Origin of the sequence: Xenorhabdus ehlersii, from assembly GCF_003610465.1 — a bacterium.
Lineage (GTDB): Bacteria > Pseudomonadota > Gammaproteobacteria > Enterobacterales > Enterobacteriaceae > Xenorhabdus > Xenorhabdus ehlersii.
On sequence record NZ_RAQI01000005.1, the window covers coordinates 173,015 to 230,321 of the forward strand.

The 57,307-nt window shown below is 43.5% G+C and carries 62 protein-coding genes, 1 tRNA gene and 3 pseudogenes (1 of these 66 only partly in view); 44 read left to right on the forward strand and 22 right to left on the reverse strand.

Going from position 1 to position 57,307, the window contains the following annotated elements; translation table 11 throughout:
• On the forward strand, positions 1-720 hold the 3' portion of the coding sequence (gene gcvP / locus BDE27_RS15525) for an aminomethyl-transferring glycine dehydrogenase (protein WP_099131646.1). Its footprint begins 2,157 nt before the window's first position; only the last 720 of its 2,877 coding nucleotides appear in the window; its start codon lies off the left edge, out of view; the stop codon is at positions 718-720.
• Positions 721-1,039: 319 nt separating this feature from the next.
• Here gcvP and BDE27_RS15530 read toward each other — a convergent pair whose 3' ends face one another.
• Both BDE27_RS15530 and ygfZ read right to left on the reverse strand, forming a co-directional pair.
• On the reverse strand, positions 1,040-1,645 hold the full coding sequence (locus BDE27_RS15530; protein WP_099131647.1) for an HD domain-containing protein: 606 nt from the start codon (positions 1,643-1,645) through the stop codon (positions 1,040-1,042).
• A gap of 16 nt (positions 1,646-1,661) precedes the next feature.
• Positions 1,662-2,663 carry a tRNA-modifying protein YgfZ gene (gene ygfZ / locus BDE27_RS15535; protein WP_099131648.1) on the reverse strand — a complete coding sequence of 334 codons (1,002 nt, stop codon included), beginning with the start codon at positions 2,661-2,663 and terminating at the stop codon, positions 1,662-1,664.
• 250 nt (positions 2,664-2,913) lie between these two features.
• Here ygfZ and sdhE point away from each other — a divergent pair, with 250 nt between their 5' ends.
• Both sdhE and BDE27_RS15545 read left to right on the forward strand, forming a co-directional pair.
• Entirely contained in the window at positions 2,914-3,180 is a 267-nt protein-coding gene (gene sdhE, locus BDE27_RS15540) for an FAD assembly factor SdhE (RefSeq protein WP_099131649.1), read from the forward strand.
• On the forward strand, positions 3,161-3,616 hold the full coding sequence (locus BDE27_RS15545) for a protein YgfX (protein ID WP_099131650.1): 456 nt from the start codon (positions 3,161-3,163) through the stop codon (positions 3,614-3,616). Before sdhE ends, BDE27_RS15545 begins: the two co-directional genes overlap by 20 nt.
• Before the next feature lie 6 nt (positions 3,617-3,622).
• Here the strand turns inward: BDE27_RS15545 and fldB are convergent, their stop codons facing one another.
• Positions 3,623-4,141, reverse strand: coding sequence for a flavodoxin FldB (fldB, locus tag BDE27_RS15550; protein ID WP_099131713.1), 519 nt, complete (start codon positions 4,139-4,141; stop codon positions 3,623-3,625).
• A gap of 124 nt (positions 4,142-4,265) precedes the next feature.
• On the opposite strand from fldB, the gene xerD reads away from it, so the two are divergent.
• The 8 genes and pseudogenes from xerD to BDE27_RS20545 form a co-directional block, all read left to right on the forward strand.
• Positions 4,266-5,237, forward strand: a complete 972-nt coding sequence (gene xerD / locus BDE27_RS15555) for a site-specific tyrosine recombinase XerD (RefSeq protein WP_244208806.1) — start codon at positions 4,266-4,268, stop codon at positions 5,235-5,237.
• Between the two features lie 33 nt (positions 5,238-5,270).
• Entirely contained in the window at positions 5,271-5,972 is a 702-nt protein-coding gene (dsbC, locus tag BDE27_RS15560; RefSeq protein WP_099131651.1) for a bifunctional protein-disulfide isomerase/oxidoreductase DsbC, read from the forward strand.
• A 70-nt stretch (positions 5,973-6,042) separates the two neighbouring features.
• Positions 6,043-7,776: a single-stranded-DNA-specific exonuclease RecJ gene (recJ, locus tag BDE27_RS15565; protein WP_099131652.1), complete on the forward strand. Its 1,734-nt coding sequence runs from the start codon at positions 6,043-6,045 to the stop codon at positions 7,774-7,776.
• Positions 7,777-7,909: 133 nt separating this feature from the next.
• A protein-coding gene (gene prfB, locus BDE27_RS15570; protein ID WP_099131653.1) for a peptide chain release factor 2 occupies positions 7,910-9,008 on the forward strand; the annotation gives its coding sequence in 2 pieces (ribosomal slippage) (positions 7,910-7,984 and positions 7,986-9,008; 1,098 coding nt in all).
• Between the two features lie 9 nt (positions 9,009-9,017).
• Positions 9,018-10,538, forward strand: coding sequence for a lysine--tRNA ligase (lysS, locus tag BDE27_RS15575; RefSeq protein ID WP_099131654.1), 1,521 nt, complete (start codon positions 9,018-9,020; stop codon positions 10,536-10,538).
• 171 nt (positions 10,539-10,709) lie between these two features.
• Positions 10,710-10,783: transfer RNA gene (locus BDE27_RS15580), tRNA-Gly, on the forward strand.
• A 645-nt stretch (positions 10,784-11,428) separates the two neighbouring features.
• Entirely contained in the window at positions 11,429-11,560 is a 132-nt protein-coding gene (locus BDE27_RS20205; RefSeq protein WP_255430616.1) for a hypothetical protein, read from the forward strand.
• A gap of 19 nt (positions 11,561-11,579) precedes the next feature.
• A pseudogene (locus tag BDE27_RS20545) lies at positions 11,580-11,669 on the forward strand (IS1 family transposase); the annotation flags it as partial.
• A gap of 86 nt (positions 11,670-11,755) precedes the next feature.
• Here BDE27_RS20545 and BDE27_RS15590 read toward each other — a convergent pair.
• Positions 11,756-12,556, reverse strand: coding sequence for an AraC family transcriptional regulator (locus BDE27_RS15590; protein WP_099131656.1), 801 nt, complete (start codon positions 12,554-12,556; stop codon positions 11,756-11,758).
• 109 nt (positions 12,557-12,665) lie between these two features.
• On the opposite strand from BDE27_RS15590, the pseudogene BDE27_RS15595 reads away from it, so the two are divergent.
• A pseudogene (locus BDE27_RS15595) lies at positions 12,666-13,193 on the forward strand (transposase).
• Positions 13,194-13,220: 27 nt separating this feature from the next.
• Here the strand turns inward: BDE27_RS15595 and BDE27_RS15600 are convergent.
• The 14 genes and pseudogenes from BDE27_RS15600 to cobA form a co-directional block, all read right to left on the reverse strand.
• Positions 13,221-13,811 carry a LysE family translocator gene (locus BDE27_RS15600; protein WP_120211376.1) on the reverse strand — a complete coding sequence of 197 codons (591 nt, stop codon included), beginning with the start codon at positions 13,809-13,811 and terminating at the stop codon, positions 13,221-13,223.
• Between the two features lie 26 nt (positions 13,812-13,837).
• Positions 13,838-14,476 carry a molybdopterin-dependent oxidoreductase gene (locus tag BDE27_RS15605; protein ID WP_099131657.1) on the reverse strand — a complete coding sequence of 213 codons (639 nt, stop codon included), beginning with the start codon at positions 14,474-14,476 and terminating at the stop codon, positions 13,838-13,840.
• Positions 14,477-14,498: 22 nt separating this feature from the next.
• Positions 14,499-15,251, reverse strand: a complete 753-nt coding sequence (locus tag BDE27_RS15610) for a formylglycine-generating enzyme family protein (protein WP_099131658.1) — start codon at positions 15,249-15,251, stop codon at positions 14,499-14,501.
• Positions 15,248-15,652, reverse strand: a complete 405-nt coding sequence (locus BDE27_RS15615) for a DUF2000 domain-containing protein (RefSeq protein ID WP_099131659.1) — start codon at positions 15,650-15,652, stop codon at positions 15,248-15,250. The genes BDE27_RS15610 and BDE27_RS15615 overlap by 4 nt, the downstream gene beginning before the upstream one ends.
• Positions 15,652-16,287 (reverse strand): hypothetical protein, encoded by a 636-nt coding sequence (locus tag BDE27_RS15620; RefSeq protein ID WP_208638601.1) that lies wholly within the window; start codon positions 16,285-16,287, stop codon positions 15,652-15,654. Before BDE27_RS15620 ends, BDE27_RS15615 begins: the two co-directional genes overlap by 1 nt.
• A gap of 474 nt (positions 16,288-16,761) precedes the next feature.
• A complete protein-coding gene (locus BDE27_RS15625; protein ID WP_099131660.1) occupies positions 16,762-17,628 on the reverse strand; it encodes a DUF817 domain-containing protein in 867 nt (288 codons plus the stop codon).
• A 77-nt stretch (positions 17,629-17,705) separates the two neighbouring features.
• A pseudogene (locus tag BDE27_RS20040) lies at positions 17,706-17,818 on the reverse strand (IS1-like element transposase); the annotation flags it as partial.
• 42 nt (positions 17,819-17,860) lie between these two features.
• Positions 17,861-18,928, reverse strand: a complete 1,068-nt coding sequence (locus BDE27_RS15630; RefSeq protein WP_099131661.1) for a PfkB family carbohydrate kinase — start codon at positions 18,926-18,928, stop codon at positions 17,861-17,863.
• 415 nt (positions 18,929-19,343) lie between these two features.
• Positions 19,344-20,621, reverse strand: coding sequence for an insecticidal delta-endotoxin Cry8Ea1 family protein (locus BDE27_RS15635; RefSeq protein ID WP_099131662.1), 1,278 nt, complete (start codon positions 20,619-20,621; stop codon positions 19,344-19,346).
• 56 nt (positions 20,622-20,677) lie between these two features.
• Positions 20,678-21,103 (reverse strand): JHE-like toxin PirA, encoded by a 426-nt coding sequence (locus BDE27_RS15640; protein WP_099131663.1) that lies wholly within the window; start codon positions 21,101-21,103, stop codon positions 20,678-20,680.
• A gap of 477 nt (positions 21,104-21,580) precedes the next feature.
• Entirely contained in the window at positions 21,581-21,982 is a 402-nt protein-coding gene (locus tag BDE27_RS15645; protein WP_099131664.1) for a VOC family protein, read from the reverse strand.
• A 303-nt stretch (positions 21,983-22,285) separates the two neighbouring features.
• Positions 22,286-23,146: a GHMP family kinase ATP-binding protein gene (locus BDE27_RS15655; RefSeq protein ID WP_099131665.1), complete on the reverse strand. Its 861-nt coding sequence runs from the start codon at positions 23,144-23,146 to the stop codon at positions 22,286-22,288.
• Positions 23,139-24,212 (reverse strand): threonine-phosphate decarboxylase CobD, encoded by a 1,074-nt coding sequence (gene cobD / locus BDE27_RS15660; RefSeq protein WP_099131666.1) that lies wholly within the window; start codon positions 24,210-24,212, stop codon positions 23,139-23,141. The genes BDE27_RS15655 and cobD overlap by 8 nt, the downstream gene beginning before the upstream one ends.
• A complete protein-coding gene (gene cobA, locus BDE27_RS15665; RefSeq protein ID WP_099131667.1) occupies positions 24,209-24,967 on the reverse strand; it encodes a uroporphyrinogen-III C-methyltransferase in 759 nt (252 codons plus the stop codon). The genes cobD and cobA overlap by 4 nt, the downstream gene beginning before the upstream one ends.
• A 770-nt stretch (positions 24,968-25,737) precedes the next feature.
• Here cobA and BDE27_RS15670 point away from each other — a divergent pair.
• From BDE27_RS15670 to cobT, 16 genes are all read left to right on the forward strand, one after another.
• Positions 25,738-27,132: a cobyrinic acid a,c-diamide synthase CobB gene (locus BDE27_RS15670; RefSeq protein WP_099131668.1), complete on the forward strand. Its 1,395-nt coding sequence runs from the start codon at positions 25,738-25,740 to the stop codon at positions 27,130-27,132.
• Positions 27,129-28,088, forward strand: a complete 960-nt coding sequence (gene cbiB / locus BDE27_RS15675) for an adenosylcobinamide-phosphate synthase CbiB (RefSeq protein ID WP_099131669.1) — start codon at positions 27,129-27,131, stop codon at positions 28,086-28,088. Before BDE27_RS15670 ends, cbiB begins: the two co-directional genes overlap by 4 nt.
• Before the next feature lie 12 nt (positions 28,089-28,100).
• Positions 28,101-28,742, forward strand: a complete 642-nt coding sequence (locus BDE27_RS15680; RefSeq protein WP_099131670.1) for a cobalt-precorrin-8 methylmutase — start codon at positions 28,101-28,103, stop codon at positions 28,740-28,742.
• Positions 28,735-29,898, forward strand: coding sequence for a cobalt-precorrin-5B (C(1))-methyltransferase CbiD (gene cbiD / locus BDE27_RS15685; RefSeq protein WP_099131671.1), 1,164 nt, complete (start codon positions 28,735-28,737; stop codon positions 29,896-29,898). Before BDE27_RS15680 ends, cbiD begins: the two co-directional genes overlap by 8 nt.
• On the forward strand, positions 29,895-30,515 hold the full coding sequence (locus BDE27_RS15690; protein ID WP_099131672.1) for a cobalt-precorrin-7 (C(5))-methyltransferase: 621 nt from the start codon (positions 29,895-29,897) through the stop codon (positions 30,513-30,515). The genes cbiD and BDE27_RS15690 overlap by 4 nt, the downstream gene beginning before the upstream one ends.
• A complete protein-coding gene (locus BDE27_RS15695; protein WP_099131673.1) occupies positions 30,512-31,096 on the forward strand; it encodes a decarboxylating cobalt-precorrin-6B (C(15))-methyltransferase in 585 nt (194 codons plus the stop codon). The genes BDE27_RS15690 and BDE27_RS15695 overlap by 4 nt, the downstream gene beginning before the upstream one ends.
• Entirely contained in the window at positions 31,086-31,892 is an 807-nt protein-coding gene (locus BDE27_RS15700; protein WP_420882889.1) for a cobalt-precorrin-4 methyltransferase, read from the forward strand. Before BDE27_RS15695 ends, BDE27_RS15700 begins: the two co-directional genes overlap by 11 nt.
• Positions 31,873-33,003, forward strand: a complete 1,131-nt coding sequence (gene cbiG / locus BDE27_RS15705) for a cobalt-precorrin 5A hydrolase (protein ID WP_420882890.1) — start codon at positions 31,873-31,875, stop codon at positions 33,001-33,003. Before BDE27_RS15700 ends, cbiG begins: the two co-directional genes overlap by 20 nt.
• Entirely contained in the window at positions 32,997-33,722 is a 726-nt protein-coding gene (locus BDE27_RS15710; RefSeq protein ID WP_099131676.1) for a precorrin-3B C(17)-methyltransferase, read from the forward strand. Before cbiG ends, BDE27_RS15710 begins: the two co-directional genes overlap by 7 nt.
• Positions 33,719-34,504 carry a cobalt-precorrin-6A reductase gene (locus BDE27_RS15715; protein ID WP_099131677.1) on the forward strand — a complete coding sequence of 262 codons (786 nt, stop codon included), beginning with the start codon at positions 33,719-33,721 and terminating at the stop codon, positions 34,502-34,504. The genes BDE27_RS15710 and BDE27_RS15715 overlap by 4 nt, the downstream gene beginning before the upstream one ends.
• Positions 34,505-34,527: 23 nt before the next feature.
• Positions 34,528-35,319 (forward strand): sirohydrochlorin cobaltochelatase, encoded by a 792-nt coding sequence (gene cbiK / locus BDE27_RS15720; RefSeq protein ID WP_099131678.1) that lies wholly within the window; start codon positions 34,528-34,530, stop codon positions 35,317-35,319.
• Positions 35,316-36,074 carry a cobalt-factor II C(20)-methyltransferase gene (locus BDE27_RS15725; RefSeq protein ID WP_099131679.1) on the forward strand — a complete coding sequence of 253 codons (759 nt, stop codon included), beginning with the start codon at positions 35,316-35,318 and terminating at the stop codon, positions 36,072-36,074. Before cbiK ends, BDE27_RS15725 begins: the two co-directional genes overlap by 4 nt.
• A gap of 58 nt (positions 36,075-36,132) precedes the next feature.
• Complete coding sequence (locus tag BDE27_RS15730) at positions 36,133-37,698, forward strand: cobyric acid synthase (protein ID WP_099131680.1); 1,566 nt, start codon at positions 36,133-36,135, stop codon at positions 37,696-37,698.
• The gene (gene cobU, locus BDE27_RS15735; RefSeq protein ID WP_099131681.1) at positions 37,695-38,240 is read left to right on the forward strand and encodes a bifunctional adenosylcobinamide kinase/adenosylcobinamide-phosphate guanylyltransferase; all 546 of its coding nucleotides are present in this window, start codon (positions 37,695-37,697) and stop codon (positions 38,238-38,240) included. Before BDE27_RS15730 ends, cobU begins: the two co-directional genes overlap by 4 nt.
• On the forward strand, positions 38,237-38,995 hold the full coding sequence (gene cobS / locus BDE27_RS15740; protein ID WP_099131682.1) for an adenosylcobinamide-GDP ribazoletransferase: 759 nt from the start codon (positions 38,237-38,239) through the stop codon (positions 38,993-38,995). Before cobU ends, cobS begins: the two co-directional genes overlap by 4 nt.
• A 110-nt stretch (positions 38,996-39,105) precedes the next feature.
• Positions 39,106-40,191 carry a nicotinate-nucleotide--dimethylbenzimidazole phosphoribosyltransferase gene (gene cobT, locus BDE27_RS15745; protein ID WP_099131683.1) on the forward strand — a complete coding sequence of 362 codons (1,086 nt, stop codon included), beginning with the start codon at positions 39,106-39,108 and terminating at the stop codon, positions 40,189-40,191.
• A 49-nt stretch (positions 40,192-40,240) separates the two neighbouring features.
• Here the strand turns inward: cobT and BDE27_RS15750 are convergent, their stop codons facing one another.
• Positions 40,241-41,845, reverse strand: coding sequence for an AMP-binding protein (locus BDE27_RS15750; RefSeq protein WP_099131684.1), 1,605 nt, complete (start codon positions 41,843-41,845; stop codon positions 40,241-40,243).
• 262 nt (positions 41,846-42,107) lie between these two features.
• On the opposite strand from BDE27_RS15750, the gene BDE27_RS15755 reads away from it, so the two are divergent.
• Positions 42,108-42,857: an SDR family NAD(P)-dependent oxidoreductase gene (locus BDE27_RS15755; RefSeq protein ID WP_099131685.1), complete on the forward strand. Its 750-nt coding sequence runs from the start codon at positions 42,108-42,110 to the stop codon at positions 42,855-42,857.
• A gap of 121 nt (positions 42,858-42,978) precedes the next feature.
• On the forward strand, positions 42,979-43,647 hold the full coding sequence (locus tag BDE27_RS15760) for an epoxyqueuosine reductase QueH (protein WP_099131686.1): 669 nt from the start codon (positions 42,979-42,981) through the stop codon (positions 43,645-43,647).
• A 314-nt stretch (positions 43,648-43,961) separates the two neighbouring features.
• Here the strand turns inward: BDE27_RS15760 and BDE27_RS15765 are convergent, their stop codons facing one another.
• The gene (locus BDE27_RS15765) at positions 43,962-44,777 is read right to left on the reverse strand and encodes a helix-turn-helix transcriptional regulator (RefSeq protein ID WP_099131687.1); all 816 of its coding nucleotides are present in this window, start codon (positions 44,775-44,777) and stop codon (positions 43,962-43,964) included.
• A gap of 996 nt (positions 44,778-45,773) precedes the next feature.
• Here BDE27_RS15765 and BDE27_RS15770 point away from each other — a divergent pair.
• Both BDE27_RS15770 and BDE27_RS15775 read left to right on the forward strand, forming a co-directional pair.
• On the forward strand, positions 45,774-46,268 hold the full coding sequence (locus BDE27_RS15770) for a bactofilin family protein (protein WP_099131688.1): 495 nt from the start codon (positions 45,774-45,776) through the stop codon (positions 46,266-46,268).
• A gap of 16 nt (positions 46,269-46,284) precedes the next feature.
• Complete coding sequence (locus BDE27_RS15775) at positions 46,285-46,833, forward strand: GNAT family N-acetyltransferase (protein ID WP_099131689.1); 549 nt, start codon at positions 46,285-46,287, stop codon at positions 46,831-46,833.
• Between the two features lie 74 nt (positions 46,834-46,907).
• On the opposite strand, the gene BDE27_RS15780 is transcribed toward BDE27_RS15775, so the two are convergent.
• Entirely contained in the window at positions 46,908-47,528 is a 621-nt protein-coding gene (locus BDE27_RS15780; RefSeq protein ID WP_099131690.1) for a phage repressor protein CI, read from the reverse strand.
• Positions 47,529-47,782: 254 nt separating this feature from the next.
• Here BDE27_RS15780 and BDE27_RS15785 point away from each other — a divergent pair, with 254 nt between their 5' ends.
• From BDE27_RS15785 to BDE27_RS15840, 12 genes are all read left to right on the forward strand, one after another.
• Positions 47,783-48,121 (forward strand): DUF5347 family protein, encoded by a 339-nt coding sequence (locus BDE27_RS15785; protein WP_099131717.1) that lies wholly within the window; start codon positions 47,783-47,785, stop codon positions 48,119-48,121.
• A gap of 87 nt (positions 48,122-48,208) precedes the next feature.
• Positions 48,209-50,164, forward strand: a complete 1,956-nt coding sequence (locus BDE27_RS15790) for a replication endonuclease (protein ID WP_099131691.1) — start codon at positions 48,209-48,211, stop codon at positions 50,162-50,164.
• Positions 50,165-50,267: 103 nt separating this feature from the next.
• Positions 50,268-50,507 (forward strand): hypothetical protein, encoded by a 240-nt coding sequence (locus tag BDE27_RS15795; protein ID WP_244208807.1) that lies wholly within the window; start codon positions 50,268-50,270, stop codon positions 50,505-50,507.
• A 17-nt stretch (positions 50,508-50,524) separates the two neighbouring features.
• Complete coding sequence (locus tag BDE27_RS15800; RefSeq protein WP_099131692.1) at positions 50,525-50,761, forward strand: DinI-like family protein; 237 nt, start codon at positions 50,525-50,527, stop codon at positions 50,759-50,761.
• A gap of 200 nt (positions 50,762-50,961) precedes the next feature.
• A complete protein-coding gene (locus BDE27_RS15805; protein ID WP_099131693.1) occupies positions 50,962-51,165 on the forward strand; it encodes a tail protein X in 204 nt (67 codons plus the stop codon).
• Positions 51,166-51,183: 18 nt separating this feature from the next.
• A complete protein-coding gene (locus tag BDE27_RS15810; protein ID WP_244208808.1) occupies positions 51,184-51,705 on the forward strand; it encodes a lysis system i-spanin subunit Rz in 522 nt (173 codons plus the stop codon).
• Between the two features lie 178 nt (positions 51,706-51,883).
• Positions 51,884-52,519 (forward strand): phage baseplate assembly protein V, encoded by a 636-nt coding sequence (locus BDE27_RS15815; RefSeq protein ID WP_099131695.1) that lies wholly within the window; start codon positions 51,884-51,886, stop codon positions 52,517-52,519.
• Entirely contained in the window at positions 52,516-52,866 is a 351-nt protein-coding gene (locus BDE27_RS15820) for a GPW/gp25 family protein (RefSeq protein ID WP_099131696.1), read from the forward strand. The genes BDE27_RS15815 and BDE27_RS15820 overlap by 4 nt, the downstream gene beginning before the upstream one ends.
• An 11-nt stretch (positions 52,867-52,877) precedes the next feature.
• Positions 52,878-53,786, forward strand: a complete 909-nt coding sequence (locus tag BDE27_RS15825) for a baseplate assembly protein (RefSeq protein ID WP_099131697.1) — start codon at positions 52,878-52,880, stop codon at positions 53,784-53,786.
• The gene (locus BDE27_RS15830) at positions 53,779-54,387 is read left to right on the forward strand and encodes a phage tail protein I (RefSeq protein ID WP_099131698.1); all 609 of its coding nucleotides are present in this window, start codon (positions 53,779-53,781) and stop codon (positions 54,385-54,387) included. The genes BDE27_RS15825 and BDE27_RS15830 overlap by 8 nt, the downstream gene beginning before the upstream one ends.
• Complete coding sequence (locus BDE27_RS20045; protein ID WP_244208809.1) at positions 54,384-56,108, forward strand: phage tail protein; 1,725 nt, start codon at positions 54,384-54,386, stop codon at positions 56,106-56,108. Before BDE27_RS15830 ends, BDE27_RS20045 begins: the two co-directional genes overlap by 4 nt.
• A 9-nt stretch (positions 56,109-56,117) precedes the next feature.
• Positions 56,118-56,468, forward strand: coding sequence for a tail fiber assembly protein (locus tag BDE27_RS15840; protein WP_099133799.1), 351 nt, complete (start codon positions 56,118-56,120; stop codon positions 56,466-56,468).
• Between the two features lie 26 nt (positions 56,469-56,494).
• On the opposite strand, the gene BDE27_RS15845 is transcribed toward BDE27_RS15840, so the two are convergent.
• Complete coding sequence (locus BDE27_RS15845) at positions 56,495-57,259, reverse strand: phage tail fiber protein (RefSeq protein ID WP_120211377.1); 765 nt, start codon at positions 57,257-57,259, stop codon at positions 56,495-56,497.
• Between the last annotated feature and the right edge of the window lie 48 nt (positions 57,260-57,307).

Consider the following 57,307-nt stretch of genomic DNA (forward strand, 5'->3'; position numbering starts at 1 on the left):
GGAATGGGACCGATTGGTGTGAAAAAACATCTCGCACCATTTGTGCCAGGTCATTCAGTGGTTGAAATGGATGAAGTCACTACATTAGGTGCAGTATCCGCAGCGCCATTTGGCAGTGCATCTATCCTGCCAATTAGCTGGATGTATATTCGCATGATGGGGGCAAAAGGGCTGAAACAGGCCAGCCAGGTTGCGATCCTGAATGCAAACTACATTGCAGCCCGTCTGAAAGGCGCTTATGAAATCCTCTATACCGGACGTGATGGGTACGTTGCTCACGAATGTATTCTGGACATTCGCCCACTGAAAGAAGAATTCGGCATTAGTGAGATGGATATTGCCAAGCGTTTGATTGACTACGGTTTCCATGCACCAACCATGTCATTCCCGGTTGCGGGAACCTTGATGGTTGAACCAACGGAATCAGAGAGTAAAGTTGAAATTGATCGTTTTATTGACGCAATGCTGGCAATTCGACAAGAGATCAGCAAAGTGGCAAGCGGAGAATGGCCTTTGGAAGATAATCCATTGGTCAATGCCCCACACGTTCAGGCTGAACTCATTTCTGATTGGGATCATGCCTATAGCCGTGAAATTGCCGTTTTCCCAACTGCGGAAACGAAAGCCAATAAATACTGGCCGACGGTTAAACGTCTTGATGATGTTTACGGTGATCGCAATTTACATTGCTCTTGTGCGCCAATTGAAAATTATCGTTAGTCATAAATAAATTAACGAGACTCAACGAAAGCAGTGTTAGGAAATATTGCTGACACTGCTTTTTTTATTAATTAAATTAATATACGGGGTAATGACTGTCATGATAACAATTTGCTGATTGATTTTATAATTCTTCGATTTTGCATAATATTCAAATGACAAAAATTGATGTGATTTGTCGTCGTATCTGGCAACTTGAATTTCTATTTTGCTTAAATAACGTGAGCTTCGCTTAAAAAAGGAACTAAGAAAGAATCTTAAAGCTGCCAGTGGTACCTGACAGCTTGATTTAGGGGATTAGAGGAGAAAAGGCAGGAAATTATTTCAACCAGCCTTTTTCTTTTGCTGCTTCTAATTGTGGTAGCAGGTATTTCCATAGTTCAGGATAACTTTCGGCAACAAAGTGGAGCAGATTGTAAACTTGCTCAAAGCGAATATTATTCTCAACCCAGCTCTGTCCTTCGTTATGCAGGTTCATAAATACCGGCATAATTCTATCGAGGGTTTTAGCAAAACGCGCTTCCGGTGTGATGGCGTCTTCGTATTCGTGCCAAAGTTCCAAAAAGTATTTTCCCTGGGTTTCCGGTAATAAGCCAAAAATACGGTTAGCTGCTTTCACTTCATGTTCGTGAATGGCTTCACGGGCAGCCAGATCGAACGCGATAACATCACCCGCATCGATCTCAACTATGTCATGAATCAAAGCCATCTGTACGACGCGGCTAATATCCACATCTCCGGCATAAGGAGCAAAGCCAAGCACAGCAATAGCAAAATGCCAGCTATGTTCAGCGGAGTTTTCATGGCGCGTATTATTCAATAACTTTGTTCTGCGATGGACATATTTTAATTGATCCAGTTCCATAATAAACGCAATGACATCGGTAAAAGGGCCGAAATCAACAGGAGGTACAGCTAATGACATACAAAAACCTCAATAGTTATTTTTCTTCGTTTAGTGAATAAGGCAATGTTTGAAGGGTAAGAACACTACCTTCATCATCGCGGATACGAAATACACTCTCTGCTTCCATATCATTATTCATGACAACTTGTACCCAGATTGAACCATCAACCAGTTTGACCGCTGCCAATACTGAGCCTGTCCGACGCCATTTATCGCCCAATTGCCATTCCAAATCATCGCCAACGGCAGGCAGGGAAGAAGCATTACCTGCCAGCCAGTACATGGCTCGCTTGTTTGCCCCACGATATTTGGCTCTGGCTACCATTTCCTGACCGGTATAACAGCCTTTCTTGAAGCAGATACCGTTTTCGATTGCTTGCAGGTTGGTTGCTTGTGGAATAAATTGTGCGCTGCTGGCAGCATCAATCACTGGGAACCCTGCTTCAATCTCCAGCGCCAGCCATTGTTGGCTGTCATTCAACTGCGATTGAAACTCTTCAACTAACGTTTCGGTCAATTTAGCGGCAGTTGTTTTGTCCGTGACGATAAGGAAACGTTCAGCGGGAAGCGCGAAGTGGAGAAGGGTTGTGGCTTCGTGCTGGATAACAGGAGATTCGGTATCAGGCAGGGTTGGGAAGAGGGTTGTCAGCGCTTCCCGACTTCCTGTGCCAGCGACACCGAGCAAGATATTTGCTTCATCTTTGGCAAGCGTCACTTTAGAAAACACAGCATACTTTTTCAATTCAGTTAATTGGGTTTCTAACAATGAGCGGCGTTCAATATAGGCAAAACCTTCACCACGCTGAAACAGTCGTAAGTTGCTCCACATCTTGCCTTTGGCATCACAATGGGCAGTTAACACATGCTGGTTATCATTCAGAGAAGTAAGATCGGCTGTAATCTGACCTTGCAGATACTTTTTCGTATCAGCGCCAATGGCTGTCACTATCCCCCAATCATCAAGGGAAATTAAAGTCAGTGGTAGTGTTGCAGAAGGGGATGGATCTTGTGCAGAAAACGGAGTTTGATAAGTCATAGCAGCTCCTGCCAGTAAACTAACTAAGAAATAACGTTAATGGTAAAAGAGATGCGGTTTAATGCAAAGGAGTTATTCTTGTTATTTATGGATAAGGCATGCATGGTCAATTTGTTGCGATAGGCTTCGCATCTTGTCGATATATCTCATGATCCCACCGATGCAGATGATGAAAAACAGGCCAGAATCGTTAATAATCTTATTACCGTCTTAATGGCACGAATGAAAATGATAAAGAGGCTTTTTAAACATGGACATTGATAATAAAGCACGTATTCACTGGGCATGTCGTCGTGGAATGCGTGAACTGGATATTTCTATCATGCCATTTTTTGAATATGAATATGATTCATTGGGTGATGATGACAAACGAATTTTCGTCCGTTTGCTGGAGTGCCCAGATCCCGACCTTTTCAATTGGCTCATGAATCATGGACGGCCTGAAGATGATGAGCTGTATCATATGGTGAAATTGATCCAGAGCAGAAACCAAGCCCGTGGTCCTGTGGAACAGTAAATTAAGAGAGTCTCGCCATACTCGCCTGTTTTCCACGGGCGTGCATGGTGTAGTCGCAATTGCTGCTTTGGTGGCACTCTGGCCGATTAACAGCGCTTGTTTTTGGCTTCCATTTTTCTGGTTTTCACTGTTTGCCATCATTATAAGCAGTTGGGCATGGAGCCAGAAAAATATCCGGCAGTGTCAGGGCAGGTTGGTACTGTTCAAAGGCAACAAAGTGCATTGGCAAAAAGCTGCCTGGCGCATCACTCAGCCACCGTGGTTCCATCGCTATGGAATGGTGGTTATGCTCCATGCATTTAGTCAGGCAGAAAATAGTCAGGCAGAAAATATGCGCTACCAACCGCCAATTCGATTATGGATAGCATCAGATAGTATATCGCCTGCTGCCTGGCGTCATTTGAATCAATTGATGCGCCAATACCCTGGACGGTGACGACCGTTAAAACAGCGCTTCCATTTCAGCCAATATCTGCATGCACCATTCGCCTAAGCGTTCATCTGTTTGTTCGAATTGGTTCACATCATCCAGAGCCAGCCCGACAAAATGTTTACCATCTTCGGACAGCGGTTTCGGGCTGGTAAATTCATAACCGTCTGTTGGCCAAAACCCAATAAACTGTACACCCGTTGGTAGCAGATGGTGATACAGCATTCCCAATGCATCCAAAAACCATTCACCATAATCGATCTGATCGCCCATTCCATACATAGCAACGATTTTTCCTGCCAGATCTAACGAGGGAAGTTGATCCCAAATAGCCAGCCAATCCTCCTGTAATTCACCGAAATCCCAAGTAGGGATACCGAGGACCAGGACAGAATATTCCTCCATCAAGCGGGGATCACAATCCTTGACATCATGTAGTTCGATCAGATCTTCACCGAGTATATCGCGTATTTTTTCTGCTACCATTTCTGTATAACAGGTACTGGAGCCGTAAAAGAGACCAATTTTCATCATTAATTATCAGGGAATTTCGAATATCAAGATCGGTATTGTAACAGAATAATTGCTTTTTCAGGCATAATAGCCGATTGGAAGGCGCAGATAGGCAGACAGAAAGGGGGAATAAGGAGAAATAATGCCAAGAAAACACCACCTATCAGATAACTACTCATCGGAAGATGATGGAATTAAACAGCATCCAACGAAACCACATCCATCGGCCAATCCCCTGATAGAGCAATTTCTTGATACCATCTGGCTGGAAAAAGATCTGGCTGAAAATACCTTGATTTCTTATCAACTTGATTTACAAGCCTTGAACAATTGGCTGGTACATTATGGTCATGATTTACTTTCAGTGCAGTCGATAGAATTACAATCATTTTTGGCTGAGCGAGTGGATGGCGGTTATAAAGCCAGTAGTTCAGCCCGATTGTTGAGCGCAATGCGACGATTGTTTCAGTATCTATATCGTGAAAGAATGCGGGAAGATGATCCAACAGCATTATTATCTGCGCCTAAATTGCCTAAACGACTGCCTAAGGACTTAAGTGAAAAACAAGTTGAAGATTTGCTTAACACGCCTTTAGTTGACCAACCAATCGAATTGCGGGATAAAGCTATGTTGGAAGTGCTTTATGCTTGCGGATTGCGAGTTTCAGAACTGGTTGGCCTGACCTTATCTGATGTGAGCTTACGTCAGGGAGTGGTCAGAATTGTGGGTAAGGGAAATAAGGAAAGATTGGTTCCTTTGGGAGAAGAGGCTGTTTATTGGCTGGAAAAATATCTGGAATATGGACGCCCGTGGTTATTAAATGGTTCTGTATCTGATGTATTTTTCCCCAGTAAGCGCGGAACGCAGATGACACGCCAGACATTCTGGCATCGGATCAAACATTATGCCGTATTGGCAAGCATTGATGCTGAACGCTTGTCACCCCATGTCTTACGCCATGCTTTTGCAACACATTTACTTAATCATGGTGCAGACTTGCGTGTTGTGCAGATGTTATTAGGCCATAGTGACCTCTCCACAACCCAGATTTACACCCATGTAGCCACTGAACGTCTCAAAGTGCTGCATCAACAACATCACCCCCGTGGATAGCTGCGGAGTTAAGTGAAAATAAAGGAACGAATAATGAAGAAGATCGCGTTTTGCCTTTCATTACTGTTGACAGCTGTTGTCAGCAATGCCTTTGCTGATGAGAGTACTATCAATAATACACTGTCTAAAATGGGAATTAAGGCAGAAAGTATCACTCCATCACCACTACCAGGTGTGAGTTCAATTTTAACCGAGCATGGCATTATTTATATGTCTGATGATGGTAAGTACCTGTTACAAGGGCCACTTTATGATATTAGTGGCAAAGTACCCAAAAATGTCAGCAGCCAGGTTGTGATTAAAAAATTGGAAGCTTTGAAAAATCAAATGATTATTTACAAAGCGCCAAAAGAAAAACAGGTTGTTACTGTTTTTACTGATATTACCTGTGGTTATTGCCGTAAATTGCATGAGAGTATGCAAGAATACAACGAATTGGGGATTACTGTCCGTTACCTAGCGTTTCCTCGTCATGGTTTGCAACACCAGTCAGCTAAAGATATGCAGTCTATTTGGTGCAGTGCAACACCGAGTAAGTCACTGAATGCTGCTTTCAAAGGCGAAAATATCTCCCCAATTAAAGAGTGTAAGACAGATATCGCTAAACAATATCAGTTAGGCTTGCAGTTTGGTGTTCAGGGCACACCGGCGATCGTCCTAAAAGATGGCAGCGTGCTCGGTGGTTACTTGTCACCGAAAGATTTGCAGGCTGCGTTGGAACATCATGGCGAATAATTGAAATAGTTCATGTTCCCATTCAGTGAATACAAAAACTCGTGAATAAAAAATCAGTGAATAAGAAACTGTGAGTAGAGAAATACAACTCCGCCGCCGGCCAGTGGCGGATCCTGATCATCTTCCCAACGATATTCATCCGTTATTGCGCCGCTTATACGCTATGCGTGGCATACGTCAAGCCGATGAATTGGAGCGTAGTGCAAAGGGACTTCTCAATTACCAATCCCTCAATGGCATTGAGCAGGCAGTTGCCTTGTTGATCACTGCATTACATGAACATTGGCGTATCGTGATTGTTGGTGATTTTGATGCTGATGGGGCAACCAGTACCGCATTGAGCATCCGCGCCTTGCGTGCAATGGGATATCGTAACCTTGACTATCTTGTTCCAAACCGTTTTGAGGATGGTTATGGATTAAGCATTCAGGTGGTTGATGAAGTTGTTAAAAGAAGCGCAGATCTGATTATCACCGTAGATAATGGGATCTCGTCCCATGATGGTGTAGCTGCGGCACATCAACATGGCATCAAGGTGATCGTCACTGATCACCATTTACCGGGCGAAATACTGCCAGCCGCAGATGCCATTATTAATCCCAATTTAGTTGACTGCTCCTTTCCTTCTAAGGCCCTGGCAGGGGTTGGTGTTGCATTTTATCTGATGTCTGCACTCAGGGCTGAATTGCGCAAATTGGCATGGTTTGAGCAACAAGGTATTCCATTACCCAATTTGGCGGAGCTGCTGGATTTAGTGGCATTGGGTACAGTGGCTGACGTGGTTCCCCTCGATACCAATAACCGCATTCTGGTATATCAAGGACTCAATCGCATTCGGGCAGGGCGTTGCTGTGCGGGAATACGGGCGCTGCTCGAAATTTCCAAACGGGAATTGACAAAATTGGCAGCCAGTGATTTGGGATTTGCGTTGGGGCCACGATTAAATGCAGCCGGACGTCTGGATGATATGTCCGTTGGGGTGGCATTATTACTGGCCGATGACATGACGCAAGCCCGTCAGATTGCTTGCGAGTTGGATGGCCTGAACCAAACTCGTCGGGAAATCGAACAAGGTATGCAGCAAGAGGCCTTGCAGATTTGCGATAAAATCGAGCGAACCCATACCCAATTACCTTACGGATTAGCAATTTACCATCCCGAATGGCATCAGGGGGTTGTGGGTATTTTGGCATCACGTATAAAAGAGCGTTTTCATCGTCCTGTCATTGCTTTTGCTCCGGCGGGCGATGGCACTTTGAAAGGTTCAGGACGTTCCGTAAATGGCTTACATATGCGAGATGCACTTGAACGTCTTGATACTCTGCACTCAGGATTGATGTTGAAATTTGGTGGTCATGCGATGGCAGCGGGATTGTCGATTGAACAAGACAAATTTGACCTCTTTCAGCGCTATTTTTCCGAGTTGGTAGCAGACTGGATGGATATAGCCCAACTTGAAGGGGTGATCTGGAGCGACGGTGAATTAGCATTGGAAGAGTTATCGCTGGAAGTTGCTGAAATTCTGCGTGATGGAGGCCCGTGGGGGCAGGCGTTTGCGGAACCCGTTTTTGACGGCAAATTCAAGCTACTGCAACAGCGCATCGTGGGTGAAAAGCACCTGAAAGTCATGCTTGAACCATTAAATGGTGGACCAATGTTAGATGGCATTGCATTTAATATTGATGTCAGTTGCTGGCCGGATAATAGTATCAAAACGGTAGAATTGGCTTATAAACTGGATATTAACGAATTTCGTGGTAATCGTGATGTCCAGCTTTTGATCCAGCATATTTGGCCCTATTGAATGAACTTAGTTTTCGAACTGCATTTAAAAGATGAAGGCTATAAACCCCTTGATAGATCCGTTACAATACGCGGTTCGAAAATATCCATGCGACCATCATTTATTCATAATACACAAGTATAAGACACAAAATATGTTTGAAATTAATCCGGTAAAAAATCACATTCAGGACCTGTCTGAGCGGACAGCAGTTCTGAGGGGGTATCTTTGACTATGATGCCAAGAAAGAACGTTTAGAAGAAGTCAATGCTGAACTCGAACAGCCTGATGTCTGGAATGAACCGGAACGGGCACAGGCGTTGGGTAAAGAGCGTTCATCACTTGAAAGCATCGTAGAAACCATTGATCAGCTGACCCAGGGATTGGAAGATGTGAACGGCCTGCTGGAGCTGGCCGTTGAAGCTGATGATGAAGAAACCTTCAATGAGGCAATCGCTGAGTTGGAACAGCTGGAAGAGAAGCTAAGCCAACTTGAATTCCGTCGCATGTTTTCTGGCGAATATGACAGCGCAAACTGCTATCTGGATCTTCAGGCGGGATCTGGCGGTACAGAAGCACAGGATTGGGCCAGCATGTTGATGCGTATGTACCTGCGTTGGGCAGAGTCCAAAGGCTTTAAGACAGAGATTATTGAAGAGTCTGATGGTGACGTTGCTGGTTTGAAATCTGCCACTATCAAGATCATGGGTGAATATGCTTACGGTTGGTTGCGTACAGAAACCGGCGTTCATCGCTTGGTACGTAAAAGTCCTTTTGATTCAGGTGGTCGTCGTCACACATCATTCAGCTCTGCCTTTATCTACCCAGAAGTGGATGATGATATTGATATCGAAATCAATCCGGCTGATTTACGCATTGATGTATACCGTGCCTCTGGTGCTGGTGGTCAGCACGTTAACAAAACCGAATCTGCAGTACGTATCACTCACGTACCGACGGGTATTGTAACCCAATGCCAGACAGACCGTTCTCAGCATAAAAACAAAGACCAGGCGATGAAACAGTTGAAAGCAAAACTGTACGAACTGGAAATGCAGAAGAAGAATGCAGATAAACAAGCAATGGAAGATAACAAATCGGACATCGGTTGGGGCAGTCAGATTCGCTCCTACGTTTTGGATGATTCCCGCATTAAAGATTTGCGTACTGGTGTAGAAACCCGCAATACACAAGCAGTGCTGGATGGGGATTTGGATAAATTCATTGAGGCAAGCTTAAAAGCTGGCCTGTGAGGAACTAAAATGTCACAACAACAACAGGGAGCTGAACAGGCTCCTGATTTAAATAACGAACTGAAAACTCGCCGTGAAAAACTGGCAGCCCTGCGCAGCAATGGCATTGCTTTCCCAAATGATTTTCGCCGCGAAAACATTTCCGCAGATCTGCATACCCAATACGATGACAAGACTAAGGAAGAATTGGAAGAACTGGACATCGAAGTAACCGTTGCTGGTCGCATGATGACACGTCGTATTATGGGTAAGGCCTCTTTTGCCACCCTGCAAGATATGGGTGGTCGCATTCAGATTTACGTTTCCCGTGATGATCTGCCGGAAGGTATTTACAATACTCAGTTCAAGAAGTGGGATTTGGGTGACATTTTAGGCGCACGCGGTAAGCTGTTTAAAACTCAAACGGGTGAGCTTTCTATCCATTGTACTGAGCTGCGCCTGCTGACTAAGGCATTGCGCCCACTACCGGATAAATTCCACGGCTTGGCGGATCAGGAAACTCGCTATCGTCAGCGTTATTTGGATCTGATCTCGAATGATGAATCACGCAAGGCATTCCAGATCCGTTCCCACGTGATGTCGGCATTACGCAGCTTCATGATCCAAAAAGGCTTCATGGAAGTTGAAACGCCAATGATGCAGGCGATCCCAGGTGGTGCAAGTGCGCGTCCATTCATTACGCACCATAACGCGCTGGATATCGACATGTACCTGCGCATTGCGCCGGAATTGTACCTGAAACGTTTAGTGGTAGGTGGTTTTGAGCGTGTTTTCGAAATCAACCGCAACTTCCGTAATGAAGGTGTTTCTCCGCGCCACAACCCAGAGTTCACTATGATGGAACTCTACATGGCATACGCGGATTACCAAGATCTGATTGTACTGACCGAAGAACTGTTCCGTACTTTGACCCAAGAAGTACTGGGTACAACATTGGTGAAATACGGCGAACAGGAATTCGATTTTGGTCAGCCTTTTGCCAAGATGACTATGAAAGAAGCGATCTGCAAATATCGTCCAGAAACCAACATGGCGGATCTGGATGATATGGACAAAGCGGTTGCTATCGCGAAATCCTTGGGCATTGATGTTGAAAAGGGCTGGGGCTTAGGTCGTGTTCAGTGTGAAATCTTTGAAGAAACCGCAGAAAGCCACCTGATTCAGCCGACATTCATTACAGAATATCCGGCAGAAGTTTCTCCGTTGGCACGTCGTAACGATGATAACCCATTCATTACTGATCGTTTTGAATTCTTCATTGGTGGCCGTGAAATTGGTAATGGCTTCTCGGAGCTGAACGACGCGGAAGATCAGGCAGAGCGCTTTGCAGAGCAGGTTCGCCAGAAAGATCAGGGTGATGACGAAGCGATGTTCTATGATGAAGACTACATTACTGCGTTGGAGCACGGCTTGCCGCCAACAGCAGGTTTAGGGATTGGTATCGACCGTATGGTGATGTTGTTCACTGACAGCCATACCATCCGTGACGTTATCCTGTTCCCGGCAATGCGTCCGCATACGCATAAATAATCATTTTTTGATTAAAACCAGTTAAACGCTCTGGCCGATTAATCGGCCAGAGCGTTTTTACATATATCAAAAAAACTTAAATAACTGGCTAAAATACAGATAAATATTAACGATATACTACTTGTTGAGATTCAGTAAGAGGTATATATTTAACGCCATCACTTCGTTGATGCGAGTGTAGTTCAATGGCAGAACGAGAGCTTCCCAAGCTCTATACGAGGGTTCGATTCCCTTCACTCGCTCCAAATAAACATCTCCCGCAGTCAATGAAAGTCTACTAATACCAGTAAAATAAAAGAAAAACCCCAAATTACACTCTATTATCGTCTACTGATATCTATTGCAATATATCCCAATCAGGGGGATATATGGGGGTATATTTTTGCACCCCCTAAACTGTACTTAGCTAGCGATGAACCACGAGGATTCTGTTTCTTATCTGAACAGTATTCCAGCGGAAGAGCCGCAAGGATATAACACTTATGGATGGATTAAAGAATAGGAAAATGGGAAAAATAGAACAGGTATAAAAATGAAACAGATAAAGAGCCGCTGATAAATTGGCGACTCCAATATCTGGAATGTATTACATATAATCTGACTACAGCAACGAACAAGGATGATATTGATGTTTCTGCAATGGGTTAAACGGGCATTTATTTGGGTAATAAAAGGCATTTTTAAGGAAATTAGAGGGTTTATAGCAGCCATGTTTGTGCTGTTTACTTTCATTGGTGGATTTAGTCTGAAGTTCGAATTCATGCTGTTATTTTCAGTGCTGATAGCAGTCCTTTACTCCCCTAAAATTTGGTGGTTTCTGAAAGCCAGAATAAATAATAAAAATCGGCGTTAGTTGCTTTCATAACCCTAATCTATTCAGAGAGAAACTGATGCTGCGTATTGATATACCTTGGCAAGCACAAGATCATTTATTCAAAGTGGTAATTTCTTCTCCGATTTCAAATCGGGAAAATCAGCTTTCTCTTTTAGCGGGTTCATTGGGCGAAAATTTGGCTGATTGACGGGCCAAGTTGAGGATCACGGCGTATAATTGCTCATGCGTTCGGAAGGCGGAACGAAAAAATGCTTAAAAAGCTCCTGAAAAAATTATCTCGATTCAATGTCGCTTTCCCCTAAAATGCCCGACCAAGTTATTGGTACTTTTATCGAAAAAAGAATACTACATTTAAGGTAGTTCAACGGATTGAATACGTGACCTATATTTTTTTATACTCCGCAGGAGTCGCTGCAACCAATTTTTTGAAGTTTCTATGAAAGTGGCTTTGGTCATAAAAACCTAATTCAGTGGCTACAGATGCTATATTCATTCCCTGTTTCAAAAGTACTTTTGCTTCATTAATGCGCATTGCAATTTGCATAGCATGTGGAGTAATACCATATGCCTTTCGAAATGCGTGGATAATATGATATTCACTCAATTGAGAATGAACAGCAATATCCTTTACCGATATATTGTTTCGAAAATTTTCACAAATATATTCATACGCCTTAGATACATTACCTTTTGGTACAACTTTCTCTAAAGGTATTAAGTTGGACTGTGAAAACAGATTGGAAAAAAAAGAGATGCTTTCTTCTTCCGTTTTCATTTTGTCTTTATCAAGAATAATTGTGTTGGCTAATTCTTGAAACTGTACATAAAGTTCTGGAGAATCGGTATGATTAATTGAGAACGGGATAAAATTTGTTACTCTTTCACCTACAACCATCGATTGCACATAACCTAACCATTTGGGACATACATACAGCATTTTGTAGCTCCAATTTGTATCTGGTACTGGGTTGCATGAATGGACCTCTAGAGGGTTAATTATGACAAGAGAACCTTTTTGTATTCTACGTTCAATATTACTATTGAAGTAATCACTATAACCGCAATCTACAGCTCCAATGGAAAATTCTTCATGAGTGTGTTTCCCGTAACAGGCTTTCGAGTTTTTAGAAGAGCGCAGCTCAATGGGTACTGCGCTCGAACGATAGAATTTTTGCTTGGTCATCTGTGTTCATACCCTTCCAGGGGCTGTTGATGTTTTGTGAGGAATTATTAGACAGTAAGATGATTTGGTATAATTACTTTCGCCAAAAAACGACCAGATCTCACCATCAATGCCGCGAATCATGTTAACACAGATCTCCATTGGAATAAGTTATCTGCGTTAATGCAACACACGGTTTGGATTTATCACAAACCTGAACATTGCTTGACCTTTGAAGGCATTCTTTACCGAATGAGAACGAGCATTCCTTGGCGTGCGATTTACCGTCAGAATTCGGCAAATGGAATAGCGTTTTTCAGTGTTTTATGTCTGGTCAAAGAAAGGTATTCTACCGCTCATTTTCAAGTGGTTATCTGTATTTGCTGATAGGGAATGGTCATTTATTGACGGAAGTATCGTCCGGGCTCACCAGCATAGTGCAGGAGTGGCTTCAGATGATGAGGCTATTGGCAAAAGTTGTAGAGGATGTTCAACCAAAATCCATTTGGTAATCGATAGTTATGGTTTGCCTGTTCAGTTCGCCAGAGTTACACATTTTAGGGCAATAGCAACAAGATACGATAAACTTGAACGGAATTATGCCAGTATGTTGGCACTGGCATTTATCATTATCTGGTTACCGATGTGGGTTGAATGAATTATGACCTTAAAACATCAACAGACCCTAACTTGACATAAAAAAAGTATATACGACCGTAATTGCTAACAATAGCCCCATAGTGAGATTGAAAAGCTTATAATGTTTAGGTATGTCCAAAACTGTCCTAATCGTTATTCCCAAAACAGCCCATGCTGAAATTGATGCATAACAGACAATAAAAAAAATCGCACAAAAAAGTAGTAGTGCATTAATCTCTGCATCGTGACTATTAAAAACAGATATGCCTGCTAAAGATACAATCCATGCTTTCGGGTTAAGCCATTGGCACATTATTCCTTGTATAAGGGATGGAGCACTGGTCTCTAGTTCACTATCATCACCGATCATCGGGTTTTGCATAGCAACTTTATATGCCAGATATAACAAGAAACAGCCTCCTATATAGGTAAGCATTTCGGTTAGATATGGCACCTCATTTATAACTTGGGCTAATCCAAAACCTAGTAAAAATAGAATCGATACAAAACCAATTGTAGCACCGGTTATATGTGGGATAGTTCGAATATATCCGCAATTGGCTCCGGTAACTGTCGCTATTATGTTTACAGGTCCTGGCGATATAGAAGTTACAAGGGCAAAAAACTGCCATTGCAATTAATTGAGACATAAGCATCTACCTCCTAAAAATCAGTTACTTCTCCAGAGCCATTAATAAAGCGATGTTCTTGCAAATCAACAATGCGGTACCGTTTTGCTTTGATTTTTCCCTCTTTGCAATAACCAGCTTTGCTTTCCCAAAATCCTTGTTCGAACTCATCAGTAAAGTACAATTCAGACAAGCACTTAACCCCTTTGTACCGATATAGAGAAAAGTCGACTAGACGGATAGGGTAACCTTCTTCCAAAGATAGGGGTTCACCGTCCACCGCCCAAATAATCATCGCTCTATTTTCTAATGCATTACTAAGGGATATTGTAGAGTCATACACTCCCTTACTTGTACCTAAACTTATCTGCTTCAAATTATATGAAAGATATTTTGCTTGGTTTATCCCTAGATATTTCAATAGGTCTTCTAGTAAGACTCCTGTCCAGTTTCTTCTGATACTCCAATTGCAAACACACACAACTCGGCGGCTTTCTGTTATTGGTGCAATGTTTTTAAGGTCTTCGAATGCGACAAGAATTGGTGTTGACTCATGAGGTAAAAATATCTTGAGCGCCCATTCTTTCATATCAATAGAATCATATGATTCAGGTGGCCCTTCTTGGTAGTACCGTAAAGAAGAAGGTTTCTTATCAATATATGGAGTACTCATATTTTCCTTTCTTATGTATCTATTATAGAGATTTGACACAGCGTAAACCTACGATGTTGTCTCGTACTGTTGGAGGGTAGTTATCTCTGCATGTACAGCGCATATAATCTTCATCATGCAGCCCTGAACCACCCCGAACTATATGATCGTCAGTAGGGATACTAAGATAAACGGGATCAATATGAGTTTTATCCCAACTGTAATTTGGGTAGTAATTATCTAGACACCACTCAGCTAGATTACCTGCCATATCAATACAACCAAATGGGGAGCGATTCTGTGGATGTGCATCCCAATCCGTGGATTTTCGGTTGAGCTCAGCTGGCTCACAGTCTGGGGCATAGTTTGCAATCGTAATAGATGGCTCGCTATTTCCCCATGGATAGAGTCGATTATCGTTCCCCTTCGCAGCAAACTCCCACTGTGCTTCAGTTGGTAATTCCTTACCTACAAATGTTGCGTATGCGACAGCTTCATACCAACTAATGCCGGTTACTGGCTGCTTTGGTTGGTTCCAATTAGAATCATGCCAATATAAAGGTTCTGAAATGCCATTATCTTGGATAAACTGAAAACCTTCTTCTGACCAATATTCCCTACTTCTATAGCCCCCCTGCTCAATGAATACCGCAAACTCAGCGTTGGTTACAGGGTGAACATCAATGAAAAAATCACTAAGGGTAACTACGTGTACAGGCTGCTCATCAGGGCTCAACTCTGAACCGCGTAGATAAGGAGATCCTGTCACTAAAACCATATCAATTAAGTTGTTCATCGTATTAACTTCATATTTCCAGTTTGCTTAATGATGACTTTTTTGTCGCCGTACACCGCTATGCCCAAATATTCGATGCTGTCCTCACTGGCAGCCTCTAACCTACTTGAGTAATCCTCATAACTCTTAGTGCTTTTTGCCACGTTCGAGAAGTCAACTATCGTAGCGTGTGATTGTAATTGAAAACGAATTTCCTTTATCTCGCTTGCCGTTGCCGCAAGAATTGGGATTGGGATACGAGTGATCCCAAAATGTTCCCCTCCATCACGGTTCTTGATATTGTCACCTACGAGCTCAGGATGAGCCTTGCCAAGGCTAAGAGCTAGCACTGCTGCTGTGTTTGCAATGACTCCAAGAGGAAGATCTTTATCGATTACCAATACACACTTTTTGTCATTCATTATGCCACTTTCCTTTTATGAATTTGGTTGTTAGAAAATACCCCCCATGTCATTTCAATATGTAGAGGGTGAGATATTGCTGTAAGTCCATAATGTTTAATTGCATCAGCATTTGCTAAGCAACAATCAACGTCGCCGTTTACAACTAGCCTCGCTCCATTGCTTGTAGAGTTCGTAATCTCTATTTCTAAATGAGCATCAGATATTCCAAAAATCTTGTCTTCAGCTGATTCAATTAGGCTCTCTAAACGAGATAGAGGCGCGTGATGCGTAGCTATTTTTATGGTTTGGTGCTCAGCTATCTTTTTCTCTAAGGCGAGGGACGTTTTACAACCAAGATAATAAGCGGGAGGTGAATAGAAAAACGACCCAAGTAGAAGGGTATTTTTGTTCATGTAAAAGTTATCTACTCGCTGATATGCATTGGCGACTAGAAAAATGCATGACTCATTCTTTTCCACATACTCAGAAGCGAGTTCAAAAGTATCAAAAAGAAGTATGTCTAAGGGGCCTCCAATTAAGTTGGTCAGATATTTCGCTGCTGATTGACTGCTTGTTCCTTCAGGTCCAAGAGTCGCGATTGAAGTGATTTGTTGGGGGTTCCTAATCCAAAAGTTATCAGTGTTAAATATCATCTCATAATTCGCTTAAGTTTAATTTACATTAACGATATTCCTGCCTAAATGTTAAATATTGCACAAAATTGTTGTTTATAGAATTACGAAAAATAAGAGCGTAGAATCTATTTCAATATATCCTGAAACAATGGGGCACGTATTCAATCCGTTGAACTACCTTAAATGTAGTATTCTCTTTTGATAAAAGTACTGATAACTTTGTCGGGCATTTCAGGGGAAAGCGACATTGAATCGAGATAATTTTTTCAGGGGCTTTTTAAGCGTTTTTTCGTTCTGTCTTCCGAACGCATGAGCAATTATACACTTTGTAACTATTCACCCCCTACATCTTACCGATAAAAAACGAGGTGTTTATCACAACATCTAACTATTGGTATCATGACCCCTTTTGTAGGTTATATATTTAGATCTTTATGCCCTTATGATGATATCATTTCATACTGTTATGCATGAAAAAGGGACATTTCTAAATTAACGGGCAATTGCCACATCCGCTTTAATATGTTTAAGGTGAACTACAATCGTAAAGGTCACAACCACCAATAATGACCATGCCCCCCATTTTCCTGCATGAACAACAGACCAAGCGCCTAATTGATTTGGGTATTGCCAGATCCCAAAGAAGGTACCGAAGTTTTCCGCCAACCAAATAAAAAAACCAATCAGTATAAAAGCAAGTAATAGTGGCATACTGCGTTCTTTATCCAACGGCGTATAAAAAACAGTGCCGCGTGCATACAAACCACAAATAAAAGCAGTTAAGTACCAGCGATAATCATCAATATAATGATGACTAAAGAAGTTGATATAAATTGCCAGTGCGACCAGTGTTGCCATCCAATAAGGTGGGTAATGCTCAATCCGTACTTTAAAAAAGCGCCACGACTGTATAATGTAGCTCCCCACGGCCGCATACATAAAACCTGTAAATAGTGGGACTCCCCAAAGCTTAGTAAACGCAGCATCAGGATATTGCCATGAACTAATAGATGCTGATGTTTTAAATAGCTCCATCATAAAACCGACTAAGTGGAAGACACAAATTGCTTTCAATTCATCCCATGTTTCGAGTTTTAACCGTATTAGTAATGCTTGAAAGGTCACTGCAAATACTAATAGTATATCATAACGTGGTATGCCCACTATGCCTTTTGCTGGAACCAAAAATAAAGCCAAAAAAAAGAAACCAGCAAATAAGCACGAGCGTGCATTAATCAATCCAAAAAAAAGAAACTCTAAAATAAATCGCTTAACATCTGTGCTGTTATTAGGCACATGAGCCATTAAGAAGTTATCAACTTTACGTAGAACATTTAGTTTCTGGCACATATTTTCCATTTAATTAACCCTGTTGGTATTATTTGTTGTTAATTCATTACGATAATGCCTATTTCACGCCGCGAATTCTAGCAAGAAATAGCATTAATGTTGATATGTAATGCCAGGGCGGTACACGAATACCTAAATTATTCATGGTGAGATCAACGATTTGCTCTTTAATTTCGGCCTGACAGGCGCGATAGGAATGATAAATCCAGTCCCATATATCAGATGGTTCTAATTTTGTCGTTCAAAAATACATACGATTCTTAGGGAATATCTCAATATTTTCTGAATATAGTGTTAGTGCTGAACATTGTTGTGCAAAGCGAATACTTTCTTTCAGTTCCATCCCCTCTAACCAGCAATGTACCAGGCCAGCCATCATGGCATCACCCGCTCCGTTGGTATTAACAATATTGGTACTGATTGCACTTGAACATCCTGATGTATTATCCATTTCACTATAATAAACACCTTCTGCATCCATACTCAAAATTAAGCGTTGGACGCCATGTTGATGAAACCAGTGTGCCGCATCAGCGGCATCTTTTTGAGTTTCAATTTTTATGCCACTAAGGATTTCTGCCTCAGTTCGATTGGGTTTTAAAGTATGAATATAAGAGAGAAAATTGCGAATTTTGGATGCCTTAGATCTTGAAACCGTATCAACAAAAATTGGAACATTGCCGGCATTATTAAATAGCCATTTTAGAGTTTCTTCAGTTAAATTACAATCAATGATTAATACATTCGCATGTTGAATTAAAGATTTAGCTTGAGCTAATAACGTAGGAGTTAATTTCTCCAGAATACTCATATCATTAACTGTAACGACACATTTTCCATTTTCATCTATAACAGAATTGCAGATTGAGGTTTTTTCACCATCTAATTTATGGAAATAGTTAACATTAACCCCTATCGACTTTGTATGATCAAACAGTATTTTGCCGTTTGAGTCATTACCGATAACAGAAATTAAATAACTTTCATTTTTTAATAAGGCAATATTTTGAGCGATATTCCTTCCTACACCACCTGGTGTAGAAATAATTTTCCCTGGGTTGGAATCTTCATAAATTAATTTGGCAGAGGTATAACTTGTTAAATCTATATTAGCTGCGCCAACCGTTACAGTATAAATATCATTAGATAAGATATATCCTTTGCCTTTAATATAACCTTTTTTACTTAGGTTCATAATATGTCCTGCAACACATGAGCGACTGATTCTGAGAATATCAGCAATTTCTTGTTGCTGAATGAAAGGATCACGCTTTAGAAGTTGCAATATCTGGTTTTCCCTTTTTGACATATCACACCTTTGGTTGTTTTTTTACACTGATGTTTTATTGCATATCTGACGGACAGTAAAGGCTATTTTTGTATTTATTTCTCATTTATGAGAATATGATCGTAAGATTGATAAGGCCAAAAAATGACATAAAAATGTGATATTCATCTCAAATATTATGCTGAAAAATTAATAAAAATTAGATACCTAAATACATCAAGCAAGTAAACTATATTATATCCTATTATAATCCCTTTTAAAACAGTGTATTAGGTCGATTTATGGAAATTGCAAACATATGTTTGGTTTTTATGATCTGTTGATTCTCATGGCGAGGTAAAACTGGAATATATAGTGGGGGAAAAACCCTAGCTACATATAGTTAGCTATGTAACCAGGGGAGTTAATCTACAATTCAAATTCCGTTAGTCAGGTATTATTTTTTATCATCCAACATATGGTATGAAACGGCAATACCTGCGGCTTGACCAGCAAGTGAAGGTTCATCGCTAGCTAAGTACAGTCCTGCAATATAGTGTCCATCAACAGCATATTTTCTATATTTTGTCGCGTAGCGCTCACCGACTCTGAGTTGACGCCCATCACTTAACGTAAATAATGCCTCATCAACAGCGCCATTGCCCCATACTTCCAATCTTTCGATAACACTATCATTGAGTTCAATTGAACTCGTTTCTGATGTTACTGTGCCAAGTGTATAGGATGAACCGTTGGCAAAGGTGATTTTAATACCCCCCACTCTAGGTGCATTTCCAATTCTTTGTACATATCCAAGCAAGGATTGTATTTTATTGTATTTGCCGTTGATTAAAGATGGCTTAAAGGGTTCCTGCATTTGATCGTCTTCTGTAAGAGCCTGAATTCTCATTTTGTTAGTCTGACGATCAAATACAGTTGAATAACTGATAGTTTTAGGATAAAAACCACTTTCGAGGCTATTGTTTTGTAGATGTTCAATTAACTCAATACACTCTAAACCGTGTAATAAACAATATCCTCTTACAGAGAGTAAATTATTAGTGACACTCGATGCTGTTGATGTATTTATGGCATCATTATATTCATTCGTATACATCGTATGGATGTAACTCTTGGCCTTGTCGACCAATTTATCGATAAGCTGTTTTAACTCATTGACTTCAATATCTGTCAGCCCAATATCATTTTTCTTCTCTATTCCCATTTTCCAATAAGGGATTTGTAACATAACCGTGTTAGTGTACATCGGCAGGATCTGGTAGTTTGTTTTATTATCAAAAGACTTGAATTTTTCATCTATACTCACCAGGTATCTAGCCAGGAACATATATGCGTCATGACTTTCCTGACTGCCAGGCGAGGTTTCCAGCATGTATTGCACATGTTCCATTTTCCCCTTGATTTCTTGTATATCTCCATTAAGTATTCCTTTAATAGTTTGCAGAACGGCATTCTCTATCATCTGTTCTACTTTTTGGAGGATCTGTTCCCATGTATTATCTTTCTGTTGAGGCCAAAATAGTCCCAATAGGAAGGACATTGCAGAGCCTGCTCCTGGAATAAACCCTACGCCGCCAATAATCGCATCCTTTATAATTGATGACATATCCCATTCATAATCAGGGGTAGATGTTGTATAAGGCACAATAAGCATAACATCAGTGAGTTCAGGTAATGTTTCATTTTCAGATACATTAATCGGTGAGATATTCATGATTTTATTTTACCTTAATTCCTTAGTTAAATAGTGCGTTAGTTATTTTCATCTTGTTACTTATTATATCCGGTAACAAAGGCACGTTTATCGGTATCGTTATAAATGACAACTTTACTGTAATATAAAGCGTTATTCGGTGATTGTAATATTCCGTCTTTCCCGGCTTTCACTATGATAGAGGAATATTCGAACCATTCTGATGTGAAAGAATGAGACCAATAAAAAACAGCCCTAACTGATGATGCGGGGCCAGAATTGGCTACATAGTAATTGGGACGAGTTTCGGGAATAATCGGTGTATCGGTTCTTGTTGCTTCAATAGAAGAGTGTGGCTCTATTGTCATATCCCTATAAGGACTGGCTGTAAGAGGGTCTGATGCTGGTGTGTTTGTATTATAAGTTAATGGTTCTGGATTGGAATCGTTATTGCTTATGACTGTAACGGTACTGCCACTTATATTTATATTGATTGTATTCATACGGTGTTATCCTATTTTAAAAATTGATTAAAATATAGTTTTTGTTGCTTTTAATTTTTTGGTTATTTATTTTACGGCGTTTTTACTATGGCTATAGTATGTGATTATTTATAATTATGGTAGATTTCTCCTTACAGTTGAGATTTATTTTATTATTGAGAATGAATCTATATATTATGACCGCGGCTATTCTAAACATATTGGTATGGTTGGATAAAATATAAAAAATGTAAGTTTGGTTTAAAAATTATGCTGCTTATTGAAATGATATTATTGGTATATAGATATGGTTAACATTTATTAATAGGTATGGATAAATAATAGCATGTCTATTTTGAATAAGATTGATAATTTTATTAGTGTAAGGTATAAATAGCCCTATTGTTAATAATATAAGTTTACTTCTATAAATAAACATTAATATAATTAAATATAGCCCAATATTATTGGGCTAATAGTAATATTTATAAGTATTCTCTAAGCAACTGCATTTTGATATAAATCCCAACGATTCCCATAAATATCTTCAAAAACGACTACCATGCCATATTCTTCCTGACGAGGTTCCTCACAGAAATGAACACCATTTTCTTTCATTTTGTGATAATCGCGCCAAAAGCCATCAGTTTGCAGGAACAAGAATACCCGTCCACCACATTGGTTACCAATAAACGCTTCTTGCCTTTCGTTAGATGCTTTTGCCAACAGTAAGTTGCAATCACTTTCAGGATTTGGAGTTACAACAACCCATCTTTTTCCTGGCTGTGGCGTATCTTCTACCAACGTAAACCCCAATTTATTAGTGTAATAGTCGATAGCTTTATCGTAATCATCTACAACGATAGCAACGTAACCCATACATCTTTTTTGTGTTCTCATAGTATTCCTACTATTTTACGGCTTAAAAATTACAACCTGCGGGTGCCTAATTCCACGTTTCTTGCTGGCTGGATAAGGACGGTTCCTTGCTCGTCACAAACCGCAGCCAAAACCAAAACTTCGGATTTGAATCCTGCAACACGCCTTGAGGTGGGGGAAATTGATGATTTTTCCAACGCGAATGTCGCGTGACATAAAGGTATCAGTTGTAGCGGGTGTCAGAGTTGTCTTTTCCATAGGGTTTAATTCATTGTTTAAATTATGTTATTTATAATAAGGGAAATGTGAGGATATGCATAGATTTCAGCGAACACCACCCGCAATGAGTTTGACTTGGTGAATTTTCGGATAGTGCTCAGAAATCTTTTTTTGATGCAGCCACCAGCGCAGGTAATTTACGTCATGGCGATGTGAGTTGAATAACAGGCCAATGATACTGCCGCTATGAGCAACGTTCAGGCCATAAATGCCTGTCTGCTCGACTAAATCCCGCAGTTGATCAAAACAGGGTTTCGGTAGTATCGATTGGCTGGCGATGGCGCTTAATGTGCAAGCTTCCCCAAGGCGGTAATTGTCGTGCCGTTGATTCGCTGTATGGAATTGCCACCATGCTTGTTGGAATAAACAGGTGTTATCTCGCCATTGTGCGCGATGATCCTGTTGGTGATATTCTTCTGTCAAAATGGTTTGTGGACTTTCCAACAGCAAAATATCGATATCCGGTTGCCAGTCAAAGGGGATTTGCGTCTGGGCCGTGAGATGATCAAATAAGGTTAATCGCTTAAATATCGTACTGTCTGTTGGCTCCAGTTTGACACAGAGTTGCGCTAGCTCTGTGCTTTTCAGTGATTTGCCCAATAATCTGGCGGTGGCTTGGGCGGTAGCGGCAATATCTGCTGTGCTGCTGGCCATGCCTTTGGCGACTGGAATTGTCGATTGGTATTCAATACGCAAACCAAAAGTCAATTCTGGTAGCTCCTGCCAGTAATCCAGCAGTAAATTTACCATCTGGCGCATACGTGGTCGTTCGTGCGGTATAGGAATACCTTCGCTAACGGAAACACAACTGAACCAATTAATTGGGCAGGAGATTAACTTTTCTCCGCCAAACAGCCATCCTTGTAGCAGTTCTCCACAGGAAGCGGGACAAGAGGCTTCAGCCATAGGCAAAAACCTGCTGCATGGCTGCGATTAGGCGCTGATTTTCCCACGCACTGCGTACAGCTATGCGATAGTAACGTTCGTCTAACCCTGCATAATTTTTACAATGGCGAATTAACAACCGATGTTTAAGCAAAGCGTGCCATAAATCAACATTGGGTTGATTGCAGCGGAAGAACAGAAAATTAGCCGATGGCGGCCAGACAATCAGTTCAGGAAAAGTTGAAAGCTGAGTCCATAGATAGTGTTGCTGCGATGTTAGCCATTGATGTGTGGCAGCAATATAGTCATGTTCATCAAATAAAATCTCACCAACTCGCGCAGCAAAGGCATTAATTGACCACGGTTCACGTCGATTTTTCATCTCTGCGATCCCTGCTATATTTCCGCTGACTAAATAGCCTAAGCGTAACCCAGGGATAGCAAAAAACTTGGTCATTGAACGCAATATATAAAGATGCTTAGTGACAGTAAGTTGCGGAATCAGCCCTCGGTTATCAGGGAGAAAATCAATAAAGGATTCATCAACAATCAGCGAAATCTTTTGTCGCTCACAATATTCCACCAGCGATTGCATAAATTGGGTATCTGGCATTAATCCGGTAGGGTTATTGGGCGTGGCGATAAAAACGCAATCGGGTTGAATCGTGGAAAGTGTATCTAGCAGGTGTAAATCAGGTTGAAATCCGGCTTCCTCTGTCAATGGATAGTCGATAATTTCTGTTCCAATTTGCTGCAAGGCTCGTCGATATTCAGCAAATCCTGGGATAAAAAGCAAAGCTCGCTTGGGATTGAGGTAACGGGTGACGGCATAGATCAGTTCTGTTGCACCATTGCCTGCTATTACTGAGTTGTAATCGCATTGATGGGTCTCTGCGATCGCCTGATGCAAGTGGCGATATTCCACATCTGGGTACTTTTCAATATCAGCAAGACTATTTTTGATTAATGCCTTAACCCGTTCTGGAGCACCTAGTGGATTGATATTGGCACTGAAATCAATCAGCTCATCGGCTGGAAGACCATATTGCTGGGCAATGCCAATGATATTACCGCCATGTTCACTCATGGTATTGCTCCGTAAGTGGGAGGGAAGGAGAGCATTGACCCTAAATTGACGACATCACCAACCACAATCAGTGCGGGTGCATGCAGATCCTTCTCTTCCGCTTTTGCAGCCAGGGTTTCCAGTGTGCCTGTAACACTCTCTTGTTTGGGGTGGCTGGCATACATGATCACCGCAGCAGGTGTTGTGGGGGATTTACCATATAGCATCAACTGTTGGCAGATCTCCATCAGGCGGGTCATTCCCATTAGAATAACCAATGTTCCTTCCAATTGAGCGAGTATTTCCCAGTTCTGTTGTTCGTTGTCTTGAGAAGTATGTCCGGTCACAACGTGGAAACCCGATGCATAATTGCGGTGGGTTATAGGGATGCCGGCATAGGCCAATCCACCAATTGCGGAACTGATCCCCGGAATGATTTCAAATTTGATACCATGTTGTGACAGCACTTCCGCTTCTTCCCCTCCACGGCCGAAGACATAGGGATCGCCACCTTTTAGGCGAACAACCCGTTTCCCCGCCTGTGCATGCCTTACCAGAATTTGATTAATCTCTTCCTGTGGGATGGGGTGGTAATCATGTTCTTTCCCAACGTTAATAATTTTACAATGGTCTGGTACCTGAGCAATAAGTTCAGGATTGACGAGACGGTCATGGACAATGACATCCGCCGATCGGATACAGTGTAGCCCTTTGACCGTGATTAAACCTGCATCACCAGGGCCGGCTCCCACTAACCATACGTTACCTTTATTCATTGGATTACCTCTATGGAATTAAAATATAAATTATCAAAGGGAAAAATATATTTTCATCAGGATGGTGAGGTTCTGTTTTTTATTTTTATAAAGGACGGTTTATTCTGACTTATACTTTTTTATTTATTGCTTTATGGATGGTTTCCTCTTTTCCTTATGAGTGGTGTTATGTCGATTTAAATTTTTTGTAATTATTGCTTTAATGTGGGGTAAGTAAAGTTGATTTATATCAATGTTCGTATTCTTAAGTATGAATTATTTTCAAATCGAATTTTGTTATCTGTTGAAAATATTTGTCAATATTAAAGTTTCTTTATTGAGGTAATAATTTTAATCTCATTATTTTTTAATTAATTCAATGTGTTATATTGGATTGTTGATTGCATGGTTTGTGGTTGTATATTGGTTTTTATTTTGTTTGAAATAAAAATAGTGTTTAAAAATTAATAATCATGAACAAGATCACAAAAATAATAAAGGGTGTTTTTATAAAAATGAAAAATGTGTATTTTGAAAATAAATCTATTTTTCTATTTTATTTTTATGCGAAATTAATATTGTGATAATGCTTTTTATTAAGTTGCTTATTTGTTACGAGATAAAGAGATTGTAGATATCCGCGTTATCCATGAAATATTAATTGTTTTGTCGAAAATGAACTAAAAGACTTTTATTTGATAAATATCAATGAATGAGAATATGAGTTGCAGATTTAAAACTAATACCGATTTTAACACCAATACAAAATTTACATGTTTTGGGGTAAGCACATGCAACAGAAACATGCTTTTGTCATTGCAGGTACAGGTAGCGGATGTGGTAAGACAACAGTTGCGCTGGGCATCATGCGAGCCTTGATGAACCGTTCACTGCGGGTACAGCCTTTCAAAATCGGGCCTGATTATCTGGATGGTGGTTGGCATCGTGCTGTGACGGGAGTCGCTTCATGTAATCTTGATGCTTTCATGCTACCCGAACCTATCCTGAATGGTTTGTTTAACCAAGCTATGGTTGAGCAAGATATTGCCGTAATTGAAGGGGTTATGGGGTTGTATGATGGCTATGGTATTGATCCCAACTATTGCAGTAGCGCGGCAATGGCAAAACAACTTGGCTGTCCGGTGGTTTTATTGGTGGATGGTAAGGCGGTTTCCACCTCAATTGCCGCTACAGTGATGGGGTTTCAACAATTTGATCCAGCGGTCAACATTGTGGGTGTGCTGATCAATCGCGTCAATCGGGATAGCCATTTTCAGTTATTAAAACAAGCGATTGAAAGTTATTGCGGTATTCCTGTTTTGGGGCGGCTCCCGGTGATGCCAGAGGTTACCCTTCCTTCCCGCCATCTCGGGCTGATCCCTGCGCAAGAACAAGTCAGTCAACGCGAAGAATGCTGGACTCGTCTGGCTCAGCAGATCGAAGCTTCGGTGGATTTGGATAAGTTGCTGGCATTAACCCAGCTATCTTCCTTGCCAAAAGGAAATATCGATTCCCTTATTGATCCCGCGATGGGGCAAGGCTTAACGCTGGCTCTGGCAGAAGATGAGGCATTCCATTTCTATTACCCTGATAACCTGTTGTTGTTGGAAAAAGCCGGTGTGACTATCAAACGGTTTAGCCCCCTGCATGATCATCAGTTGCCTGAATGCCAGATGATCTATTTGGGTGGAGGATACCCTGAAATTTATGCCCAAGCCTTATCTTCCAACCACGCTATGCATACGGCATTACGTCAGGCGCAGCAAAAAGGTATCCCTATTTATGCGGAATGCGGCGGCTTGATGTATCTCGGCGATGCCCTGACAGATGCGGACGGTGTATGGCATGGCATGGTGGGGTTAATTGCCGGTGAAAGCCAGATGGGAGATCACCTGAAACGTTTTGGTTACTGCGAAGCCACGGCAATGTGTGATACGCCGTTAGTGGCGAAAGGAGAAACGCTGCGCGGGCATGAATTCCATTACTCGGATTTTATTTCGACTCAACCTCCTGTTTTTCAATGTGTTAAATGGTGTGATCCAACAGGAACATTAAAAACAGTGCAGAAAAGTTGGCTGGGAGGCTACCAGAATGGCAATACTCTTGCGGTCTATCTGCATATTCATTTTGCCCAACGCCCCAATTTTCTCCATCGCTGGCTGACGATGGCACGGAGGCTGTTATGACAGTCTTATTGTGGTTTGCGGCTTTTATTCTGGATATGAAATTGGGTGATCCCCCTCATTGGCCGCATCCCGTGCGCTGGATAGGGCAACTTACTCACCAGACTGAGCAGCTTATTCGCCGGATTTGCCAAACCGAAACCGACTTGAAATGGGGCGGTGTATTGTTATGGCTGGTGGTAGTAGGGAGTGTTTGGCTGGCGAGCTATTGGGTTTTGCAATTGGCTTATGGCATGACGTTTTGGCTGGGATGTTTGGTTGAAGTTTGGCTGATTTATACCGTGTTGGCAGGACGTAGCTTGGGTGATGCGGCAAACGCTGTTTATCAGGCATTGCGTCAGGGGGATTTGGACGTCAGCCGTAAGCAGCTTGCCAACATTGTCGGTCGGGACACTTGCCAATTGCAAACGCCACAAATCAGCCGTGCTGCGATTGAAACCGTGGCTGAAAACAGTGTGGATGGGGTGATTGCCCCATTGTTCTTCTTAATGCTTGGCGGTGTTCCGCTTGCCATGACTTATAAGGCAATCAATACCCTCGATTCAATGGTGGGCTATAAAACGCCTCGTTATCGGGCACTGGGGATGTTTTCGGCACGTATGGATGATGTGGCGAATTGGCTGCCTGCCCGTTTGGGTTGGCTTCTGCTGGCAATAGCCGCGAAATGGCAGGGATTAGATTTTAGGCAGGCGCTACGCATTGGCTGGCGTGATCGCTACCAACACAGTAGTCCCAATAGTGGCTGGCCGGAAGCAACTGTAGCAGGGGCATTGGGCATCCGTCTTGGTGGACCGAATGTCTACTTTAATCAGCTTGTCGAAAAACCGTGGATTGGTGATGCAAGGCGTGAAGTCACGCCTGTCGATATCCCACAGTCTGTTCAGATGATGGTGGTGGCATCAGTGATGGCGCTCCTGTTGTTTGCGCTGCTGCATAGCCTGGTCAGTGTGATGGTGTAAGGAGGAAACAGCATGAGCGATTACATCCGACAACCCCAACAGATCGAAAGAAATAGCTTTGACATTATCAGCCAGCTTATTTTCGAATGGCGGCCTGATTATCGTTTTGTGAATGCGGATCAAGAAGCAGTGATCAAACGGGTGATCCATACTACCGCTGATTTCGATTGGCTTGATATTCTCTATTTTTCCCCCGATGTCTTGCACCTCATTCGCGACGGTATCTTGCGTGGCTGTACGTTATATACCGATACGACAATGGCGCTATCTGGCATCAATAAAACGCGTCTGGTTCAGTATGGTAGCGAATGCCGTTGTTATGTCAGCGATCCCCGCGCCATTCAAATGGCAAAAGCCCAGCAAATTACACGTTCAATGGCGGCAGTCGATCTGGCCCTGCAAGAACCGGGGGAGAAGATTTTTGTCTTTGGCAACGCTCCGACTGCGCTGTTTCGTTTGATGGAACATCAAGTTGCACCCATTGCAGTCGTTGGTGTGCCTGTTGGGTTTGTTGGCGCAGAAGAATCAAAGAATGCCCTGATCAATAGCGGATTAAGCTGTATTGCAGCAAAAGGGCGCAAGGGAGGCAGCAATATTGCCGCTGCCATTACCAACGCCATTTTGTATCGGATGCCGGAGGTAAGGCATGAATGAAATCAGTGAGACGCAAACTAATGGCCTCGGAACAGTTTGGCATCGGGGAAAGCAGTATCGCAAGGGTTACACCACGGGATCTTGTGCTACAGCCGCCGCTCGGGTTGCTGCATTGATGATCTTGCGTCAGCAGATTATTCATCAGGTTTCGATTGTCACACCTTCTGGTGTCACCCTGGTCTTGAATGTCGAGCAACCTTTGATTGAAGGACAACAGGCGATTGCGGCTATCCGCAAAGACGGTGGCGATGATGTGGATGCAACCCACGGTATGTTGATTTTTGCCCGTGTCTCCCTGAATGACAGCAAAGTGATCACATTGGATGGCGGTGAAGGTATTGGCAGGGTAACGCGAGTGGGGGTTGGTTTGCCCATTGGCTGGGCAGCCATTAATAAAACCCCACGGCATACCATTGAAGAAGCAGTACGGGAGGTAATCGGTCCGTACCGTGGGGCAGATATCGTCATCTTCGCCCCTGAAGGTGAGGAACGGGCGAAGCAAACCTATAACGACAGGTTGGGAATTAAGGGCGGTATTTCGGTTATTGGCACGACTGGCATTGTGACGCCGATGTCGGAAGAGAGCTGGAAACGTTCTCTGGCGCTGGAATTAGAAGCCAAACGTGCCGATGGGCTGGATCGCATTATTTTTGTGCCGGGAAATCACGGTGAACGTTTTGTCAGCCAGCAGTTGGGTATTGATGGGAATTATGTCGTCACGATGAGTAATTTTGTCGGTTATATGTTGCAAGAAGCCGTGCGTCTGGAGTTCCGCCATATAGTTCTGGTAGGGCATGTCGGCAAGTTGGTAAAAATCGCTGCCGGTATCTTTCATACCCACAGCCATATTGCTGATGGTCGCATGGAAACGCTGATTGCCAATCTGGCCTTAATAGGCGCACCTTTCGAACTGATTCAGGCAGTGGATCAATGTGATACCACCGAAGCGGCCATTGAGTTGATTGCAGAACAGGGCTGGCAGGCCGTGTACCAACAAATTGCCCGGAAAATCTGCGGGCGTATCGACCAAATGCTACGTTTCGCCAGTGGTAAGCCGCAGTGTGACGCCATTCTATTCTCTTTTGATAACCAGGTCTTGGGCTGCAATCGGCCTGTGGACGCGATAGTGAAGGATTTTATGGAGGATTGCCGATGATCACCGTTGTTGGTATTGGCCCCGGCGCTGTTGCAAACCAAACATTGGCTGCGTTGGAGGCTATCAGACAGGCAGAGGTGTTGGTCGGAGGAAAGCGCCATCTTGCCGAATTTCCTCATTTCAAGGGGGAAACCCGCCGTTTGGATGCTGATGTGGATGGATTGATGCAATGGCTTGAACAGAATCAGCATCGGCAAATTATTGTGCTGGCTTCGGGTGATCCCCTCTTTTATGGCATCGGTAAACGAATCACTGAGCATTTTTCTGGACAAAATACCCGCATTATCTCCGGCATCAGCTCGATCCAATATTTGTGCGCCCAGATTTTGCTGGATATGAACGACATTTACCTGACCAGCAGTCACGGACGTAAACCGGATTTTGATTGGCTACTGCAACACGAAAAAATCGCCATGGTAACGGATGACGTTATTGGCCCTTACCAGATTGCGCAAGAGATTCTGGCGCGTGGGCAGCAGCGTCGCATGGTGATTGGTAAAAATTTATCCCATGAACATGAACAAATTATTTGTTTGCACGCGGAACAGGTCGCGCACCGCGGCGACATTGATTATGGCCTGAATGTAGTGGTGATTTTAAATGGTGAACCTGAATGAAAGATGAACTGTTTTTGCGCGGTCATCGCATCCCCATGACCAAAGAAGCGGTTAGGGCGCTGGCATTGGAGCGATTGGAACTGGAAAAAGCCAGCCGTCTTATCGATGTTGGTGCGGGTACTGGCAGCGTCAGTATTGAAGCGGCATTGCGCTATCCCGCATTGGATATCCTCGCCATTGAACGCAAGGAAGATGCCTTGTTACTGCTTGCTGAAAATGTTCAGCATTTTGGCTGTCATAGGGTTCGTATCCAGTCTGGTATTGCTCCTATGCCATTAGACAATACCGCAGAAGCTATTTTCATTGGCGGAACGGGTGGATATCTGACAGAAGTCATTGATTGGGCATTGCTACACCTGAACCCAGGTGGGCGTCTGGTGATGACTTTTATCCTGCTGGAAAACTTCACGCAAGCATTGTCGCACCTGAAATCCTGTCGTGTGAGCGCGCTTGATGGACGTGAAATTCAGGTGGGAGAACTGACAGCACTAGGGCAAGGACATTATTTCAAACCCAACAATCCCACTTATTTGCTGTCTTGCCAGAAAGAGTCTGAGCAAAAGGAGCAGGATGATGCCTGAATATATTAACTCTGCACAGATAGATAACGTCAGTTTTGATACTGAAAAAGTCTGGTTTGTTGGTGCAGGGCCAGGGGATAAGAGCCTGATTACTCTGAAAGGTTATCAATTATTACGTCAGGCCCAAGTGGTGATTTATGCCGGTTCGCTGATTAATCGGGAGTTACTGGATTATTGCCGTGCAGATGCCGAATGCCATGACAGCGCGAGATTGACGTTATCGGAAATCACGGAATTGATGGTGAATGGTGTGAAAGCGGGCAAATTGGTGGTTCGCCTGCAAACGGGAGATTTATCGCTGTTTGGCTCCATACGTGAACAGGCCGAAGAACTGGCAAATCATGCTATTGGTTTTGTCTCTGTGCCTGGGGTGAGTTCGTTTCTTGGCGCTGCTGCGCAGTTGGGCGTGGAGTACACCGTGCCCGAAGTCGCGCAAAGTTTGATTATCACCCGTATGGAAGGCAGAACGCCAATGCCGCCACGGGAAACGCTGGAAGCCTTTGCTGCCCACCAAACTTCGATGGCGATCTTCCTTTCGGTACAGAACATGACAGAGGTTATGGCTCGGTTAATTCAGGGGGGATATGGGCAGGAAACCCCTGTTGCCGTAGTTTACAAGGCAACCTGGCCGGATTGCCAGATTGTGCGGGGAACATTGGCGACGATTGCTGAACAGGTACGTAGCGCCGGCATCCGTAAAACGGCTTTGATCCTGGTGGGTGCTTTTCTTGGCGAAGAGTATCACTACTCAAAATTGTACGATGCGAGGTTCAGCCATGAATACCGTAGCGCCTGACTTAATATCACCTAACACCGTATCATCTAAGACAATGTCACCTAACAAAGAATATGCCTTGTTTTGCCTGACAGAAGGGGGCATGGCGTTGGCTCGCCGTTTGCAATCTCATTTAGCGATGGATTGTTTCACTTCCCCTGAATTGGTGGAGAGTGAATTTACGGATGCCAGTAGCAGGTTTATGGCATTTGAAGGTGGTTTTGCTAATACGGTACGTAAGGTATTCACCCAATACGGTGCGTTGATCATGGTTGGTGCAACGGGGATCACTATTCGGGTTATCGCCCCGCTGCTCAAGGACAAAATGACCGATCCGGCGGTTGTCGTATTGGATGAAAAAGGGCAGTTTGCTATCAGTTTATTGTCGGGGCATATGGGGGGGGCGAATAAGCTGGCACAACAGATCGCAGATATTCTCGATGGTCAGGCGGTGATCACCACTGCAACAGATGTTAATCAGGTCGCCGCATTGGATCTGTTATCGCAAGAAATTGATGGAAAAATGGAAAATTTCCGGGCCAATGTCAAAACCGTTAATCAAATGCTGGTCAGTGGCAAGCGGGTAGGAATTTGGTGGCATCCCAACTTAGACGATGAAAAAGATCGCTATGACACGCGCGGTTTCATTCCAGTTGATGTTCTGGAAGATCGGCCTGAGCTGGACGCTCTGGTATACATCAGCTATGAACGAACAAATCTGGCACTGGCAATCCCCACTTTTAAATTAATTCCGCGCCGTATCGTTGCAGGCATGGGTTGTCGGCGGGGAGTGGAAGCGGAACGGCTCGCAGAATTATTGGATCGCCATCTGGCGGAACATAACCTTGAACCCTTGGCGCTAAAAGCCGTCGGCAGTGTCGAACTGAAAAAAAACGAGCCGGCGTTAATCCAATTGGCACAAGAGCGTCAAATTCCATACCAAATTTTCTCTGTTAATCAGCTTGCCCAGTGTGAACAGGCATTTCCGGTCTCTGAATTTGTCCGAAAAACAGTGGGCATAGGCTGTGTCTCCCAACCGGTAGCCTGGCTAATGAGCCAGGGGCACTTGGTTGGTCATACCCTGCGTGAGCAGGGCGTCACCATCACATTAGGAGTATTGCATCCATGTTAACTGTCATTGGAATTGGTCCCGGCAGCGAAGCCATGATGACGCAGGAAGCAATTGCTGCATTGAAAGCGGCTGACATCGTGGTGGGTTACAAAACCTACACTCATCTGGTGAAACCACTGGTAGGCGATAAAGAAATTATTAAAACCGGCATGTGCAAAGAGATTGAGCGTTGCCAGACAGCCATTGAGCTGGCCGAGCAGGGTAAAAATGTGGCGGTAGTTTGTAGCGGTGATGCGGGTATTTATGGCATGGCTGGCTTGATTTTGGAGTTGGTCAGCCAGCAAAAGCGCAATGTAGAAGTTCGGCTGGTGGCGGGAGTGACGGCGAGTACGGCTTGCGCCACTTTGCTTGGTGCACCATTGATGCATGATTTTTGTCATATCAGCCTAAGCGATCTGCTCACCCCGTGGGAGGTAATTGAAAAGCGGGTGCAGGCTGCGGCAGAAGCCGATTTTGTGGTCTGTTTCTATAATCCCCGCAGTCGCGGACGAGAAGAACATTTGGCACGGGCATTTTCCTTGATGGCTCCGTGGAAATCACCAGAAACTCCCGTGGGTGTGGTGAAAGCGGCAGGGCGAAAACAGGAGGATAAATGGCTGACGACTTTTGGCTCAATGGATTTTTCCCGTGTTGATATGCGCAGTCTGGTGATAGTGGGCAATCAGTCAACGTATATACGTGATGGGCTGATGATCACGCCGAGAGGGTATAAGTTATGAAACGGCCATTGATCCACATCTTTGGCGGTACGAGCGATGCCCGCCAGATTTGTGTGATGATGGATATTGCCGGCATAGATTATGGCTTGTCAGTGGCAACCCCGGCGGGAGCACAGCAGGCGATGGGTATTCGCGGTGAAATTGTTACTGGCAGGATGGAAGCCGAAGAGATGGCCGAATATCTGCAAAAGCGAGGGACGAAAATGGTGATTGATGCATCCCATCCTTATGCCGAACGGCTGAGTCAAAACATTGTCGATGCTTGCCAAAAGTTGGGCATCCCTCTGATTCGTTATATCCGCCCCAGCGATATTGATGCTGTTGAACATCCTCTTGTCTATAAAGTAGCAACCATTAAGCAGGCGTGTGAAATAGCAGCCAATTTGGCAACCCGTATTTTGCTGACAACCGGCAGTAAGCAATTAGCCGACTATATGGCTTACCTGCAAGGAAAAACCGTGCTGGCTCGTGTATTGCCCACCGCAGAAGTTTTGGCGATGTGTGAAGACTGTGGCTTATCAGTTGATCAGATTTTTGCCCTGAAAGGTCCATTCAGTGCCGATTTCAATCGGGCATTTTACCAGTTTTGTCAGGCGGAGGTCGTTATTACCAAAGAGTCTGGTGAACAAGGAGGTTTCAGGGAAAAAGTGGAGCCATGCCTTTCCCTTGGGCTGCCCTGCATCGTGCTCTGTCGCCCAGAGCAGCAATTTGCAGGTGAGAGGATCACGCAGGCCAACGGATTGGAAGAGATGGCACAGTTATTGGCGAATGTTTGCATGTAAATAGACCAATAAGGAAAAGCGAAATGAAAAAAGCATTATTGGTGATAAGTTTTGGAACCAGTTATCCCGAAACGCTGAAAAACAATATTGAAGCCTGTGAGCAGCAATTGGCCTCAGTGTTTCCAGACAGGGAACTATTTCGGGCATTTACCTCTGGCATGATCATTCGCAAATGGCGTCAACGCGCTGGCATTCACATCGATACTCCCCATGATGCACTGACCAGATTGCATCACGCAGGTTATCACGATGTTGCTGTTCAATGCCTGCATATCATTAATGGCGATGAATATGAAAAGGTGCGGCGTGAGGTTGAGAAATTTCGTCCTCGTTTTAAGCGGTTGGTGCTGGGTACGCCTCTACTTAGCCACTTTGATGATTACCTGAAATTGATGCAGGCATTGCGCCACCAGCTTCCTCGGTTGGCAGAGAATGAATGTGTTGTTTTTATGGGACACGGTACAACCCACCCTGCTTTTTCTGCTTATGCCTGTCTGGATCACCTGATGAGCCACTACCATTTTCCGGCACGGGTAGGCGCGGTGGAAAGTTATCCCGAACTTCCTCTGATCATCAAGGGATTAAAAGAGCAAAAGATCCGCAAAGCTTATTTGATGCCATTGATGCTGGTGGCAGGCGATCATGCCACCAATGATATGGCTTCAAATGAAGAAGACTCCTGGAAATCACAGTTAGAGAATGCGGGGATCGTCGCGATCCCCTGGTTACAGGGATTGGGGGAAAACCCGATGATTCGGCAAATGTTTGTCGATCACCTTGCTTACGCGCTAAATGATCAGGAGAAAGCCTTATGAACGAAACAGCAAAAGCAGGAAAATTGTATGTTATGGGCGTTGGCCCAGGTGCCAGTGATCTGATGACTGTACGGGCTGCGCGTATTCTTTCTGAGCTTGATGTGATCTATACCCCAACGGGAAAAAAAGGCGCCAAAAGTTTTGCTCACTCCATCATTGAAGAGTACCTTTCGCCGAAAACGGAAGTTTGCACTTACCATTTTTTAATGAAAGCCGACATGGCAGCAAAACAAGCGGTGTGGGATGAAGTGGCGCACGCTTTGAAAGAGGCAGTGGATAATGGCAGGAAAGTCGGTTTTATCACTTTGGGCGATCCGATGCTGTTTAGTACATGGGTATTTCTTTTGCAGCGGTTGGTATCGCAACAGATGACCTCTCCCTCATGGTTGGAAATTGTACCGGGGATAACCTCATTTTCTGCCATTGCCGCAACCAGTGCGATGCCACTGGCGATGGAAGATCAGACATTGGCTGTCATTTCCTGTACCGCTTCTGAAGTTGTCTTAGAGCAAGCATTACTCAATCACGACTGCATTGTCCTGATGAAAGTCTATTCGCGTTTTCCCCTGATCCGTGACCTGCTGCAACGTCACAATCTATTAGAACATGCATTGATGATGGCTGATGCCACTTTGCCGACTGAGCAATGTTGGCGCAATCTCGCCACACTGTCCTTCAGTGAAAAAGAATGGGAGCAGGGATTGTCGTATTTTTCAACGATTTTGGTTAATAAAAACTGGCAATTATCAAGGTGAATGATAATGGGATGCCTATGGCGGATAAAAGTACACGGTGAACTAGGGAGGAAATAGAATGACATTATCGCTGATGGTTCAGGGAACGGCATCTGATGCAGGTAAAAGTGTGCTGGTAGCCGGATTTTGTCGGATATTTGCACAGGATGGTTATCGTTGCACTCCCTTTAAATCACAGAATATGGCACTTAATTCTGGGGTTACCGCAGATGGCAAAGAGATGGGACGAGCGCAGATATTTCAGGCGGAAGCAGCGGGGATTACGCCGGATGTACGCATGAATCCTGTATTGTTGAAACCCACCAGCGATCGCAAGGCCCAGGTGGTTTTTATGGGGAAAGTGATGTGCAGCATGAATGCGGTGGAATATCACGAATATAAACCCCAATTGCTCCAGCAGATTCTGATGGCATATAACGGGTTAGCGGCAGAAACGGATATCATGGTGTTAGAGGGGGCGGGCAGTCCGGCTGAGATCAATTTGCGTGATCGCGATATTGTTAATATGGGGATGGCTGAATTAGTGGATGCTCCGGTCATTTTGGTAGCAGATATTGATCGTGGTGGTGTATTTGCATCCATCTACGGCACATTAGCCTTGCTTAAACCTGAAGAAAAAGCCCGTATCAAGGGGGTGATCATCAATAAATTTCGCGGTGATGTCTCTTTGTTGCAATCAGGGATCGATCAGATCGAAGCCTTGACACAAGTCCCGATATTGGGGGTGTTGCCGTGGCTGGATCTTGATTTGGAAGATGAAGACAGTGTCGCTTTGCAGGTGGGGAAATATGATCGTCAGCGGCAAAAAACAGAAGATTGTCTGGTTGTTGCTGTCATCCAATACCCCCATATTGCCAATTTCACCGATTTTAATGCGCTGGCAGCTCAACCGGATGTGCTTTTGCGTTATGTCTCCGAACCTTCTGAACTTCAGGGGGCCGACCTTATTATCCTTCCCGGCAGTAAGAATACATTGGCAGATTTAGCATGGTTAAAAATCAAAGGGTTTGGGCAGGCAATTATCACAGCCCGGCAGAAAAATGTGCCGATTATCGGGATCTGTGGTGGTTATCAAATGTTAGGTAAGCAGATCGTGGATGGGGTGGAATCCGGCTTAACTCAAATGGCAGGATTAGGTTTATTGGATACGGAAACCCACTTTGCCAGTGAAAAACAGACTGCACAGGTTAGGGGCGTAGTAGTGCCTGCATTGTCAGGTATGCTGAAATTATGCAGCGAACAACCGATTTCGGGTTATGAAATCCATATGGGAACCACTCGGCTTGGTAAGCAGGCAATGCCTTTTGCCCAAATATATTGGTGCAATGGCGAAGAAAAAAATAGTGAAGAAAAAAACGGGCTTGATGGTGCAGTTGCTCAAGATGGTTTGGTAATGGGAAGTTACCTGCATGGTCTGTTCGATGAAAACACGTTTACTCGCCCATTATTAAATCAATTGCGGATAAGAAAAGGCTATGTTCCACTGGAAAATGTGGCCTTTAATTACTGCCAGCACAAAGAAAAACAATTCAATAGGTTGGCTGCCAGTATGCGTGAGCATCTGGATATCGCGCAGATTTATCAATTAATGCATGAACACACATCTGGCGGAGTTATGCCATGATTTTGGTGACAGGCGGGGCTCGCAGTGGCAAAAGTACCTACGCTGAACGCCTGCTCGCTAAACGGTGCGAGCGGGTGTTATATATCGCGACGGCACAGGTCACAGATGAAGAGATGGCGGCTCGTATTGAGCGGCATAAACAGGAGCGTCCGGCACATTGGCGAACCTGGGAAGGCCATCAAAATTTAGGCTCAGTTATTCGCCAGCACCGCCAATCCCAAGAAGGCGTTATACTAGAATGTGTTACCACATTAATTGCCAACTTGTTGTTTGACTTATCGGGGGGTGTATCACCTGATAACCTTGATTTCGCACCATTGGAGGTAGTTATCCATCATCAGATCGATGACCTGATTGATGCTAGTCTGATGTGTCCGATGCCAGTATATTTGGTGACCAACGAGTTGGGGATGGGCATTACACCTGAAAACCGATTGGCACGCCATTTTGTCGATATTGCTGGACGTGCTAACCAAAAGTTGGCACAAGCGGCTGAAGAAGTCTGGCTGATGGTTTCGGGCATTGGAGTGAAGATTAAATGAAACTGCACCTTTTTTGGGCCACACTACAATTTATGACACGGCTTCCAATCCCGCAAAAGTGGGCGGAAGGCGTCGATTTTCGTCAATATTGGCGTGGTGTGCCTTATTTTCCATTGATTGGGTTAATTGTTGGTGGTTTGGCGGGCTTGGTATCACTTTCGATCAGCCAGTCGGGTGGGGGAATGTATATTGGTGCGATGGGTTATGTGTTGGCTTTGGCTTTATTGACAGGAGGGTTACATTTAGATGGATTGGCGGACACGAGTGATGGGCTTTTTTCCTCCCGCCAGCGAGAAAAAATGCTGGAGATCATGCGCGATAGTCGGCTTGGAACTTATGGCGGTGTTGGGTTAATTTTCTGTATCTTGCTTAAAACATTCGCTGTCGTTGAATTATCTTATCATCCCCCCCTCTATTTGCTTGCCCTGTTGACCTGCGCATCGATTGTCGGACGTACAGCCGTGGTGCTTTTAATGTATGCGCAACGTGATGCCCGTGAAGGTGAGGGAATGGGAAGCAGTTATATTGGCCAAATTAGCTTTTCTGCAACGATGCTGACTTTGTTGACTGGTGTTGTGTTGGTAATGGCTCTGGGGAATTGGCAAACCTTGTCGGCAATGATGGCGTCATTGCTTGTGGTTTACGGGCTTGCCTTCTATTTCAATTATCGCCTTGGTGGACAAACTGGCGATACGCTGGGGGCTTCCATTGAGGTAGGGGAAATTGTTTTTTTGATAGCAATGATTTGGCAATAAACAAAGTCAATCAGGAGAAGCAAGGGGCTTACAGTATTGTCGATACCCATGTGGGATACCACGTTGAGCATGTTCAACGCTCGGACAGAATGTCAGTTGGATGGATAAACATGACACTACAATCATTGATTGATGCGATCCAACCTCTGGATCGGAAAAACATGGAAAAAGCGGCACAGCACATTGACAGCTTAGTCAAGCCATTGGGAAGTTTGGGGCGTCTTGAAGCATTGGCGATACAACTATCGGGTATGCCTGGCATTGTTGGTCTACAAAACCTGCGAAAAGAGATTATCGTCATGTGTGCTGATCATGGTGTATATGACGAAGGTGTGGCTATTTCACCTAAAAACGTTACGACCATACAGGCACGCAATATGTTGAAAGGGTTAACAGGTGTTTGTGTGCTGGCGAAAAACAGTGGAACGCATGTTTTGCCTGTGGATATTGGCATAGATTGTGATCCTATCGAACAAATGTTGTCCCTTAAAATCGCACGAGGTTGCGGCAATATTGCCAAAGGGGTTGCAATGGATTATGAACACGCTGAAATGCTGTTGCTGACAAGCGCACAATTGGTGCAACAACGCATTGCGGCAGGAATAACGGTATTTGGTATTGGAGAGTTAGGTGTTGCTAATACGACTGCGGCAGCCGCAGTTATCAGTGTCCTGACAGGAAGTGATCCCCGTGATGTGGTTGGGTTAGGCGCTAATTTACCTTCTGAGCGGCTGGCGCATAAACAATCCATTGTACGGCAGGCTATTGCCATCAATCAGCCAGATAACAAAAACGCCATTGATGTACTGGCAAAAGTGGGAGGATTTGAGCTTGTCGGCATGGCCGGTGTGATTCTGGGAGCGGCAGCTTCTGGTGTACCGGTGATACTTGATGGTTTCTTGTCCTATGCGTCAGCATTAGCGGCATGTCAACTATCCCCTATGGCACGGAATTATTGCATCCCTTCCCATATGTCGGCAGAAAAAGGTGCTGCGCTGGCGTTACAATATTTGAATTTGCAACCCTACTTGCATTTAGATTTGCGTCTTGGTGAGGGTAGCGGTGCGGCCATGGCTATGTCCCTGATTGATGCAGCCTGCTTGATGTATTGCCATATGGGGAAATTGGCAAGTAGTGGGATCAGTCTGCCGGCGTTAGAAAGGCCGCACGTAATAGCGCCGTCTTTAAACATATAAATTAAGTCCAAGGGATTAATTTATCGTTATTGTCTTTATGCTGGTTATATCAGTCTTTGACACGTTTTCTCAATTGATCTTTTACAACTTTGCCATTGGCATTTCGCGGTAAAGTTAAAAAAGTATATCCTTTGGGGCGTTTATAACGTGCTACTACTGTACAAATATAATCATTTAACTCTTGCTCTGTGATTGATGCATTTTCGTCGAGTTCAATAAAAGCATGGGGAACTTCTCCCCAATAGGGGTCGGGTTTTGCCACAACAGCGGCAGCCAAAACACCCGGGTAACTGGACAGGGCATTTTCTAATTCAAGACTGGAAATATTCTCACCACCGGAAATAATGATATCTTTTTTTCTATCGATGATTTTGATATAGCCATCAGGATCGACGACGGCTAAATCACCAGTATAAAACCATTGGTTGGTGATCTCTGGTATAACCTGACGTACAGGATCATAAGCTGCTACGATATTACCGCGAATAGCGATCTCGCCAATGGTTTTGCCATCAAAAGGAACGGCTGAGTTATTTTTATCAATAACACTCACCTGCCCTTGTAAATTAGAAACAATTCCCTGACGCATCCGTTTTAAGACTTTTTCTGATTCTGGTAGTGCTTGCCATTCATGCTTATTTTCACAAACAACTACAGGACCATAAGTTTCGGTTAATCCATAAACATGGGTTGCATTGATACCGACCTCGTCCAGCAATGAAAACATCATTTCTGTCGGTGGTGCACCAGCAATCAAGCCATAAACACGGCCACCAAAATGCTTTTTATGCTTTTGCGTTATCTTGCCTAAAGAGTAGTGAATAATCGGGGCACCACAATAGTGGGTTACGTGATGTTCCTGGATCAGTTGCATTGTTTCTTCTGCATCAAATTTTCTTATGCAGATATGTGTGCCTGCTCGTGCCGCAACTGTCCACGGGAAACACCATCCATTGCAGTGAAACATGGGAAGAGTCCATAAAAAGGTGGGAGTCCTGGGCATGTCCCAATCCAGGATATTAGAAATAGCATTTAAAAATGCCCCACGGTGAGAATAAACAACCAGTTTCGGTTGCCCACTGGTGCCTGAAGTGGAATTGATACTGATAGCGGCTTGTTCGTCAATTTGGCTAAATGAGAGTGTCTTTGATGAGTGTTCGGTTATCAGTGATTCGTAAGATATAAATTCATGTCCGGCAGGAGATATAGGAATAGTTGAGTTGTTTTCATCAACAATAATTATCTTAATTGGATTATTGAAAGAGACATTATTTAATAGTGAAAGATAACTTTTGTCGATAAATAATATTTTGGGATTCAGTTTTTCAAAAACGAAATTTAATGTGGCTGCATCTGTTCGGGTACTCAAGGCATTGAGGATAGCACCGGACAAAGGAACAGCAAAATGTAACTCAAGCAATTCATGGATATTGGGTAAAATAGCCGAGACTACGCTTCCTTTATCCACACCCATTTGTTGGAGTGAGATAGCAATCCTTTCACAGCGATTGGCATATTGGTGCCAGGTCCAACGCTGTTTTCCATCAATAATGGCTATATCATTACCATTGCTTAATACAGCCCTTTTAAGAAATAAAATCGGTGATAATGCTGTACCGGTATATTCATGTAAGAATGAATTATCGAGAATCATATTCTTCACTCCATATTATTATCGTTAACAAAATGTTGTGTTCTTTAAAAATAATCTCTGGCAGAAGAATAAGCAATGTCGGGAAAATTTAAGGAGGGATCTTTATTTCAATTTTTCATGTAAATAACGTGACTTTATTTTATATTTTTTAATATACTGATTTCATTTATTAAACTTGATAAAGTCACGGTTTAAAAATAAATTGAAGAATTATATTTTAGATAATAAAAAAACACTCACCACTAATACAAAAGGAAAAGCTATGTTCGATTTAGCAGGAAAAATTGCTTTTATTTCAGGTGGAACCAAAGGTATTGGCACGGGAATTGCCAAGGTATTGAAGCAAGCTGGTGCTGTTACCATTATTGCCGGCACTGATAAGCTGAGAGGAGAAGCCATTGCCAAAGAGCTGGAAGTTGATTTCATTCCCCTTGATGTGACTGATCAGGCAGCATGTAAAAATGTGATTGCTCAGATTGTTGAAAAGTACGGTAGGCTCGATATTCTTTGTTCCAATGCAGGTATTTTTCCACAGCATTATTTGAAAGATATGACTACGGAGGATTGGGATTTAGTGCACACCGTCAACCTTAAAGGGACATTTTTTCTGGTACAAGCGGCATTGAATGTCATGGAAAAGCAGCATTATGGGCGTGTTGTTATCACTTCATCAATAACAGGTGAGATAACGGGCATTCAGGGTTACAGTCACTATGGTGCCAGTAAGGCAGGGCAACTAGGGTTTATGCGCAGTGCAGCATTGGAATACGCAGGACAAGGTATCACCATTAATGCGGTTATGCCAGGCATGATTATGACGGAAGGCTTAAAGTCATTTGGTGATGAATTCCTCAGTTATGCGAAAGATAGCACGCCAATGCGGGCTTTGGGTACGCCTGAAGATATTGGCTATGCTGCCTGTTTCCTGGCTTCCGATGAAGCAAAATATATTACTGGGCAAACAATTGTCGTTGATGGTGGGCAGGTTTTGCCAGAAGTACAGGAGGCCTGATTCTTTTACAAAGATTGTCGTAAGACAGTAGAAAAAGGTAAAATGTCTATCCAGTAAACACAGGGAGGGGGTCTTTGTTCTCTTCCTGATTTTTTATTGTCTGAATCAGGTAAGAAATATTATGTCACTGAATTATGAGCGTAAATCTCTTCCACTGCCAAATGGGAACAAAAAAGTCTTGTTGCACTCATGTTGTGCACCATGTTCTGGGGAAGTGATGGAAGCAATGTTGGCTTCAGGAATTGATTTCACAATATTTTTCTATAACCCGAATATTCATCCCCTGAAAGAATACGAACTGCGTAAAGATGAAAATATCCGTTTTGCTCAGGAGATGGGCATTCCTTTTATCGACGCCGATTACGACCGTGATAATTGGTTTGAACGCGCGAGAGGAATGGAAAATGAGCCTGAACGCGGTATTCGTTGCACAATGTGTTTCGATATGCGTTTCGAACGAACTGCACTTTATGCCTATGAACATGGTTTCCCGGTGATTACCAGCTCACTCGGTATTTCTCGCTGGAAAAATATGCAGCAAATCAATGAATGTGGGGTTCGTGCTGCTTCCCGTTACCCTGACTTGATGTATTGGGAATATAACTGGCGTAAAGGGGGCGGATCTGCTCGTATGATAGAAATCAGTAAACGAGAAGAGTTCTATCAGCAGGAATATTGTGGTTGTATTTACTCGCTGCGGGATACTAATCGCCATCGTCTGGCTACCGGCCGTGAAAGAATTAAATTAGGTACAGTCTTTTATAGTGCAGATAGCAAGCAAAAAGAATAAAAAAAGCCTGCGCGGAAGCAGGCCAAAAATACGGCAAATACAAAAATCCCTGGTGGTGACTTAGAGCTTAGTCGGATTAGCTCTAAACAGTGATGAGTCACCATGACTATATGTGAGATGAGATACTGCCGTCCAATGGATTGCACAGATCAATAAGAGGAGATTGATCGATAAAAACGATCATACATAATTTAGGCAATATCTTGGCCTAATTGTGGTTGCGGCTTTTCAGTTTGATCTAAACAAGTTTATATAAAACTGAAAAGCCTTGATTTATGGAATATAGCACTAACTATTAGTTATTAAATGAATCATTAATCTTTGCCGTATCTGGAGCGATTAGGTGTACAGCCAAAACGTCGGCGATAGCTTTGAGTGAAATAGGACTGACTGGAAAAACCCGATTCCAATGAAATATCGGCGATACTCATTTCGCTATTTAGTAATAATTGATGAGCATAAAGAATGCGTTGTTCACTAATCCAAGCCTTGGGTGAAGTGCCATAGACACTGTTAAAAAGCTCCTTAAAAGACGTTAATCCCATACCGAATTCACGTGCGAAGTCATTCAATTTCCATTCTTTGAGATAGTGAGCCTCCATAAATGTTTGCAGGCGTTCTACCGGGCGGTTGCTTAATTTCCGTAGAATAGACATTAGCAGTGTTCCCTGCTTACCTAAGGAAAGCAGCAACAGTAACTCTTCAACTCTTAGTTGAACCAAAGCTGGAGGGGAATCATGCGCCAGTAAGTTTGCCAGCCCACGAATGCTTTCCGTTAACAAGGGAAACTGGTTAAAAGGAATCAACCTATAAGCAGGAAACTCGTGTCGCTCTAACTGACTTAATAATGATCCGAAACGTTGTAAAAAACTACGTAAAAACTCCATGTGTAAGGGTAACCATAATAGCTGACAACTTTCTGTATTGGTTTTAGCTGCATAACTTCCGGGGTGGGTAAAAAGGATTTCATTCGATTTAATGTGATAAGTGTTTATGCAATCTTTCCACACCATTTCGCCATCAAGTAAAATATATAGCCCTCTTTGTTTATGCTCCAGGATATTGAAATCCGGCATGGTTAATTGGATCGTACAAATATTCTTTTGATTTAAGCCTGTCGTCCTTTTCATCTAATACTCCTAATTTTCCGTATCGTGAGTAATCATTTTTTGATGAGTGCATGAAGTGTTTTTTATTATTAAGTAACCGTTGATATTATATAACTAAATAAATATTTGTGTTAGGTTTAAGTATGATTTTTTGTGGTTAAAAATTATTTTTCTGTTTTTTACCTTGTTTTGATCAATATCTGTATGGTTATTTTTAAGGTTAAGGTGTTGTTAATATTAAAATGATTTTTATTTATGGATTTTGTTTATTGAGTTATTTGTTTTGAAAATTTTTAGCCATGGAGAACATCAATGATGACATGGATTTCTTTTTTTTAATTATTCAAATGAATATTGAAATAGAAAATTAACATCAAAAAATATCAATTCTTGGTGATCGATATAATTTAAACAATGGTAGATTAACCCATTAAGTTCTGATTGTAGATTTATAGATGAAATAGCCATAGACTAAATGTCTATTGAGTATAACATGTTTTCATGGTTCTAACTATGATGCATTTTTCTTGTTTTTGTTGTTAATAAATTGTGATTTTATGTGATTTGTATATATGAAATAAGAAATGAAATTTATATTTATGGATTTTCTTATTTCATAAATGTGAGAAAATTCGACGACAAATCAGAGGATTAAATTCAAATAGAAGCTTTATCCGTGTAATAACGCTATAAATCACTCTGTTATAGCTTCGTAGATTGTTTTTTATACTTGTACAATGGTAGGATGTGCTTCCACAGCCTGTTTCTGTTACCTGCTAAGGCATATGTATAGATATATTTTGCTGATGAAATATAAGAAAAAACCACAAAAACGAGAACAATATGACAATGTATCGTTTTTCAGATAACGCTTTTTTATGCAGTGTATGGCTCCTTTGGGGAATTACATTGGGACTATATCTGTATGGTGCTCATTTTAGTTGCACCATGACAGCAATTTTATCTTTTTTAGCCTTAGTGTTTTACTTTATGAAAATGAAATTGAGAATAAACGCTATGTTTGGAAAAAAAATAACCGAGGCAGCGACTGCCAGTTCTGCGACACCCGCTATGGGCATCAAGCCTGAAGAGAAAAAATTACCTGAAGCCGAGATCCGTCCCAATACCATTATTGCAAAAAACTCTGTCTTCAAGGGGGATGTCGAAATGGAAGGGGATATCCAGATCTGGGGTAAAGTTGTTGGCAATATTCGCGTAAAAGGTGGTGCCATTCGGATTATGCATGCCGGTAAAGTAGAGGGTGAGCTGAATGCACCTGAAATTATCATTGATGGTCATGTTGAAGGCACGTGCTGTGCGGAAACATTAGATATCCTTGAACATGGCGAGTTACGGGGCATTAGCCGTTGTGGCAGTATGTCAATTCGACGTGGTGGATTATTTTTTGGTCAATCTGAACAGGTTGATAATAAGAAAAAACCAGAAATGGAACGAGTTATTTCCATTAGAGAAAATCAAGGCGATAAACCAAAAGCGAAAAGCAATACTTGATAATTAAGGAGGCGTTGTGGTTGTCGAATTGGAAACAGAAAGGTTGTGGCTCCGTGCCTGGAAAACAGAGGACAGAAAACCTTTCTTTCGCTTAAGTAGCAACCCTGACGTAATGGAATTTTTTCCTGACATACTGACTAAAACGCAGAGCGATACTTTTATCGATAATTGTATCCGCAAGTTTGAAACGCAGGGTGGTTGGGGATTATGGGCGGTTGAATTAAAACAGAGTGGTGAATTTATTGGCTCTGCAGGACTGAATATCCCGCACATCAAATTTCCATTCTCGCCTTTTGTTGAGATAGGCTGGCGTCTGGACAAGCCATTTTGGGGGCAAGGTTATACTTGTGAAGCCGCCCGCAGAATTTTTGACTTTGCGTTTACGGAAATCGGATTGGAGGAAGTTGTCGCTTTTACCACGGTTTCTAATTACCGCTCGGAAAATGTCATGAAAAAATTGGGTATGGTCAGAGATGAAAAAACATTTCTGCACCCTGGATTGGAAGAAAATCATCCACTAAGGGAGCATGTTCTGTACAGGCTTCGGCGTTCAGATTTTGTATGAAAATGGTTGAACGCCATCAAGGTTATCCTAATGGATAGAGATAACCTTGATGAAAACTGTTTTATGCCAGATTATTATTGTTTGGATATGACCAGAGCGACGCGGCCAATAAATTTGATATCGCTGATTGCACAATCAAAAGTGACGTCGCTATCGCTGACCCGAATCTTGCTGATTGGGATTTTGGCAATCTTTTTGATACTGTGCATACCTTCAATATCCACCAGCCATAAGCCATCTTGAATATTATCTTCCTGCGTATCTAGCAGATACCATGAGGCACCATCATCAACAATCAGCGGATTTTTGAGTTCCTTGGAAATCAACTCGCTGTCCAAAATCACCGGGCTAACGTCATTAAGTTTACCACCTGATAATTTTACACGAGAGATGGATGGGGCAATGATATCTTCTAACCGTTCCGCTTTTTTGCCGCTTTCTCCATCTGGGAACATTTCTCCCTGACCCGTGCTCAGCCACAGCAGTGAAGCGCCAGTTTCGAGATTGCACTGGATGATCCAATCCGCAGGGAAACTATCACGAAGGTAGCGGTTTGCCATCGTGCTTTTGGAAACGCCCAAATGGTCACTTAGGGCCTGACGTGATTTAAATCCATATGCGCGGACAAGACGTTCAATAGCAGGTCTTCCCCCACTATCGGCCCCCATTTTGATCTCAATATTGGTATTTTTCATTGACAGTACAGATAAGAGCTATTAGTATCCCGCCTAAGTTCTCGATATGAGACCTTTGGTGAGCCCAGATTGGTTAAGATGAAAACCATTGAGAGATATTGCATCATGAACGCCCAAATTTCAATCTTTATGCCTGATATCGAAAGTATTTCGGAAATGCCATTGAGGATAGGTAGAGAGTTTGAAATGAAGAGAATATTGGAAATAGCGGGGAATCTTGAGGATCGTTTTGTAGGAAAATGTTGAGGGAAAATATGGCGAATACTGAGCAAGAAAAGTTTACCCAGATTAACCTCGGCCAGCGGCTGGAAGGATTGAATCACCTGTCGAGGATTAGGGCGACATATTGGGGTGACAATGAAAAGGAGTTAAATCGGTTTTTGGCTGATATGCGTGATAAAAGAGATGCTTACTACGAACAGAATAAACGTGCGTTATCTGCCATTCTCTATTTGGCGAATATTCCGCACTCCCGCCACGATAGTGAATTCAACCATTTTACCCAAGAGGAAAAGCGGGCGCTGATCCAGGCGATGAATCATATCAAGGTCGTTGTCAGTCAATTTCCTAAGTACCTGACATTGCCTAATTAATTACAGCTTTTTAAACACGTTATCTCTTTTTTGAACAAATGGCATGGATACGCCAGGCTCTTACTCGTCCTGAATATGGTGAAATTGATGAATAGTAACGTTATCACTTATGAACAAAACATACCGCTGGGTGTTTCAATGGCGGAGCGCCTGTTATGGGAAGTTAACGCGGAAGATCATCAATGGCGTCACCAATATATAGGACAACTACCGGATTTCCTGGCTAAATACTTTAGCCGCCGTTATATCGATATCTTTAATCGCTCAGGCCGCCGTGATGCAAATTCTTTTCTGAGAAAAACGGTTGGACAGAATGTCCTGCCGAGATTGCAACGGGTAAAAGAAAGGTATCAGTTTAGCCATTGTGTCTCTAATGTAAGTGTTTCCGGTATGACGCCTTTTCCTTTTATTGAACAATTGGAAAATATGGTGACGTATGATCGCAAACGTCTCTTGAAACTTGCTCATGACATTTCCATTTTTATTTCTGGTAATTATGAGCACTATTCTTTGCGTATTTCCCAAAAACACTCATCAACTTCTGTTGGTTGCAAAGATGAGTCATTTTCCCGTGTCGCTAAATTGTACCAATTACTGGCAAAGCTGACTTTGCAATGTGGTACTCATCCCCCATATTGGCGGCGTTTCAATCATGGCCGCAAAATGCCATCTGTTGATCAACTCTGTTCTGGCATGTTGCGCATGATGTCTGCCCGTTGGTGGTATTTTCGTTTAAAGCGTTTGCGTGATATCCAATCTGAACATATGGCAATTGCCGTTGGGCAGGTACAGCAAGTCGCTTCTCCTTATGTTTCACGTCAGGCATTGCGGGAATGGTTGGAACAAAAACGGCGCAATCGTGAATTTTTCAAGCATTTTGATTTGGAAAATGAAAAAGGGGAACGAATTTCGCTGGCAGAGACAGTTGTTCATAGCAACGCGAATCCTGCGATCCGACGTTGCGAATTGATGGTCAGAATGCGCGGTTTCGAAGATATTGCCAACAAGATGAACTGTGTTGGCGAATTTTATACCATCACGGCTCCTGCGAAATATCATGCCGTCCAGCACAAAGGCGGGTTTGTCAAATCTTGGAATGGCGCAACGCCACGCGATACTCAACGTTATTTATGCGGTGTCTGGGCAAAAGTTCGGGCTGCGTTGGCACGGGCAGGTATTAATCTATTTGGTTTCCGTGTGGTGGAACCACATCATGATGGCACCCCTCATTGGCATATGGTGCTGTTTATGTTGCCGGAGCATTTGCAGCAAGTCAGAAAGCTCCTTGAGCATTACGCTTGTCAGGAAGAGCAGGGAGAGTTGCAGGACGATGAAGCCAAAAAGGTGCGTTTTAATTATCGGGCGATCGATCCCAATAAAGGTAGTGCAACAGGTTATATTGCCAAGTATATTTCTAAAAATATTGATGGTTATGCGCTGGAAGAAGAAAAAGACCATGAAACCGGTGAATCCCTGTGCGATATGGCAAAATCAGTGACTGCCTGGGCGAGTCGCTGGCGCATTCGCCAATTTCAACAAATCGGCGGCGCTCCAGTTTCGGTTTGGCGCGAATTGCGTCGACTCAGGGAAGTACGCCTGTCTGACCACAAGATAAACGCAGTGTTACAAGCGGCAGATGAGGGGAATTGGGCTGCTTATACTCAGGCACAGGGCGGGCCTTGGGTTTCACGTCGTGATTTAGTTATTCGCTTATCTTACAAAAATATCCCTTTTGGCAGCCCTTATGGTGAAGATGTTCAATCCATACAAGGCGTGACCTCACCATTTTTGTCGCATGCAGGATTTATTTGTACGCGGCTCCACCAATGGACCATCGTGCCAAAATCAGAATCGACGGTTACATCTGAACGAATTGTTTATAAAAGAAGCAAAAAATTTTCCTCTTGGAGTTCTGTCAATAACTGTACGGATGAACAGGGAAGTAGAAAGATAGCGGGTTATGCAGACCGTAGAATTGTCATAGCAGAAAAATCAAACAAATTGGCAAATATTTCTGCTAAAACAACAAACAATAGTTACTAACTATTAAATTTAATGACTAAAACAGGTAAAAACTACTTTAATTTTAGTCTTATTACGTGTACTGTATATATATACAGTTTATTATATGGAGGCAGATAGATCAGTGGAATCTCTTATAGAATCATTGGTAGCGCAACGTATCAATTTCATTGCCAGAATGGCAACAAGTTGCGAATGCAATCATGCGGAAGACAAAGAGCTGGCACTGGTTTGGATAGCAGAGCTATCTGCACCTTATGAAAAAAGATTTAACAGTTACCAGGGTAAACAGGAAAACAATCTGTTAGGTAATGAGGTGAGCAGCAACAAAATGTTAGGGAATTCGGGTTCAATAGAAGAATAGATTTGGCGGGGAAAAGCATGCGAGTAGAGATACTTTTCGATAAACGAGCTAATGTTTCTGAATCAGTCATATCTTCATTAGAAAGTGAACTAAAAAAAAGAATATTACCATATTATCCTGATACAAATTTTAGAATTGGAATTAGCAGTAGCACCTCCGTAAGAGTAACAGGGACTAAAAAAAGCAGTGAACACGACCACATGATGGAACTCATTCAAGAAGTTTGGGAGGATGATAGTTGGCTATCTGATTAACGCTGACAAAGGGGCAATATCCTCCAATGAATAGCATATCATTGTAATAAGAGATAATAACCAAGGGCAGGAAATGGTTTCCTGCCCTTGGTTTATGTATTACTGACCTAACAATCTTACTGTATTGAGGTATTTCGCTAATTATTTGATCATAACTCTCCGATTTACTAACTGACTTTTGCAAAGAGAAAGGAGAGTGTATGCAAGTTATCGCACAACAAAATGAGACAGTTGATGCCATTTGTTGGCGTCATTATGGCCGTACATTGGGAATGACTGAGCGTGTGTTGCTGGCAAATCCCGGATTGGCTGATTTTGGCGCAGTATTGCCTCATGGAACGAAAGTTGAAATGCCGGAATTTATGCCTGTTGCCAGCAGACCTATTATCCAGCTTTGGGATTAAGGGGGAGGCTGAACTCGTTTGTTGGGAATTAATACACTAAAAAAGATGCCCTTAATTATATGCCTGGTCATTGGTGGAAGTCTTGGCTGGTGGGGACATCGCTCCCTGTTTCTCAGCGAAGTGGCGGGTTTGAAACAGCAACATGCTGCACAGCTTGTTGCCATCAATCAAAAAGTCCATTCAGAAACGTTGGCAGCTATTCAGCAAATGAAAGATGCACAAAATCGGGCTGCACAATTGGATGAATACTATTCAGGAAAATTAGCTCATGTCACCGAAAAAAATGCGGCTTTGCGTGCTGACATTATTGCTGGTCATCGGCGGGTGCAAATCGCCACCGCCAACCTTGCTACCTGTCAGCTCACCCAAAACCGAGATACCCGCCCCCGCCGTATGGGCGATGGAACCCAAGTCGAACTCACTGCAAAAGCTGGACGCGCTATTTACGATATCCGAACCGGCATCATCAAAGACCAAGCCAAATTAGACTATTTACAACAGTATGTACGGGATGTTGTTCGGCAGTGTAAATCAGAATGATCGCATCTTATTGCAATGCTGTTTAACGCGATACAAAAAACCATAAAAGGCCTTCTTTTATTCCTGAGAAGGCCTTTTTATTTCTTTGATTAAAAAGGATTTTTATTCTGGATTTGTATGCTGTTTCCTACAAACCCAGTTTAATGTCCAACCTCCTGTTTCATGGCATTCTTACGTCATGAACACACAACTCACTGAACTGATGCGCTTATTGCGCAACCTGATCCGAACCGGCGTCATTACCCAAGTGGATACCACAAAGGGAAAGTGCCGAGTCGCGACAGGCAATCTTGAAACCAACTGGCTGCACTGGTTGACATCCAGAGCGGGAAACTCCCGCACATGGTGGGCGCCCAGTGTCGGTGAACAGGTTTTATTACTGTCCATAGGCGGAGAGCTGACAACCGCTTTTGTATTGCCTGCGATTTTTTCAGATGAGTTTCCGGCGCCATCAACATCACCTGAAGCGACGCATATCAAGTTTCCGGATGGTGCCGTGATGGAGTATGAACCGCAATCTGGCGCATTGACTGTGACTGGCATCAAAACCGCGACAGTGACTGCTTCGGATTCCGTCCATATTACCGCGCCGGAAATCACCTGTGTCGCCAGCACCCGAATTACGCTGGATACACCGGAGGTCATCTGTACGCAGCTAATGAGCACAGGCAACTTGATTGTGCGCAACGGCGGCAAAATGACGGGCAATATTGAACACACCGGAGGCACATTCAGTTCCAACGGCGTGATCGTGGATTCCCATAAACACACCGGCATCAGGTCAGGCGGTGACACATCAGGAGGCCCCGTATGATGTACCTGGGAATGAATCGGCAGACGGGCCGAGAGCTGACCGATTTGGCACATATCCGGCAATCCGTCAGCGATATTTTATTAACCCCTGTGGGCAGCCGTATCGCGCGTCGTACCTACGGCTCTTTGCTACCAGAACTGATTGACTGGCCACAAAACGCAGCGCTCCGGCTTCAGGTTATGGCGGCCAGTTATACCGCAATCAGCCGTTGGGAGCCACGCGTGATGCTGACCTCCATCACGATGGAAACCCGACAGGACGGCAAAATGGTGGTGGATATTACGGGTACTTATCATCAATCCGCCAAGGAATTTTCACTTTCTATTCCGGTGAGCCATTCCCGGTGAGGTAATAAGTCATGCCAACAATCGATTTAAGCCAGTTGCCACCACCGGATGTGGTTGAGCCACTGGATTACGAACAACTGCTGGAAGAGCGCAAAAAAGGCTTGATCTCGCTCTATCCAGAAGATCAGCAAGATGCCATTGCACGTACTTTACAACTGGAATCTGAACCTTTGGTCAAGTTGTTGGAAGAGAATGTTTATCGCGAATTGCTCTTGCGTCAACGGGTTAATGAAGCTGCACGGGCGGTGATGGTGGCCTATTCAACAGGCAGCGATTTGGATCAGTTGGGGGTGAACAACAACGTATTCCGTATGGTTCTGCATCCTGCAGATAATTCTACCGTGCCACCGACACCGGCGGTGATGGAATCTGACAATGACTACCGCGTACGCATTCCACAGGCTTTCGAAGGCTTGAGTGTTGCTGGCCCGGTTGGTGCGTATGAATACCATGCCCGCAGTGCGGATGGTCGCGTCGCTGACGCTTCGGCAATCAGCCCGTCGCCAGCTAATGTCACAGTGACCATTATGTCGCGGGAGGACAAGGGTGTTGCTTCCAAAGAGCTGCTGGAAATAGTCGAAAAAGTGCTGAACGATGAAAACGTGCGTCCAGTGGCGGATCGTCTGAAAGTTCAGTCAGCAAACATTGTGGAATATGAAATTGATGCGGTGTTGTACATCTTCCCAACACCAGAATCAGAACCTATCCGTAAGGCGGCAGAACAGCGACTGAAACACTATGTTGAAGCCCAGCACCGTTTGGGGCGTGACATTCGTTTGTCAGCGATTTATGCCGCACTGCATGTGGAAGGCGTCCAGCGCGTGGAATTGAAAGCGCCGTTGAAAGACGTCGTGCTGGATAAAACCCAGGCATCTTACTGCACCAAAACGACCCTGACGATGGGAGGTTCGGATGAGTGATCGCCTTCTACCGATGGGTTCAACCCAGTTAGAACTAGCGGCTGCCAAAGCTTGCGCTGAATTACAGAAGGTTAAGGTTCCGTTACGCGAGTTGTGGGATCCAGACACTTGTCCGGTATCACTTCTACCCTATCTGGCTTGGGCCTGGTCTGTTGATCGCTGGGACGAACGTTGGTCTGAGAGCACCAAAAGGGAAGTGATCAAAAGCTCTCTATTCCTGCATAAACATAAAGGAACGATTGGTGCGATTCGGCGAGTTGTCGAGCCATTGGGTTATCTCATCCGTGTAAAAGAGTGGTGGCAAACCAATGATGCTCCGGGTACTTTCCGGCTGGATATCGGTGTATTGGAAAACGGTATTACCCATGAAATGTTCGAGGAACTGGAAAACCTGATTTTTGATGCCAAGCCAGTGAGCCGACATTTAATTGGGTTGGACATCAACCTAGATACACGCGGTGAATATCACTACTCGGCGGCGACTTACAGTGGTGATGAACTGACAGTTTACCCTTATTTCCCAGAGCAAATAACAATATCCGGCTCAGAAGTTGTGGGCGCGGGCATACATATTATTGATGACATGAGGATTAGACCATGAGTACCAAATATTTTGCGCTGCTGACGCAGTTAGGCGCAGATAAGTTAGCAAATGCTGCGGCATTGGGTACTAAAATTGAAATTACCCATATGGCCATAGGTGATGGTGGTGGCAAGTTGCCGACACCGGACACCAAACAAACCAAACTGGTTAATGAAAAACGTCGAGCAGCGATTAACACGCTGAGCATTGATCCAAAAAACACCAACCAAATCATTGCAGAGCAGGTTATTCCTGAAAACGAAGGTGGCTGGTGGATCCGTGAGATTGGCCTGTTTGACAAAGATGGCATTTTGATTGCTGTGGGTAACTGTGCGGAAACCTACAAACCCCAATTGCAAGAGGGTTCCGGCCGTACCCAGACTATTCGCATGATCCTGATTGTCAGTAGTGCTAACGCGGTGACATTAAAAGTTGATCCATCGGTGATTTTGGCTACGCGTGAATATGTGGATGATTCTATTAAGAAACATGCAAATAGCCGTAACCATCCTGACGCGACGCTGCAAGAGAAGGGATTTGTGATCCTGAGCAGTGCGGTGGATAGTAATAGTGAAACGCATGCAGCAACACCGAAAGCGGTGAAGGCGGCGTATGATTTTGCTAAAGCAGCGGATAATAATGCCAATGGTCGCGTTCCGGTAGGGCGTAAGGTGAATGGTAAGGCGTTGTTGGCGGATATTGCTCTGAACGCAGGTGATGTTGGAGCGTACTCTAAGGGCGAAACAGATACTAAGGTAGGGGAAGCGACAAAACAGGCAAATGCCGCGAATGCTAATGCAAACACTCGCGTGCCTTCTACCCGCAAGGTAAATGGAAAAGCACTGTCGGCGGATATTGCACTGAACGCAGCAGATGTTGGTGCATATAACACAACCCAAACTGACGCTAAGGTGAGTGAGGCTAAATCTTTAGCTAATACTGCAAACCAAAATGCGGCTAATGCAAATAATAATGCCAACACACGTTTGGAGAAAAACAAGAACGGTTCGGATATTCCAAATAAAAACGAGTTTGTGAAAAACCTCGGTTTAGCGGAGACGGTGAAACGGGCGGAAAATGCCTACCCTAAAACGGGTGGGACAATCACGGGTCGCGTTGATATCAATTCGCGTTATGGCGCGCTCCGCCTGAACGCCCCCGAACGCAATTCAGACATTTTTGTCGAGTTTGGTTCAGGGGATAGCAGGGACGCGTTCCTCGGATTCGGTTCTCGGGACACAAAAACGTTCACAATTCACAACGATAAAACGAGTGCGAAACTGCAAATTAACGAATACGCCGCGTTTAATGATAACAAATTGCTGGATGTGAGTGACATTGTATCCCACACCGGGTCATCAACAAAAACAGTGATGAGCCAGAAATCTACAACCGCGGCGATTAACCGCAACGCCAGTCTGGGAATCAATCAACAATGGCAGGATGTGACAGGCAACAGAAAACCGTATGTTGCGTATAAAAACAATACCGACAGGCCAATATACATTTCTGTTACGTATCAGGAACTGGTTATCCGCGATTGGTACGCGCTAATGGCATTGAACATTAATGGGCAGGATATTGCGTATTCCGGTACGTCAATCAGCGCCCACGAGGGGGTTATTGAATCCCGCGCGTTCGTTACGGGGATTATTCCACCCGGCGCGAGCTATTCCATGTCAATGTATACCAACCATGACGTCAATGACGGAAATTTGCGCTGGTATGAACTCAGTTAACGGGGCAATATGAAATATTTTATCGATAAAAAAACACAACAAATTTACGCATACGAGGATTGGGTTGACGATTCTGCAATTGATTCCGGCCTGACGCCGATCGCAGAGGCTGAGGCATTGGCAATTGCAAACCCGCCGCCAACACCGGCGCAATTGCAACAGTGGGCTGAATCGGAAAAACGTTATCGCATGTTTCAGGCTGCAAATGTTATAACACCGTTACAGTACGCAGTGGATTTGCAAATGGAAACGGATAGCGAACTGGCGGCATTGGCAGAATGGAAAAAATATATGGTGTTATTAAACCGCGTAGACTGTTCGACAGCACCCAATATTGACTGGCCTAAAGCGCCAGAATAACAATCAGGGGCACTATGCCCCTATATTTATTCCGACTCAGTCAATTTCCGTTGTTGCTGATTCCAAATAGAACTCTCTGGCATCTGGACACGGACAGATATAGACCGACCGGCGGGGATATCAATCGGGTCACCGTCTGAATAACTCTCTCGTACATTTTGGGCGAATGTAGGTGCTTCTGCATGCTCACGGTGGTAGGTCATTAATTTGATGGCACCATCGGGTAGCACTTTGTAATCCACCCAAATCAACGGCAGTTTATTTTTACACAGCGGTATCTCAACCCCACCATCAACACCGCCCCATGCCGCATCAGCATTAAACCCCAGCACGTTTTTGATGAGATAGACGCCCTCAGACAGACGCTCGACAATAGCACCCTCGGATTCGTCGTTGGTGGTAAAGGTGCCACCAGGGTAGATTTGGATAATGGGGGATGCTGTTTTTAGGTAGCCATCAACGACTGTGGTGTTACTGGTGGTATATAACGCATACCATGTTGGATTTTCGCGGGCAGCCAGGGCATGACCGTAATAAATTAGGCCGTTAGCATAACTAGCTAGAAAACCGGCATACCCCGCACTGGTATCACGTGCTCCAATAACATGCCAATAGCCATGAGTACCTAACGGTGCAGGAAATCCTGCGCTATAGGAGTCTACTAGCACTGAGTAACCAACCGGTTTGCCCCATTCACCGGATTTCAATGTCGTACGCGGTGTGTGAGTTTTGCCTAAATTAGTCCGTTCCACCCGTTCTACGGTTCCCGCTAAACCGACGTTTAGTCCCAATCAAAATTCATAACTGAATAAAGTATCCAACGAATACCCTTCTAAAAA

Bases quoted from the DNA above. Each gene is read 5' to 3' on its own strand.
- dsbC (WP_099131651.1), top strand. From the start codon at position 5,271: ATGAAGAAGATCGCGTTTTGCCTTTCATTACTGTTGACAGCTGTTGTC.
- BDE27_RS15710 (WP_099131676.1), top strand. From the start codon at position 32,997: ATGTTAACTGTCATTGGAATTGGTCCCGGCAGCGAAGCCATGATGACG.
- cbiG (WP_420882890.1), top strand. From the start codon at position 31,873: ATGAATACCGTAGCGCCTGACTTAATATCACCTAACACCGTATCATCT.
- BDE27_RS15800 (WP_099131692.1), top strand. From the start codon at position 50,525: ATGCGAGTAGAGATACTTTTCGATAAACGAGCTAATGTTTCTGAATCA.
- BDE27_RS15605 (WP_099131657.1), bottom strand. From the start codon at position 14,476: ATGAGTACTCCATATATTGATAAGAAACCTTCTTCTTTACGGTACTAC.
- BDE27_RS15805 (WP_099131693.1), top strand. From the start codon at position 50,962: ATGCAAGTTATCGCACAACAAAATGAGACAGTTGATGCCATTTGTTGG.
- BDE27_RS15730 (WP_099131680.1), top strand. From the start codon at position 36,133: ATGACATTATCGCTGATGGTTCAGGGAACGGCATCTGATGCAGGTAAA.
- cobS (WP_099131682.1), top strand. From the start codon at position 38,237: ATGAAACTGCACCTTTTTTGGGCCACACTACAATTTATGACACGGCTT.
- BDE27_RS15780 (WP_099131690.1), bottom strand. From the start codon at position 47,528: ATGAAAAATACCAATATTGAGATCAAAATGGGGGCCGATAGTGGGGGA.
- BDE27_RS15725 (WP_099131679.1), top strand. From the start codon at position 35,316: ATGAACGAAACAGCAAAAGCAGGAAAATTGTATGTTATGGGCGTTGGC.
- BDE27_RS15715 (WP_099131677.1), top strand. From the start codon at position 33,719: ATGAAACGGCCATTGATCCACATCTTTGGCGGTACGAGCGATGCCCGC.
- sdhE (WP_099131649.1), top strand. From the start codon at position 2,914: ATGGACATTGATAATAAAGCACGTATTCACTGGGCATGTCGTCGTGGA.
- cobT (WP_099131683.1), top strand. From the start codon at position 39,106: ATGACACTACAATCATTGATTGATGCGATCCAACCTCTGGATCGGAAA.
- BDE27_RS15690 (WP_099131672.1), top strand. From the start codon at position 29,895: ATGATCACCGTTGTTGGTATTGGCCCCGGCGCTGTTGCAAACCAAACA.
- xerD (WP_244208806.1), top strand. From the start codon at position 4,266: ATGCCAAGAAAACACCACCTATCAGATAACTACTCATCGGAAGATGAT.
- BDE27_RS15750 (WP_099131684.1), bottom strand. From the start codon at position 41,845: ATGATTCTCGATAATTCATTCTTACATGAATATACCGGTACAGCATTA.
- BDE27_RS15615 (WP_099131659.1), bottom strand. From the start codon at position 15,652: ATGAATGACAAAAAGTGTGTATTGGTAATCGATAAAGATCTTCCTCTT.
- cbiK (WP_099131678.1), top strand. From the start codon at position 34,528: ATGAAAAAAGCATTATTGGTGATAAGTTTTGGAACCAGTTATCCCGAA.
- BDE27_RS15620 (WP_208638601.1), bottom strand. From the start codon at position 16,287: ATGATATTTAACACTGATAACTTTTGGATTAGGAACCCCCAACAAATC.
- BDE27_RS15655 (WP_099131665.1), bottom strand. From the start codon at position 23,146: ATGGCTGAAGCCTCTTGTCCCGCTTCCTGTGGAGAACTGCTACAAGGA.
- BDE27_RS15755 (WP_099131685.1), top strand. From the start codon at position 42,108: ATGTTCGATTTAGCAGGAAAAATTGCTTTTATTTCAGGTGGAACCAAA.
- BDE27_RS15765 (WP_099131687.1), bottom strand. From the start codon at position 44,777: ATGAAAAGGACGACAGGCTTAAATCAAAAGAATATTTGTACGATCCAA.
- BDE27_RS15630 (WP_099131661.1), bottom strand. From the start codon at position 18,928: ATGTCAAAAAGGGAAAACCAGATATTGCAACTTCTAAAGCGTGATCCT.
- BDE27_RS15635 (WP_099131662.1), bottom strand. From the start codon at position 20,621: ATGAATATCTCACCGATTAATGTATCTGAAAATGAAACATTACCTGAA.
- BDE27_RS15790 (WP_099131691.1), top strand. From the start codon at position 48,209: ATGAATAGTAACGTTATCACTTATGAACAAAACATACCGCTGGGTGTT.
- BDE27_RS15695 (WP_099131673.1), top strand. From the start codon at position 30,512: ATGAAAGATGAACTGTTTTTGCGCGGTCATCGCATCCCCATGACCAAA.
- ygfZ (WP_099131648.1), bottom strand. From the start codon at position 2,663: ATGACTTATCAAACTCCGTTTTCTGCACAAGATCCATCCCCTTCTGCA.
- cbiD (WP_099131671.1), top strand. From the start codon at position 28,735: ATGAATGAAATCAGTGAGACGCAAACTAATGGCCTCGGAACAGTTTGG.
- BDE27_RS15820 (WP_099131696.1), top strand. From the start codon at position 52,516: ATGATGTACCTGGGAATGAATCGGCAGACGGGCCGAGAGCTGACCGAT.
- BDE27_RS15680 (WP_099131670.1), top strand. From the start codon at position 28,101: ATGAGCGATTACATCCGACAACCCCAACAGATCGAAAGAAATAGCTTT.
- BDE27_RS15670 (WP_099131668.1), top strand. From the start codon at position 25,738: ATGCAACAGAAACATGCTTTTGTCATTGCAGGTACAGGTAGCGGATGT.
- lysS (WP_099131654.1), top strand. From the start codon at position 9,018: ATGTCACAACAACAACAGGGAGCTGAACAGGCTCCTGATTTAAATAAC.
- BDE27_RS15645 (WP_099131664.1), bottom strand. From the start codon at position 21,982: ATGAGAACACAAAAAAGATGTATGGGTTACGTTGCTATCGTTGTAGAT.
- BDE27_RS15785 (WP_099131717.1), top strand. From the start codon at position 47,783: ATGGCGAATACTGAGCAAGAAAAGTTTACCCAGATTAACCTCGGCCAG.
- BDE27_RS20045 (WP_244208809.1), top strand. From the start codon at position 54,384: ATGAGTACCAAATATTTTGCGCTGCTGACGCAGTTAGGCGCAGATAAG.
- BDE27_RS15610 (WP_099131658.1), bottom strand. From the start codon at position 15,251: ATGAACAACTTAATTGATATGGTTTTAGTGACAGGATCTCCTTATCTA.
- BDE27_RS15700 (WP_420882889.1), top strand. From the start codon at position 31,086: ATGATGCCTGAATATATTAACTCTGCACAGATAGATAACGTCAGTTTT.
- BDE27_RS15530 (WP_099131647.1), bottom strand. From the start codon at position 1,645: ATGTCATTAGCTGTACCTCCTGTTGATTTCGGCCCTTTTACCGATGTC.
- BDE27_RS15590 (WP_099131656.1), bottom strand. From the start codon at position 12,556: ATGACCAAGCAAAAATTCTATCGTTCGAGCGCAGTACCCATTGAGCTG.
- BDE27_RS15770 (WP_099131688.1), top strand. From the start codon at position 45,774: ATGTTTGGAAAAAAAATAACCGAGGCAGCGACTGCCAGTTCTGCGACA.
- cbiB (WP_099131669.1), top strand. From the start codon at position 27,129: ATGACAGTCTTATTGTGGTTTGCGGCTTTTATTCTGGATATGAAATTG.
- cobD (WP_099131666.1), bottom strand. From the start codon at position 24,212: ATGAGTGAACATGGCGGTAATATCATTGGCATTGCCCAGCAATATGGT.
- cobU (WP_099131681.1), top strand. From the start codon at position 37,695: ATGATTTTGGTGACAGGCGGGGCTCGCAGTGGCAAAAGTACCTACGCT.
- BDE27_RS15830 (WP_099131698.1), top strand. From the start codon at position 53,779: ATGAGTGATCGCCTTCTACCGATGGGTTCAACCCAGTTAGAACTAGCG.
- fldB (WP_099131713.1), bottom strand. From the start codon at position 4,141: ATGAAAATTGGTCTCTTTTACGGCTCCAGTACCTGTTATACAGAAATG.
- BDE27_RS15825 (WP_099131697.1), top strand. From the start codon at position 52,878: ATGCCAACAATCGATTTAAGCCAGTTGCCACCACCGGATGTGGTTGAG.
- BDE27_RS15640 (WP_099131663.1), bottom strand. From the start codon at position 21,103: ATGAATACAATCAATATAAATATAAGTGGCAGTACCGTTACAGTCATA.
- BDE27_RS15815 (WP_099131695.1), top strand. From the start codon at position 51,884: ATGAACACACAACTCACTGAACTGATGCGCTTATTGCGCAACCTGATC.
- BDE27_RS15625 (WP_099131660.1), bottom strand. From the start codon at position 17,628: ATGGAAAATATGTGCCAGAAACTAAATGTTCTACGTAAAGTTGATAAC.
- cobA (WP_099131667.1), bottom strand. From the start codon at position 24,967: ATGAATAAAGGTAACGTATGGTTAGTGGGAGCCGGCCCTGGTGATGCA.
- BDE27_RS15840 (WP_099133799.1), top strand. From the start codon at position 56,118: ATGAAATATTTTATCGATAAAAAAACACAACAAATTTACGCATACGAG.
- BDE27_RS20205 (WP_255430616.1), top strand. From the start codon at position 11,429: ATGCTGCGTATTGATATACCTTGGCAAGCACAAGATCATTTATTCAAA.
- BDE27_RS15760 (WP_099131686.1), top strand. From the start codon at position 42,979: ATGTCACTGAATTATGAGCGTAAATCTCTTCCACTGCCAAATGGGAAC.